47 protein-coding genes and 1 pseudogene (1 of these 48 running past the window's edge) are annotated in these 57,671 nt (G+C 49.1%); 30 read left to right on the top strand and 18 right to left on the bottom strand.

What is annotated here, in order from left to right; all coding sequences use genetic code 11:
* Positions 1 to 102 precede the first annotated feature (102 nt).
* Positions 103 to 648, top strand: a pseudogene (locus tag H6F68_RS28945) (IS630 family transposase); the annotation flags it as partial.
* On the opposite strand, the gene H6F68_RS29765 reads toward H6F68_RS28945, so the two are convergent.
* From H6F68_RS29765 to H6F68_RS08085, 4 genes are all read right to left on the bottom strand, one after another.
* On the bottom strand, positions 629 to 1,060 hold the full coding sequence (locus H6F68_RS29765) for a transposase (RefSeq protein WP_399313311.1): 432 nt from the start codon (positions 1,058 to 1,060) through the stop codon (positions 629 to 631). The pseudogene H6F68_RS28945 and the gene H6F68_RS29765 sit on opposite strands and share 20 nt — an antisense overlap.
* 199 nt (positions 1,061 to 1,259) lie before the next feature.
* On the bottom strand, positions 1,260 to 3,104 hold the full coding sequence (gene ilvD / locus H6F68_RS08075; protein WP_190557982.1) for a dihydroxy-acid dehydratase: 1,845 nt from the start codon (positions 3,102 to 3,104) through the stop codon (positions 1,260 to 1,262).
* A 147-nt stretch (positions 3,105 to 3,251) separates the two neighbouring features.
* Positions 3,252 to 3,950 (bottom strand): response regulator transcription factor, encoded by a 699-nt coding sequence (locus tag H6F68_RS08080; protein WP_313930058.1) that lies wholly within the window; start codon positions 3,948 to 3,950, stop codon positions 3,252 to 3,254.
* A gap of 117 nt (positions 3,951 to 4,067) precedes the next feature.
* Positions 4,068 to 5,315 carry a sensor histidine kinase gene (locus H6F68_RS08085; protein ID WP_190557984.1) on the bottom strand — a complete coding sequence of 416 codons (1,248 nt, stop codon included), beginning with the start codon at positions 5,313 to 5,315 and terminating at the stop codon, positions 4,068 to 4,070.
* A gap of 387 nt (positions 5,316 to 5,702) precedes the next feature.
* Between H6F68_RS08085 and H6F68_RS08090 the strand changes: the two genes are divergently transcribed.
* From H6F68_RS08090 to H6F68_RS08100, 3 genes are all read left to right on the top strand, one after another.
* Positions 5,703 to 5,948, top strand: a complete 246-nt coding sequence (locus H6F68_RS08090; RefSeq protein WP_190557986.1) for a DUF4278 domain-containing protein — start codon at positions 5,703 to 5,705, stop codon at positions 5,946 to 5,948.
* A 49-nt stretch (positions 5,949 to 5,997) separates the two neighbouring features.
* A complete protein-coding gene (locus H6F68_RS08095) occupies positions 5,998 to 6,186 on the top strand; it encodes a hypothetical protein (protein ID WP_190557988.1) in 189 nt (62 codons plus the stop codon).
* A gap of 80 nt (positions 6,187 to 6,266) precedes the next feature.
* On the top strand, positions 6,267 to 7,478 hold the full coding sequence (locus tag H6F68_RS08100) for a nitric oxide synthase oxygenase (protein ID WP_190557990.1): 1,212 nt from the start codon (positions 6,267 to 6,269) through the stop codon (positions 7,476 to 7,478).
* Between the two features lie 509 nt (positions 7,479 to 7,987).
* On the opposite strand, the gene H6F68_RS08105 is transcribed toward H6F68_RS08100, so the two are convergent.
* Positions 7,988 to 8,984, bottom strand: a protein-coding gene (locus H6F68_RS08105; RefSeq protein ID WP_190557991.1) for an IS1 family transposase whose coding sequence is annotated in 2 segments (ribosomal slippage) — positions 7,988 to 8,611 and positions 8,613 to 8,984 — 996 coding nt in all. Because the reading frame shifts where the segments join, the coding sequence is not laid out codon by codon here.
* Positions 8,985 to 9,021: 37 nt separating this feature from the next.
* Complete coding sequence (locus H6F68_RS08110; protein WP_190557993.1) at positions 9,022 to 9,468, bottom strand: hypothetical protein; 447 nt, start codon at positions 9,466 to 9,468, stop codon at positions 9,022 to 9,024.
* A gap of 357 nt (positions 9,469 to 9,825) precedes the next feature.
* On the opposite strand from H6F68_RS08110, the gene H6F68_RS08115 reads away from it, so the two are divergent.
* Positions 9,826 to 10,152, top strand: a complete 327-nt coding sequence (locus tag H6F68_RS08115; protein ID WP_199299978.1) for a sigma factor-like helix-turn-helix DNA-binding protein — start codon at positions 9,826 to 9,828, stop codon at positions 10,150 to 10,152.
* Between the two features lie 90 nt (positions 10,153 to 10,242).
* Here the strand turns inward: H6F68_RS08115 and H6F68_RS08120 are convergent, their stop codons facing one another.
* From H6F68_RS08120 to H6F68_RS08140, 5 genes are all read right to left on the bottom strand, one after another.
* Positions 10,243 to 11,208 carry a UPF0236 family transposase-like protein gene (locus H6F68_RS08120; protein ID WP_190557995.1) on the bottom strand — a complete coding sequence of 322 codons (966 nt, stop codon included), beginning with the start codon at positions 11,206 to 11,208 and terminating at the stop codon, positions 10,243 to 10,245.
* On the bottom strand, positions 11,205 to 11,534 hold the full coding sequence (locus tag H6F68_RS08125) for a hypothetical protein (protein WP_190557997.1): 330 nt from the start codon (positions 11,532 to 11,534) through the stop codon (positions 11,205 to 11,207). The genes H6F68_RS08120 and H6F68_RS08125 overlap by 4 nt, the downstream gene beginning before the upstream one ends.
* A gap of 112 nt (positions 11,535 to 11,646) precedes the next feature.
* The gene (locus H6F68_RS08130; protein WP_190552581.1) at positions 11,647 to 12,216 is read right to left on the bottom strand and encodes a DUF981 family protein; all 570 of its coding nucleotides are present in this window, start codon (positions 12,214 to 12,216) and stop codon (positions 11,647 to 11,649) included.
* Positions 12,217 to 12,274: 58 nt separating this feature from the next.
* Positions 12,275 to 12,880: a thioredoxin domain-containing protein gene (locus tag H6F68_RS08135; protein WP_242024424.1), complete on the bottom strand. Its 606-nt coding sequence runs from the start codon at positions 12,878 to 12,880 to the stop codon at positions 12,275 to 12,277.
* 198 nt (positions 12,881 to 13,078) lie between these two features.
* Entirely contained in the window at positions 13,079 to 13,690 is a 612-nt protein-coding gene (locus H6F68_RS08140) for a TetR/AcrR family transcriptional regulator (protein WP_190557999.1), read from the bottom strand.
* 89 nt (positions 13,691 to 13,779) lie between these two features.
* On the opposite strand from H6F68_RS08140, the gene H6F68_RS08145 reads away from it, so the two are divergent.
* From H6F68_RS08145 to H6F68_RS08205, 13 genes are all read left to right on the top strand, one after another.
* Positions 13,780 to 19,758 carry an AAA family ATPase gene (locus tag H6F68_RS08145; protein ID WP_190558001.1) on the top strand — a complete coding sequence of 1,993 codons (5,979 nt, stop codon included), beginning with the start codon at positions 13,780 to 13,782 and terminating at the stop codon, positions 19,756 to 19,758.
* 7 nt (positions 19,759 to 19,765) lie between these two features.
* Positions 19,766 to 20,395: a response regulator transcription factor gene (locus tag H6F68_RS08150; RefSeq protein WP_190558003.1), complete on the top strand. Its 630-nt coding sequence runs from the start codon at positions 19,766 to 19,768 to the stop codon at positions 20,393 to 20,395.
* Positions 20,396 to 20,637: 242 nt separating this feature from the next.
* Positions 20,638 to 21,291, top strand: coding sequence for an MOSC domain-containing protein (locus tag H6F68_RS08155; RefSeq protein WP_190558005.1), 654 nt, complete (start codon positions 20,638 to 20,640; stop codon positions 21,289 to 21,291).
* A 53-nt stretch (positions 21,292 to 21,344) separates the two neighbouring features.
* On the top strand, positions 21,345 to 21,920 hold the full coding sequence (locus tag H6F68_RS08160; RefSeq protein ID WP_190558007.1) for a DUF981 family protein: 576 nt from the start codon (positions 21,345 to 21,347) through the stop codon (positions 21,918 to 21,920).
* A 40-nt stretch (positions 21,921 to 21,960) separates the two neighbouring features.
* Positions 21,961 to 22,338 (top strand): hypothetical protein, encoded by a 378-nt coding sequence (locus H6F68_RS08165; protein ID WP_190558009.1) that lies wholly within the window; start codon positions 21,961 to 21,963, stop codon positions 22,336 to 22,338.
* Positions 22,339 to 22,414: 76 nt separating this feature from the next.
* Positions 22,415 to 23,287, top strand: a complete 873-nt coding sequence (locus H6F68_RS08170) for an alpha/beta fold hydrolase (protein WP_190558011.1) — start codon at positions 22,415 to 22,417, stop codon at positions 23,285 to 23,287.
* Positions 23,288 to 23,361: 74 nt separating this feature from the next.
* Complete coding sequence (locus tag H6F68_RS08175; protein WP_190558013.1) at positions 23,362 to 24,111, top strand: SDR family oxidoreductase; 750 nt, start codon at positions 23,362 to 23,364, stop codon at positions 24,109 to 24,111.
* Between the two features lie 60 nt (positions 24,112 to 24,171).
* Positions 24,172 to 24,375: an SDR family oxidoreductase gene (locus H6F68_RS08180; protein ID WP_277876032.1), complete on the top strand. Its 204-nt coding sequence runs from the start codon at positions 24,172 to 24,174 to the stop codon at positions 24,373 to 24,375.
* 40 nt (positions 24,376 to 24,415) lie between these two features.
* On the top strand, positions 24,416 to 25,063 hold the full coding sequence (locus tag H6F68_RS08185) for a cysteine hydrolase family protein (protein ID WP_190558017.1): 648 nt from the start codon (positions 24,416 to 24,418) through the stop codon (positions 25,061 to 25,063).
* A 7-nt stretch (positions 25,064 to 25,070) separates the two neighbouring features.
* Positions 25,071 to 27,728, top strand: coding sequence for an S-layer family protein (locus H6F68_RS08190; protein WP_190558019.1), 2,658 nt, complete (start codon positions 25,071 to 25,073; stop codon positions 27,726 to 27,728).
* 132 nt (positions 27,729 to 27,860) lie between these two features.
* Positions 27,861 to 30,587: a CHAT domain-containing protein gene (locus H6F68_RS08195; RefSeq protein ID WP_190558021.1), complete on the top strand. Its 2,727-nt coding sequence runs from the start codon at positions 27,861 to 27,863 to the stop codon at positions 30,585 to 30,587.
* A 40-nt stretch (positions 30,588 to 30,627) separates the two neighbouring features.
* Positions 30,628 to 31,422: a DUF928 domain-containing protein gene (locus H6F68_RS08200; RefSeq protein ID WP_190558023.1), complete on the top strand. Its 795-nt coding sequence runs from the start codon at positions 30,628 to 30,630 to the stop codon at positions 31,420 to 31,422.
* A 6-nt stretch (positions 31,423 to 31,428) separates the two neighbouring features.
* Positions 31,429 to 33,708: a CHASE2 domain-containing protein gene (locus tag H6F68_RS08205; protein ID WP_190558025.1), complete on the top strand. Its 2,280-nt coding sequence runs from the start codon at positions 31,429 to 31,431 to the stop codon at positions 33,706 to 33,708.
* 61 nt (positions 33,709 to 33,769) lie between these two features.
* On the opposite strand, the gene H6F68_RS08210 is transcribed toward H6F68_RS08205, so the two are convergent.
* From H6F68_RS08210 to H6F68_RS08230, 5 genes are all read right to left on the bottom strand, one after another.
* Positions 33,770 to 35,512 (bottom strand): ShlB/FhaC/HecB family hemolysin secretion/activation protein, encoded by a 1,743-nt coding sequence (locus tag H6F68_RS08210; protein WP_190558027.1) that lies wholly within the window; start codon positions 35,510 to 35,512, stop codon positions 33,770 to 33,772.
* Positions 35,513 to 35,754: 242 nt separating this feature from the next.
* Positions 35,755 to 36,267, bottom strand: coding sequence for a peptidoglycan-binding protein (locus tag H6F68_RS08215; protein WP_242065412.1), 513 nt, complete (start codon positions 36,265 to 36,267; stop codon positions 35,755 to 35,757).
* A gap of 91 nt (positions 36,268 to 36,358) precedes the next feature.
* Positions 36,359 to 37,960, bottom strand: coding sequence for a GMC family oxidoreductase (locus H6F68_RS08220; protein WP_190558029.1), 1,602 nt, complete (start codon positions 37,958 to 37,960; stop codon positions 36,359 to 36,361).
* 29 nt (positions 37,961 to 37,989) lie between these two features.
* Positions 37,990 to 38,910: an alpha/beta hydrolase gene (locus tag H6F68_RS08225; RefSeq protein WP_190558030.1), complete on the bottom strand. Its 921-nt coding sequence runs from the start codon at positions 38,908 to 38,910 to the stop codon at positions 37,990 to 37,992.
* A gap of 89 nt (positions 38,911 to 38,999) precedes the next feature.
* Entirely contained in the window at positions 39,000 to 39,491 is a 492-nt protein-coding gene (locus H6F68_RS08230) for a cupin domain-containing protein (RefSeq protein WP_190558032.1), read from the bottom strand.
* A gap of 329 nt (positions 39,492 to 39,820) precedes the next feature.
* Between H6F68_RS08230 and H6F68_RS28705 the strand changes: the two genes are divergently transcribed.
* The 11 genes from H6F68_RS28705 (at position 39,821) to H6F68_RS08280 (ending at position 53,157) form a co-directional block, all read left to right on the top strand.
* A complete protein-coding gene (locus tag H6F68_RS28705; RefSeq protein ID WP_206755508.1) occupies positions 39,821 to 39,976 on the top strand; it encodes a hypothetical protein in 156 nt (51 codons plus the stop codon).
* 285 nt (positions 39,977 to 40,261) lie between these two features.
* A complete protein-coding gene (locus tag H6F68_RS08235) occupies positions 40,262 to 41,011 on the top strand; it encodes an alpha/beta fold hydrolase (protein ID WP_190558034.1) in 750 nt (249 codons plus the stop codon).
* 93 nt (positions 41,012 to 41,104) lie between these two features.
* Positions 41,105 to 41,941: an alpha/beta fold hydrolase gene (locus H6F68_RS08240; RefSeq protein WP_190558036.1), complete on the top strand. Its 837-nt coding sequence runs from the start codon at positions 41,105 to 41,107 to the stop codon at positions 41,939 to 41,941.
* Between the two features lie 109 nt (positions 41,942 to 42,050).
* Entirely contained in the window at positions 42,051 to 42,626 is a 576-nt protein-coding gene (locus H6F68_RS08245) for an antibiotic biosynthesis monooxygenase (protein ID WP_190558037.1), read from the top strand.
* Between the two features lie 122 nt (positions 42,627 to 42,748).
* Positions 42,749 to 43,024: a UBP-type zinc finger domain-containing protein gene (locus H6F68_RS08250; protein ID WP_190558040.1), complete on the top strand. Its 276-nt coding sequence runs from the start codon at positions 42,749 to 42,751 to the stop codon at positions 43,022 to 43,024.
* Positions 43,025 to 43,195: 171 nt separating this feature from the next.
* Complete coding sequence (locus tag H6F68_RS08255; protein ID WP_190552395.1) at positions 43,196 to 44,857, top strand: response regulator; 1,662 nt, start codon at positions 43,196 to 43,198, stop codon at positions 44,855 to 44,857.
* Between the two features lies 1 nt (position 44,858).
* Positions 44,859 to 46,262 (top strand): sensor histidine kinase, encoded by a 1,404-nt coding sequence (locus H6F68_RS08260; protein WP_190558042.1) that lies wholly within the window; start codon positions 44,859 to 44,861, stop codon positions 46,260 to 46,262.
* A gap of 249 nt (positions 46,263 to 46,511) precedes the next feature.
* Positions 46,512 to 49,115, top strand: a complete 2,604-nt coding sequence (locus tag H6F68_RS08265; protein ID WP_190558044.1) for a cache domain-containing protein — start codon at positions 46,512 to 46,514, stop codon at positions 49,113 to 49,115.
* A gap of 125 nt (positions 49,116 to 49,240) precedes the next feature.
* Positions 49,241 to 51,250: an ATP-binding protein gene (locus H6F68_RS08270; RefSeq protein WP_199299979.1), complete on the top strand. Its 2,010-nt coding sequence runs from the start codon at positions 49,241 to 49,243 to the stop codon at positions 51,248 to 51,250.
* Between the two features lie 166 nt (positions 51,251 to 51,416).
* Entirely contained in the window at positions 51,417 to 51,866 is a 450-nt protein-coding gene (locus H6F68_RS08275) for an SRPBCC family protein (protein ID WP_190443057.1), read from the top strand.
* Positions 51,867 to 51,936: 70 nt separating this feature from the next.
* Positions 51,937 to 53,157: a glutathione S-transferase family protein gene (locus H6F68_RS08280; protein ID WP_399313284.1), complete on the top strand. Its 1,221-nt coding sequence runs from the start codon at positions 51,937 to 51,939 to the stop codon at positions 53,155 to 53,157.
* Between the two features lie 143 nt (positions 53,158 to 53,300).
* On the opposite strand, the gene fusA is transcribed toward H6F68_RS08280, so the two are convergent.
* Entirely contained in the window at positions 53,301 to 55,385 is a 2,085-nt protein-coding gene (gene fusA / locus H6F68_RS08285; protein WP_190552398.1) for an elongation factor G, read from the bottom strand.
* 321 nt (positions 55,386 to 55,706) lie between these two features.
* Complete coding sequence (locus H6F68_RS08290; RefSeq protein ID WP_190552399.1) at positions 55,707 to 56,996, bottom strand: DEAD/DEAH box helicase; 1,290 nt, start codon at positions 56,994 to 56,996, stop codon at positions 55,707 to 55,709.
* A 297-nt stretch (positions 56,997 to 57,293) separates the two neighbouring features.
* Between H6F68_RS08290 and H6F68_RS28420 the strand changes: the two genes are divergently transcribed.
* A protein-coding gene (locus tag H6F68_RS28420; RefSeq protein ID WP_199299980.1) for a WG repeat-containing protein crosses the window boundary here: on the top strand, positions 57,294 to 57,671 show its 5' portion. It continues 1,356 nt past the right edge of the window; 378 of the gene's 1,734 nt are visible here — the first part of the coding sequence; the start codon lies at positions 57,294 to 57,296; its stop codon lies off the right edge, out of view.

The following is a 57,671-nucleotide window of genomic DNA, read 5'->3' on the forward strand; positions in this document are numbered from 1 at the left end:
GATGTTCGTCTCACCATCTTTTGGCTTAACCCCTAGCTCACGCTCTGGTACTAGCCTATCTGTCTCTCTCCCACTTCTCCAGCTATCTTTGCCACTCTAGAAAAAAAGACGTATGGGTATCGCGAACACGATGAAGCGAAACGGACAGAATTCCAGCAACAGCTAGGTGAGCCGAGAGCGCCGCATCTGGTCTATGTGGATGAATCAGGGATGGATGAGCGCGATGACTATGAGTATGGTTGGTCTCCCGCAGGGGAGAGAGTCTATGGTCTCAAATCGGGTCGTCGTCAGGGTCGAGTCAACATGATTGCGGGGTACCGAAACGGTCAGCTGATTGCTCCATTCACAGTCGAAGGAGCCTGTAATCGAACTGTATTTGAAACTTGGTTAGAAAGCTGTCTCATGCCAATACTGCAACCTGGAGAATAGGTGATTTTGGATAATGCCACCTTCCATCATGGCGGACGAATTGCCCAACTCATCCAAGCAAAAGGGGCTCAAGGGGTCTACTTGCCACCCTATTCACCAGACCTGAATCGTATCGAAAAGTGTTGGGCATGGTTAAAGGGCAGCATTCGCAAACAACGACGCAGCGCTACTAGTTTGCGTGAAGCGATGGAGACAGTCCTCAAGGAAGCTGCGTCCTAACTCTTATGGCGACAGCTATAATTCTCTGCCCGTTTTTCATAGCGGGTGGCAATGCGTCGAAACTGCTTGAAGCGATTGATGGTTCGTTCAATGCGATTGCGTCTCGATAAGCCTGACGGTCGAATCGTGTCCCTTGTCGAGATTCATTCGAGCGACGGGGAATGACAGCTCCAATACCACGTCGCTGTAAGTAGGAGCGAATGGGATGTCCTGTGTAGGCTTTGTCTGCTGCGACTCGTTGCGGACGCAGACAGGGTCGTCCACAGCCAACTCGTTTGACCTTGCCTTGCTCCATCAAGGATTCGAACACCACCGACTCGTTGCATTGCTCAACCGTCAGTCGGAAGGTCACGGGTTTGCCATTCCCCTCACAGGGCAGATGGATCTTGGTGGTTTTACCATGAGTTGTGATGCATCAGCCGCTCCCTCAGAATCAAGGCCAGGGCAAGAGCTAGATATTAATCTGAATAAATCCGATTAATATCTAGCTCATGAGGAAAGCCATTACGGGGGAGATACTGGCCCGAACCTGCGTGCCACTGACATCTGGATTGGCGATACTACTAACCGTTTTTGCAACACAATCCCCGTTTTTGTGTCTGCGTATTTCTCTACTCGAGTAATGCCAGGTTTCGGACTGCGCCTTGATCCGCGCTAGTTGCCAGTAAGGCATAAGCCTTGAGTGCTGCTGTCACCCGTCGCTGCCTAGCTTGTGCGGGCTTCCAGGCATCTTTCCCTTTTGCCTCCATTGCTGCTCGGCGGGCGGCTAGTTCCTCTACCGACAAATCGACCTGGATGCTGCGATTGGGGATGTCAATCAGAATGCGATCGCCCTCTTGGACCAGAGCAATATTGCCGCCTGCTGCCGCCTCTGGAGAAACGTGACCAATCGAGAGACCCGAAGTCCCACCGGAGAAGCGACCGTCGGTCAATAAGGCACAAGCCTTACCTAGTCCCTTTGATTTCAGGTAACTCGTGGGGTAGAGCATTTCCTGCATCCCAGGACCTCCGCGCGGACCTTCATAGCGAATGATCACTACATCCCCTGCTTCCACTTCATCGCTGAGAATTCCTTTGACAGCGGCATCTTGGCTTTCATAAATGCATGCCTTGCCTTCAAACACCAGAATACTTTCGTCTACCCCTGCCGTCTTCACAATACAACCGCGCTCGGCCAGGTTACCGTAGAGCACCCCTAGGCCACCCTCACTGCTGTAGGCATGTTCGTTGCTGCGGATACAACCGTTTTCCCGATCCAGATCAAGGGAGGGCCAACGCGTCGATTGACTGAACGCTTGCTGAGTCGGAATTCCCGCCGGACCCGCCTTGAAGAAAGTGTGGACGGCTTCATCATCGTTGCGCATCACATCCCAGCGATCGAGGGCTTCCTTGAGCGTTGGACTGTGAACCGTTGGTACGTCCGTGTGAAGCAGACCCGCTCGATCCAGTTCACCGAGAATCCCTGGGATACCACCCGCCCGATGCACATCCTCCACATGATATTGAGGCGTGTTCGGGGCGACCTTACAGAGTTGCGGCACCTGACGCGAGAGGCGATCGATGTCAGTCATGGTGAAGTTGACCCCCGCTTCCTGGGCAGCAGCCAGCAAGTGCAAAATGGTGTTGGTCGAGCCGCCCATCGCAATATCTAGCATCATGGCATTCTCAAACGCCTGGAAGCTAGCGATCGCTCGTGGTAGCACCGATTCGTCGTTTTGCTCGTAGTAGCGACGAGTGATACTTACAATCGTTCTCGCCGCGTTGAGGAACAGATCCTTGCGGTCGAAATGGGTCGCTAGTACCGTGCCGTTTCCGGGTAAGGAAAGACCGATCGCCTCGGTGAGGCAATTCATGGAGTTGGCGGTGAACATCCCAGAGCAGGAGCCACAGGTTGGGCAGGCGGAACGCTCGTATTCCTCGACCACCTCGTCGCTGAGCTTGTCGTTGGCAGCAGCTACCATCGCGTCTACCAAGTCCAACTTGTGTTCTGCAAGTTTCGTCTTACCCGCCTCCATCGGTCCGCCGGAGACGAACACCACAGGAATATTAAGACGCAGGGCAGCCATCAGCATGCCGGGAGTGATCTTGTCGCAGTTGGAAATGCAAACCAGAGCATCCGCACAATGGGCATTCACCATGTACTCGACCGAATCAGCGATGATCTCTCGCGAGGGCAAGCTGTACAGCATGCCGTCATGCCCCATGGCGATGCCATCGTCTACGGCAATCGTGTTGAATTCTTTGGCAACTCCACCAGCGGCTTCAATCTCACGGCACACCAACTGGCCCAGATCCTTCAGATGCACATGCCCTGGCACGAATTGGGTAAAGGAGTTAGCGACGGCAATAATGGGCTTCTCGAAATCCTCGCTCTGCATCCCAGTGGCGCGCCAAAGCGCACGGGCACCGGCCATATTGCGTCCCTGAGTGGAGGTTCTAGATCGATACGTCGGCATGGCGCAATCTATTCGTCTAAGGAGTTGGAATAATCTCAATTCTATTAGAAATTAGCATTAGAAGTTGATAGAACCACTGCATTGCCCAAAATAGTAGGGGCAAAGCTCGGGGTAACCTACAGTTGATCGGTGGCAGTTGAGATCATTTCAATTCATTTGGGAGTTTCGATAAACGGAGTTAGCGTAGATTGCAAGCTGGGCACGATTTCGCAGGTTTAGGCGATCAAATAAGTGAGTGACATGGGTTTTCACAGTGCCTTCAGCAATAAAGAGTTGTTCAGCAATTTCTCGATTCGTCGAGCCATCTCCAATCAATCTCAGTACATCTTGTTCTCTTGGGGTCAGTGATTCTAAATCGGGGGAGCTTGGTTCTGACACCTCGGCTTCGGATCGGCTTGCCATCACCTTTTCTATTAACCCTGGTGCCATCTGAGTGTAGCCCCGGTGAGCAAGCCGAATTGCCTGTACTAACTCATCGGATGGCATATCTTTGAGTAAGTAACCTTTAGCACCCGCTCGAATGGAGTCAGAGATATACTCGTCATCATCAAACGTACTCAGCACCAGAACTTTTACCTCTGGAAACTGCTGACAGATGGTTCGTGTTGCAGCCCGCCCATCCATTACAGGCATTCGCACATCCATCAAAACCAGGTCAGGCTGCAAAGCGGCAACCTGCTGAACCGCGACTTCGCCATTGCTAGCAGTCGCAACCACGCACAAGTCAGATTCCAGCTCCAGCAGGGTCTTTAAGCCTTGGATGATCAGGGGCTGATCGTCCACTAGTAGTAGACGAATCGGGGAAGTAGGGGTTGCTGCGCCTGATTCAATCTGTGTTCCGCTCACTGTGCCCTCCCAGCGTTTCAGTGCCCGTCACAATAGCCAATTCAAACTCTTTAGTCCTTACTCAGAAAATCTCTTCGGGTCTAGTTTGTCGCTATCTGCGATCGCGAGCTTAACCCCTTAGGGTGAAATTTCTATTCTCTCACCGGGATGCCTCTCGTGTCGTTCAGGATGATTTTGCAAAGGAAGTTTGACGATAATGCGACATCCGTTTTCTGGTTTTGTTTCTAGGTGCAGAGTCCCGTTAATGGCTGCGACTCGTTCTTGCATTCCCTGCAATCCAAATCCGTTGCTTCGTTGGTTTGGATCAAATCCCTGGCCATTATCTTCAATCACTAAATTCACATCGGTCGCAGCGGTACTCAGTTGAATGTTGACTTGGGTCGCTTGGGCATGTTTTCTAATGTTGGTTAACGCTTCCTGCACAATCCGATGGAGCGTCTTGCTCATTCTGGGACAGATGATGGTTTGCCCCTTGATTGAGGTTGAGATCGCAACACCCGTACCCTGTTGAAAATCTTTTGCTAAGTGAGCGATCGCTTCCTCCAAGGGTGGTGCTTCTGAATCCTCGCGCAAGGCTCTAACCGATCGCCTGACCTCCTGCATTGCTGTGGCTGCCAACTGCTGTGCCTGTTGCAAAAATGTACGTGCCTGATCTGGATCGCGTTGCCAAAGTTTGGCAGCAGTTTGTAGTTGAATGTTCTGTGCCGTCAGTGTGTGTCCCAGAGAGTCATGAATTTCACGGGCAATATGGTTCCGTTCCTGTAACGCTGCCAACTCTTCAATCTGCAACGCATATTGTCTCAACTGTTCATGCGCTGCTGCCAACGCTTCCTTAGCCTGTCGCTCTGAAAGTAAAGTGCTGACTAATTTCAATACAAAGAACAAACCCAACCCAAACATCAATGTTTCGGCAATCAGATGCATCCAAAACAGATGGCGATCGCTGGGCTCCACGAGTAAGGTAATGTTTTGGACATAGCGCACCTGATGCACCAGAAACAGCAAAAAACTCAATCCCGCCACTATCCATCGCATGAGTGGCTTAAATAGAAAACAACTTTGAATTAGAACGATTAGATACAGCGTTGGTAATACATGCAGGTAACCCAGCGTTGCTCCGTAGAAAATCAAGCCAATTTCGATACCTACATAGAGCAATTTGTAAGACAGTTTACCACCGGGCAAAATTGCTGCCATCACGCTTAGGACCGCAAGAACAAGAACGTGTTGAACAGGTACTTGATTCTCCCCAAAAGACTCCATGATAGCGAAAGAGAAGCAGGTAGCAATCATCACCCATTCCGCATAAAGCAGAAACCGGAAAGGATTCAGTTGGGGTTTGAGCGAGCGTTGGAGAGCAATCATGGTAGGGCTTCAGCGAAATTATTTCCTATTAATACTCCAGTTCCTGCCATACACCATCTCACTTTCGTTATGAGTCACTCATCTGAGGTAGGTCGAAAGTTATAGGAATATCTACTTACACTTCAACGAAAGTCTGAGCAAGCATCCTCAATTCGTTGAGGCGCGATTCAAGACGTTCTTCAGAAGAAAATAACGAATCAATTTTTTAGGGTAGAGACATAGCAGTTCTCAACCGGGTTGTTGCTTGTTAAGGATGAAACTTTGCTAAGTGTAGGTTCCACGCCTCAAAAGTAACAAGTTTTAACACAATCACAGAGACAACTCAGCCACAAAGATACTTTCTAAGGAAACTGACGATTTGACTTATTGTTTGCAGGACATCAACTTATGAAACTTCGCTATCGCGGTATTGGCTACGAAATCGCTCAGGCCGTTCCATCTCAACCGATGAGCGTTACTCCAGTCACACTCATCTATCGGGGTAATTCATATCAGAGCAATCAGTACCAACTCATGCCTCATGGGATTGGTAGCCAGCACTCTATGACTAACCAATCGCCTCAAATTACTTCCCTTCCTAGAACTATAGCAAGGCCGCAACTGATTTACCGCGGTGCTGCTTATACCCCTTAATGTTGGCACAAAACATAGCTCAGTCTGTTGCAGTTCAGGAGATAAAATTATGCATCTTATTTGTCGTGGACACATCTACCCTTACACCCCGACTGTGCCCCAGTCCTATGTTAAGCCTCATGCTTTAAATTGGCGTTTCCAATCACCTGAAGAAACTTACGAAACTGTCTTTGTTCCTCAACCCTATGTCAAACCTCGTGCCTTGAACTGGCGCTATCAGTTGGCCGCAGGGTTGTAATGCTCAACTAATTTCATGGAAAAAGAATCAGCGATCGCTGAAAATAATCTGTCTTAGCTATTGATAGCTCTCATACCCTCATGAAACTCAACAATAATCAAACTTGGGAACAAGTTGCAAAGGCAGAGTCATTGCCAACCCTGTTGCTAGACGCGATCGACTATCTCCCATTGTTATATCAAGAACAGTCGCTGCCAGAGTCGCAGTTGCAGGAGCGACTTGCAGAAATTTATCGTGAGTATCGGCGATCGCACACTTACTGGCAGACCGAGGAGGAGCTGGTTTACGGGGCAAAAGTGGCTTGGCGCAATAGCACAGGTTGTATTGGGCGGATCTTTTGGGAAACGTTCAACGTGCGAGATCTGCGCCATCTCACCACCGCAGAGGAAATCTTTGAGGCGATCGTCGATCATCTTTATCAGGCAACCAATGGCGGCAACATTCGTTCCACCATTAGCATTTTTGCACCCGTTGCACCGGGGCAACCTGGGATTCGTATTTGGAATTCACAACTAATTCGCTATGCAGGATATCGTCAACCAGATGGCTCAATCATTGGTGACCCTGAGCAAGCGGAATTCACCGAACTCTGTCACCGCTTTGGTTGGAAAGGGCAAGGAACTCCATTTGATGTCTTACCATTAGTCATTCAGATGCCAGGACAAAGGCCTCAGTGGTTTGAACTTCCCAAAGCAGCGGTGATGGAAGTCCCGATTGTGCATCCTGACTATGAGTGGTTTGCCGAACTCGGACTCAAATGGCATGCGCTTCCCGCCCTCTCAAACTGGCGATTAGAGATTGGCGGTATCTCCTATTCCTGCGCCCCCTTTAACGGTTGGTATATGAGCACTGAAATTGGTGCCCGAAATTTTGGAGATGAGCAACGATACAACCTATTACCTGCGATCGCTCAACGAATGGGGCTAAACACGGGCTCAAAACTATCGCTGTGGAAAGATCAAGCGCTTGTTGAACTGAATCGAGCGGTTTTGCATTCGTTTACCGCTTGTGGGGTCAAGATCGTCGATCATCATACCGCGTCTGCCCAGTTTATGCAGCACTGGCAGCGAGAAGCCGAGGCTGGACGCATCGTGCCTGCGGATTGGGGGAGAATCGTGCCGCCAATGTCTGCTTCTACAATGCAGGTGTTTCACCAAGAGATGCAAGATGTTTGCCTCAAACCCAATTTTTTTCAACAGCCTGCACCTTGGAAACGAGGAAGCAGCGATCAACCCTCCTCCATTCCGTCTGCTCTTAGTGACTCACAGCCCAAGCAATGTCCTTTTCATTAGCTGCTCTTCAGCGGCGATCGCTCTATACATTGCATTAATCTTTGACCCTGCCCACAGGTCTATCCACTAGAGATTCTATTTTGGTCTACCGATTAATACGAAGGATATGCAGGTAGTCATTGCCTTCTTTAAGTCCGAAGCTCAGAGTCAAAATTCACAATTGATGGCAGCAACTGAGGCGTCGCACTCCAACTCTGAATCCTCAAGCCGCTCTCATAGAGGCGAGCGATCGCACTTCCAAAGCATCCCTGTAGAGAGGAAGGTATAAAAATATTCTTTTTGCTACAGCTTCGGGATCTAAGCGTTTTTAGGATTGGTGAAGTTGAGATTAAACCAGTTTGATTCCAAGAAAGGTAGTTGGCAACCGCACGAGAGTTAATCGGATAAAGCACCAGATTTTTGTACTGGCACTCTTAAGCGCTCACTCCAAGATAACTTTGACGAACTTCGGTTGAGACAGACTGTCCCTGATTGCTTACTCTACACGAACAAAATCCGGCACTGGTTCTCTAGCTCGTGATGGCTCTATATCGCCGCGTCGTCAGGAATTCTAGCATCGTTACAGGTCGGGAGATAAAGCCCATCCTCATTGCAGGAGTTGTCCTTTTACCTAAACTAAAGTGAGGTCTAATCCAGTTATGGATCAACTGCTGCACCGTAATCGCTCGTTGTAACCCTGCTCGGGTCTTAGCATAATGGTTTTGCCGTCGCCGATAGGCGCTACAGTGAGGACGAATAGAACTATTCAGCGCTTCACAATGATTGGCATGAACCTCACTGGCTGAACTGACCGCTGTAAAGGGATGATCGGGGTACAGCCATTGACGCCGAGGTCTGCCTTGAGAGCCTTTGATTTTGATGGCAACTTCCAACCCTTCGCGCCACACTTTGAGATGTCCATACGCACGGGCCACCTGTGGGTAGCGCAACCGAATGCTGGCTAAAGCCCAAAGTTCTTGAGCATAACGCCGTTCTCCATCGCTGAACCACCGAATGAATGCGGCAGGGGCCGCCCATTGCCAACTCGTTCTCACTCCCTGTTCAAAGAGTGCTTGTTCTCTTCGTCCCACCTGTGCGGTGACCCAGTAGCGACTCTCTCGTTCCATCGTAGTGAGTGTCCATCCTTCAGACTCACTGGGGGGGAAGGTTCTCACCGACGCGAGTGTAGAGTTCATCGTGCTCCAGAGTCACCTCACAGGGGTCTGGGGCTTTGGGAGACCACTGTGAGGCTTGGCCTGCCATTCGCTCTTCCCATCGCAAGAGTGTAGAATGTGAGACATCAAGGACACGACCACTTGCCCTCACCCCCATCCCTTCACCACGCATCTTGAAGGCCAGCGATACCACTGATGCCGGGGTGCGCAACCGAGCCATCAAAGTGTTTGTTTTATCGCTAAATCGCTTGCCACAGCCTTTGCAGAGGAAGTGTTGAACCGAGCTCCCATCCTTGAGTGAATAGGTTCCGTTTTTTACAACGCACGAACTTTGACAGTGAGGACAGGGCATGGCTCAACTCCAATCACTATCAGTATTCTATGTCTCACTAATTAGAAGACCAGTGCCCAAAATCCTGGATCTGATAAATATAGCTCTCCCCATTGCGGAATTTGTGCGTGATAATACGGCGGTTGTATGGGTCGAGAAAATAATGATTATTCAAAATAGTGGATTGAGAAATTCGACTTTCAACCCGGAAGATGTAGTTGTAAGGTGTTAGCTCAGTACCCTGAAGTGTCAAGTGTTCATCTTCGGCAGCATAAGTTTTACCTGTCACTTTGATATCACTACAAAACACATATTCGCCATAGCCATACAGGTTGTCAAAGCGTTCGTTAAATCGCCAAACCTCCGGTTTAATCCAATGAATATCAGCATGTACAGCGGAGGCTTCCAGAAAATTGCCTACTAGGTCAAAGGTTTTGCATAACCCTTCCCAATGTCCCATGAAGCATTGAAATGGTTTTGGTGAAGGCGAGCCGTAGTCTCTCATAGTGTCCTCCGATTATGATCGGCAGCGATCGGACCTTTCACACTCAAGCCGTAGTCGGCGATTGGCAACAATTGTAGCTAGATCTGGTCGTCTGGTGAGGCAGAGTCGCCAATCTGCCCAAGGTTCATACAGAGCGTCTACCAGACCACCAATGACGGTAGTTCAGTGACTGTATAAATCGAGGCTGCATTGACTGCGCTCTTCCGGATCGCCTGACATTTCAACGCCGCGATCGCCTGTGAATCTACCCTCATTGTCCCGCTCGCTCTATGAAGAATCCTGCCCTGCTGAGTCGGAATCAATCCTAGCCACGATTTCTCAGCTGGTTGAGGAGCATCACGATGAGGCTGTTTTACGATGCGCTGCACCGACGCAAACGTGCAAGTTCTGTCGTCTCTCTCGATGCATCCCAGTCGTTCAATGGTATTCGTTCAATGGTATGGAAATGAACTGGGAACTCGCTTCGCCTTTACCCAACCCCGAGGGAGCACTCGCGACGGGAGAGTTCTATCAGCAACTGCGACAAGCCCTCTCAGAACTTCCCGCCGTCTTTCGCACAGCGATCGCTTCATAGGGGAAATTGAAAACCTCCCCTATGAAGCGATCGCTCAAGTAACGGGCGTATCCCTCGGCACTGTCAAATCCAGGCTCGTTCGTGCTCGCCACCGTCTCCAGCGGGTGTAATTAAAAGTAGCAGGTTAGGTCAAGCTGGATTTTGAGCAAGACTCGCCCAATAAGAGTGCCAATCCTGGTTTGTCCGCAGCACTCGTAAGGCTAACCCTCAGCATGTTTAACACTCCACCAACTGCCCGAGCGTTTCAGTCGTTGCTGAATCACATAGCGATGAGCACTTTCAATTTCACCAGAACCAATCGGTAAGTCTGCGGCAATTGCTCCTTTGTAGTCGAGTTGCTCTAAGCGATTAGAGATGTAGCGCGAGGCACAACGGACGGGTGCTGTTTTGTCAGGCACCGTGTCTGCTTCCACAAAAGGACGCAATGCTTTGAGTACTGCTGCGACGTGGTTGTGTTTGAGTCGCCGCTTTTGCTGCGCTAGCCATGTCTTGGGGCTCTCTGGGGCACAAACGGTGCTGGCATCGACTAGATAATCACACAGATGATAGAAATCGAGTAAATAGCAACCGGGTTGACCGAATCGTTGGGAAATTTGGTCAGCAATCCAGGGAGCACCATCACCGATGCCATGCACAAAGGTTTGTTGTCCTACCCCAACTCGAATTGCGCTGGCAACCAGTTGCTCACCTGCCTCATCAGTTGTTCCCAAGGTCACCCCAAATACCGGATGAGCTTGCTCTGGAGCCCGAGCGAAGGTTAAGCGAGCTTCCTGCCAACCGATTTGGCGAGTGGTGCTACGGTCTACCTCCTGCCTCTCAAGGGTCGTTGTTTGGGTTGTGACAATCGGAATCATGCTCCCGTCCATCTCCACAATCAGACAATCTACCCCATCGTGTTCCGGTATCTCGGTTTTGAGTTGACGACGTTGCAAGTGTAAAACCTGCTCGGCATGCCGTTGGGCAAGCGCTTGGGCAGAACTCACAGGCACGCTAATGCCATGATGTTCTTGCAACTTTTGGGGAATTTGTCCAAACGGCACATATGCTCCAAAATCAGTAATCACTCGTTGTAACGGCAGTGAATACCCACGACAACTGACTGCTGCTTCACTAAAGGGTCGGGTAATCCCTTTGCCGTTGCCTTTGCTAAACAGTTGCTCTCTCACTTCGATGGTTCCGAAGCGGGTGTACCAATAGAGTCTTTTTCTCGACTGCGTTGAGCGTGGGGATTGGTGTGAACAAACTCATCCTGTTGGGCTTGATTTTGCCGGGTTGCCCATCCTTGCAAGGCTGCCTGTCCCAGTTGCTGAATTTCTTCAATCACTCGGTGTTCGGCTTCATTGGCTTTGACCAGATTTCCCTCGGCATTCTCCACGACTGACAACAAAGTCTCTATCTTGGCTTTCAGGTCAGGATGACGGTTTAACCGCTCTTCCAAGCTCTCAAACTCGGTTCCAGCACACGCTGGGCTGTCAGTTGATTCTTGGGTCATTGGAGGATGCACCTTGCTCGTGAGAAATTTACTCAATCATAGCTATTTCAGTTCTTCAATTCCCGCTGCCACTTTTAATTGCACCCTGTTCATGATGGTCGTTTTACGGCAACTACTTTGGCATGGGTTGCCACGTCGAGAAGTTAGCAAGGTGTGCCCAGTAAGAACTCAATCCAATAAATGTAAAGATGAGAGTTGCCGCAATGAATACAATTGCTCCAACACTTCGCAGGAGCCGATTTTTCTGGAAATAGAGCGTCGGGGCAGAAAAAACTCCTCCTAGACCAACTAGAATGAACCCAATTCCTGCCAACAGGGAAATCGGTATTGCGCCTAGGTTGATGATGCGAAAGCCAATGATAAGCGATACAAGTCCTGCAAAGAAGCCATAAACGCCCAGGGTCAGTAGGTCCAAACCCATTGCTAGAGTTAGTGAAGTTCCAGCGAATAGAATGCCAAATAGAACTGTTGTTTCACCGAAGGCAATATTGAAACTACCAATCACAGGCCAGGTTAACGTCATGTGTAAGCCAGTGGCTAAAGCGATCGCACCCACGACCCCAAAGCCTGGAATCCAGCGTCTCTGGTTTGACTCACCCAGACCAAAGTAGACATAGGCAGCGAGAAGAGCGAGTCCAGCCGCCAGGTTAATGAGCATGAGTGTGATGTAATCGATAAACATGAGATCTCCTATAAATGCTCGGTTTTATAGACATGTAGATAAAGATTGTGGAATGCTATTAATTGCCCGAATCAGTGATAATAGCTGTCATCAAAGGATCAATGGCCCAGCGATCGCGATACCGCCTCCCATTGATAAACAGGACTGGAGCAGCTTCGACGCCACTTTGCATTCCGCTGGTAATATCCTCATGGATGCGATCGCGGTATACTTGTCTACTGATGGCTCGCAAAAACTGGCAGACATCAAGCCCCAAATGATCGGCATACTCCACCAGATAGCCGCTTCCTAAGGCTTGCTGATGGGTGAATAGCATATCGTGCATCTGCCAGAACTGCCCCTGTGCCCCTGCTGCTAGGGCTGCTGCCGCTGCCTTTTGAGCTTGAGGATGTATTTGGGCTTGAGGAAACTGCCGAAACACAAAACATAGATGATTTTCCGCAGTGGAGGTGCCATTAAGCTGTCTTTGAATTGTCTTAATTAAGGTGTGAAGTTCTCCACACTCAAGACACTGATAATCTCCATACTCAATGAGCACCACTTTGGCATCGAGTTCTCCTTGGCGGTAGTCTCGCTCAGAAGGCGGTAGCACTAACGGGTTGCGTTCACTCTGTGTCTCCATTGGAGAATCGTCAGATGCTTCTTCAGAAATATCGTGACCCATACTAAACCTGAGAAGCAAAGAGGTTTCATCGTACGAGAAGCACTGTGAAATCTCTTTGCCTCAGCCCTAGAACTGTTTGTATGACCCTAATTTAAGGGCCTAACTCCAATCTGTCTTCCATTCAAAGTCCATTGTTGGAGCCATACAACGATCAATCTTTGGGTAATCAAAGGTATTGGCTTGATGTCAAACTTAAGTTCATAGATTGGAACAAGCTTGCAAGGCCATCTCAACCACCTGTAGGAGTTCTGCACGGCTCGCTCCACTGGAGGCTTGGACGGACATGCCAAAGTTGACAGTTAGGACAAAGCGGGCCAAGGCAGCAGGGTCAGTATCAGACGGCAAATCCCCTTCGGCGATCGCACGGGCAAAGCGATCGCCAATTGTTGCCTCAATTAATATTCGGCGTTCTGCCAGTTCTTGATAGAGTGGATCGCTTGGATCAGCACATGAAAGCACAGTTTGAGCATAGAGGCATCTTGGCGGATTGTCTGGATTCGTCAGCAAATCAACCACACCATACATCATTCGCTCGATCACTTTACGGGCAGTCGGCTCCTTTAGAGCTTGCGCCATGTAGGGTGTTTGTTGCTCTTGGTAAAGATCGAGCACCTTACGAAATAGAGTTTCCTTATTACCAAAAGCCGCATAGAGGCTGGGACGGTTGATCCCCATTGCCTCCGTGAGTTCGGTCAAGGATGTTCCCAGATAGCCCTTGCGCCAAAACACCTGTAGAGCTTTTTCTAAGGCTTCGTCGATATCGAAAGCGCGAGGACGTCCCTGAGCAGTGTGAAGTTTTCTCGTTTCCATACTGTTCAGTATAAAACTTTCTTGACACCCCAAGTTAAGCAGGGGATACTTTTTGTACCGATTGGTAAATAAATTACAGGCTAGTAATCATGATTTCCTTACCAAACGTCATTGTTCAAGGAAAGCTTTACGAAAGCCGCAATTCTCTGGTTTACCGAGGGATTAGAAAATCAGATCACTTGCCGATCATCCTCAAAGTTCTTAAGCAAGACTATCCCACTCCATCCGAACTGATTCGTTATAAGCAGGAATACGAAATCACCCAATCACTTAATCTTGAGGGAGTGATCAAAGCTTACGCACAGCAGGATTATCAAAGAACGCTCGTTATTCTTCTAGAAGATTTTGGTGGCGAGTCTTTAGAAAAATGGATTCGGGACGCTGCTAAGGCATACTGCCCCATGCCTCTACCTAAGTTTCTGCATTTTGCAATTACGGTTACGAAGATCTTGGGGGACATTCATACTGCCAACGTAATTCATAAAGATATCAACCCCAGTAATATCGTGCTCAATCCCCAAACGGGACAAGTTAAAGTCATCGATTTTGGTATTTCTACACGTCTGGGTCGCACTAATCCTACCTTTAACAACCCCCATATTCTAGAAGGTACTTTAGCGTACATCTCCCCAGAGCAAACTGGGCGCATGAACCGCTCGCTGGATTATCGCACTGATTTTTATTCCCTCGGTATCACCTTCTACGAACTGCTCACTGGACAGTTACCGTTTCCTACCGCTGACATTCTTGAATTAGTTCATTGTCACATCGCCAAGCAACCTGTGCCGCCGCATGAGTTGAATGCAGAGATTCCCAAAGCCGTTTCAGATATTGTTTTGAAACTGATGGCGAAAAACGCAGAAGATCGCTATCAGAGCGCATGGGGAATTAAAGCGGATTTAGAACTCTGTGCCCAGCAGTTAACAGAGATCGGCCAAATAGATAGACTGCAACTGGGTCTTCATGATGTTTCCAACCAGTTTCGAGTTCCCCAAAAATTATATGGACGTGATGCAGAAATTATAGCCCTACTGGCAGCGTTTGACAGAGTAGCTGAGAGAAGTGAAATAGGGACGAGAAGAGAAGCAGACAAAGAGGAGAAAAATATCCCCCCAGATCCGTGTCTCTCTATCCCTGCATCTTCTAGAATGTTGCTCGTTTCTGGCTACGCTGGCATTGGTAAATCAGCTTTGGTACAGGAACTTTACAAACCTATCACGGCAAAGCGTGGCTACTTTATCTCTGGTAAGTTCGACCAATTTCAACGCAATATTCCCTACAGTGCGATCGCCCAGGCCCTACAAAAATTGGTGCAACAACTACTAGGTGAACCCGATGAGCAGTTGCAACAGTGGCGATCGCGCCTACTTGCAGCGTTAGGAAGCAATGGGCAACTAGTTGTTGATGTGATTCCTGAATTGGAATTGATTGTGGGCAAACAGCCCCCTGTCATAGAAGTGGGAGCAACGGAAGCACAGAATCGTTTCAATCGCATCTTTCAGCAATTTTTACGGGTGTTTTGTTCAGAGTCACATCCTTTAGTCATCTTTTTAGATGACTTGCAGTGGATCGACTTCGCCACACTGAAGCTAATTGAACTGATGTTACTGGATGAACAAGCCCAATCTCTATTTTTGATTGGAGCCTATCGAGATAATGAAGTACATCCAGCCCATTCACTGACTTTAATGCTGGAGAGATTGCGAAAGCAAGGGGTAGGGCTTCAAGAAATTATTCTCAAACCTTTAACGCTAGAACCGTTAAGCCAGTTGCTTGCTGAGACACTACATCAGGATATTGAAACCATTCGCGCTTTAGCTCAGTTAATATTGCGTAAAACCGAGGGTAACCCTTTCTTTGTCAATGAATTTTTGCGAATGTTATATGGCGAAAATCTATTGATCTTTGATGCTGCACACCGAAGCTGGCAGTGGAACATTGCTCAGATTGAAGCCCAAAATATCACTGATAATGTTGTAAATTTGCTGCTGCTCAAGTTGAAAAAACTACCAGAACGTACACAGCAAATTTTTCGATTAGCGGCCTGTATCGGGGCCGAATTTGATTTAGATACTTTAGCAATCGTTTGTGAACAGCCTTCTAGAACAGTTTTTGAAGATTTAGTGCCAGTGCTGCAGGGAGGATTCATTCAGCCTCTCTCCGAATTAGATGAAGACTTGTTAATTCCACAATACAAGTTCCTGCACGATCGCGTCCAGCAAGCTGCTTATGCTTTGATTAATCCATCACAAAAACAAATTGTTCATCTGCAAATTGGTCGCAATCTCCTCGAAAAAACTTTATTAGAACCTCTGTCAGACTGGCTATTTAAATCAGTTGATCATCTAAACTACGGGATTGAGCTTGTTACTGACGCTGATGAACAAATTGAGATTGCCAAGTTAAATTTGATGGCAGGGCGCAAGGCAAAAGCCGCGATCGCCTACAGAGCAGCAAAAAAATATTTAGCTCAAGGAAGAGAATGGCTAACATTTTCTAGCTGGCAGAGCCATTATAGCCTAACCTTAGAGTTGTATATAGAAACCACAGAAGTTTCGTATTTATGTGGTGAGTTTGAAGATGTAGAGCAGTGGGCAGGAGTTGCTCTGATAGAAGCCAAAACGGTTCTCGATAGCGTAAAGCTCTACGAAATTAAAATTCAAGCATACATCGCGCAGAAACAGCTAGTAAAAGCCATTAATACTGCATTACAAGTTTTGCAGCAGCTAGGAATTAGTTTCCCTAAAACGCCCACTCCATCAGAGATTCGCCGTGAACTAGACGCGACCACATCTCTCTTTGACAATTGCCAGATCGGGGACTTAGTCCATTTACCAGAAATGATCGAACTGGAAAAATTAGCGGCGATGCGAATCCTATCCAGCATCACGATCACTGCCCAAATCGCTGCTCCTAATTTGACACCGCTGCTTGCATCCAAACAGGTCAACCTGTCTATTCTGTATGGCAATGCATTTGTGTCTCCCTTTGCTTACGCCACCTTTGGGTTAATTCTTTGTGGTGTGGTGGGAAACATACAGTCTGGCTATGAGTTCGGACAGCTTGCTCTAAGGCTGCTATCACAGTGTCATACCCATGCCTTGAAAGCCAGGACTTTGAATATCGTAAATAATTTTATTATTCACTGGAAAGAACATGCTAGAGAGCTATTGAAGCCTTTGTTAGAAGGCTATCAAAGTGGGCTAGAAACTGGAGATTTAGAATTTGCTGCCTATTGTGCTTATACCTACTGCTTTCAATCCTATGCTAATGGAAAAGAACTCATAGAAGTTGCACACGATATGCTGACCTATGGGGAAGCGATTCGTCAAATTAAGCAAGAAACAGCATATACCTGGAATCAAATATTTCGGCAGGCCATCATAAACTTGACAGGACAATCGGCCAATCCAACCCGCCTAGTTGGCGAATCCTACAATGAGGACAATGAACTGCCAAAATACGAATCCGGAAATGATGGAAGTAGCATCTTTTCTGTCTATTTTAACAAACTTTTCCTATGCTACCTTTTTTCTGAATATGCTCAAGCTGTTGAAAACGGAGTCCTAGCGGGAAGTTATCTGATTCGGTTAGCAGGTACATCCCTTGAGCCTCTGTACTATCTCTATATTTCTCTAGCAAGACTCGCAATATATCCTGAAAGCAGCAATCAAGTGCAGGAGAAACTTCTCCAAGAAGTTACCCTAAGCCAGGAGAAAATGAAGCTATGGGCACATCATGCGCCAATGAACTATTTGCATAAATATAATTTAGTTCAAGCAGAGACGGCACAAGTTTTGGGACAGTGGTTTGAGGCAGAAGAGTTTTATGAACAAGCGATTCAAGGAGCTAGGGAGAATGAATATATTCAGGAAGAGGCATTAGCATACGAATTGGCTGCAAAACATTATTTGGCACGTGGTCGCGAAAAGTTTGCTCAAACCTACATGAAAGAAGCTCACTACTGTTATGAACGTTGGGGAGCCACAGCGAAGGTGAAAGATTTAGAAACTCGCTACCCACAGTTTTTTCCTCAAGTGTCTGATGTAGTTTCGCCAACCTATAAAACTTCTGAAACCACCTCTAATCGCTCAGACCTTGCTTTAGATTTAGCGGCTGTGCTGAAAGCCTCTCAGGCCATATCCAGTGAAATTGAGTTGGATCAGTTGCTCCGCTCCTTAATGCAAATTTTAATCGAGACTGCTGGGGCTCAAACCGGATGCTTGATTTTGGAAAATGCAGGTGAGTGGGCGATCGAAGCAGCTTGTGAACTTAGTCAAGGAGAGAAAGTCTGTACTACGAGAGTGCTGCAATCGCTTCCAACGACAAATCATCTACCAGAATCAATTATTCAGTATGTGATTCGGACTCACGAATCTGTCATCTTGAATGACGCTACTCGTGAAGGCAATTTTATTCATGATCCCTATATTCAGAACCACCAAACTCAGTCACTGCTCTGTTTGCCGCTGCTGAATCAAAGTAAGCTCGTAGGTGTGCTGTATCTCGAAAATCAATTAGCAACCGGAGCCTTTTCACCAGAGCGATCGCAAGTTTTGAATTTACTATCTACCCAGGCCGCGATCGCCATTGAAAATGCCAAACTCTACTCTAAACTCCATGCCAGCGAGAGTCGGATGAAACAATTTCTAGAAGCGGTTCCGGTAGGCATTGGAGTCTTGGATGCGGCAGGTCGCGCTTACTACGTCAATCAACGGGGCATGCAGCTAATGGGCAAAGGCATTGATCCCACAGCGACACCAGATTTAATCCCGGAGGTTTATCAATTTTATCTAACTGGAACCGATCAAAACTATCCCCCTGAGAAACTACCTATCGTCCGGGCGTTGAGTGGCGATCGCACCACGGTAGATGATCTCGAAATTCATCAGAATGACAAAATCATTCCAGTTGAAGTCTGGGGAACTCCCATCTTTGACGAGCAGGGCAATGTGACCTATGCGATCGCTGCCTTTCAAGACATTACGGAACGTAGACAAACCGAGCAACTACTAACCGATTACAACCACACTTTAGAGCAACAGGTGGCGGAACGAACGATAGCTTTGCAGCAAAGCGAAGCCGAACTGCGTCGTCGAGAACAAGAACTACGGCTAATCACCGACACTCTCCCTGCTCTAGTCGCTTATGTAGATGGCAATTGTCGCTATCAATTTATTAACCGTACCTACGAGGTCTGGTTTAATCGCAGTCGAGATGAGATTTTAGGTAGATACGTCCATGAATTGCTCGGTGAAACCGTTTATCAGAGGGTTGAACCGTTTATCCATCAAGTATTTACAGGGCAAACTGTCAGCCTGGAAGCAGAAGTTCCCTTCCCAGTGGGTAAAAAGTCTATCAGTGCTACCTTGATCCCCGATTTCGATGCCAATGGTCAAGTAAGAGGATTTTACAGCCTCATCACAGATATTAGCGACCAAAAACGTGCCGAAGAAGCTTCTATTTTGGAAGAGCGCAACCGGATGGCGCGAGAAATTCACGATACATTGGCGCAAGCCTTTACAGGCATTCTGCTGCATACTGGAGCAGCGACAGAGTTAATGACCAAGAAACCAGAGACTGCTCAGGCACACCTGGAAACTGTGGATGAATTAGCCCGCACCGGACTAGCTGAAGCCCGCCGATCCGTGACGACCCTCCGACCTAAATTGTTGGAGGAGGGAAACTTGTATCATGCGCTCAATCATCTAACTCATCAAATGAAGTCTTCCACAAAGACTCATCTCACCTGTCAAACCATTGGTGAAGTTTATGCTTTACTACCCGATGTGGAAAATAACCTATTACGTATCGGACAAGAAGCTTTAACCAACGCCATTAAATATGCTAACGCCACTGAAATTTGTATTGAGTTAGTGTACGAGGAGACGCAATGTCTATTACGAGTGAAAGATGATGGACAAGGATTTGAAGTTGAAGTATACCCAACTCAGGGATTTGGTTTACTAGGGATGAGTGAACGAGTTGAGCAAATTGGCGGTGAATTAACTATCCACAGCCATCCGAATCAAGGTACAGAAATCATTGTCATTGTAAATCGGGAGTAGACACCTCATGAGCCAACCAGCAACTATCCAGGTTCTGCTTGTGGATGATCATGCCATTGTCCAGCAAGGGTTGGCAGCCATCATCAATGAAGAATCGGATATGACTGTCATTGGTCAGGCCAAGAATGGGGTTGAGGCAGTTCAGTTGTTCCGTCAAGTGCAACCCGACGTGACCTTAATGGACTTGCGGATGCCACAAATGGGAGGGGTGGAAGCAATTACGGCAATTTGTACTGAGTTCAATACCGCTCGCATCATTGTATTGACTACCTATGACGGAGATGAGGACATCTATCGGGGGTTGAGGGCAGGTTCAAAGGGATATTTGCTTAAAGACTGTAAACCCCATGAACTAAGAACTGCGATTCGTACAGTTCATGAGGGGCTACAATATATTCCCCCTCATGTTGGGGCTAAGTTAGCACAGCGCATGACCCATCCAGAGCTGACCGAGCGCGAATTAGAGGTGCTTCAGTTGGTTGCTCAGGGGATGAGCAATCTGGAAATCGGTGCTGCTTTGAGCATTACTGAAAGCACTGTCAAGTCCAACATCAACCGCATCTTAAGCAAGTTAGGCGCTAAAGACCGCACCCAGGCTACCATCATTGCCTTAAAGCGAGGAATTGCCAGTCTGTAAAGCCTGTCATATCGACTTAGATTTGATTTCAAGTTGAACTTAAGTTCGATGCCAACCCAATACTTCAGGCTGCTTCATGATTGATCGTTCTGTGGATTCAAGTATGGACCCTGAATGGACGACAGATTTGAGTTAGACCCTTAAATTAGGGGCATGCAAACGGTTGCAGAGATTGAAGTGAAGAAAATGGACGGCTGTAGAAGGCTGCCATTGCCTCACGACCCAAAGCTGTGGAGCTTAAAATGAAACTCATCTCTGTCAATGTGGGACTGCCACGGGAAGTGACCTGGAAAGGGAAAACAGTGAGAACTGGAATCTTCAAAGAGCCAGTCCTAGGCAGTGCAAGGGTGATGGTGCGATCGCTGAACTTAGACGGAGATGGACAGGCTGACCTCTCGGTTCATGGCGGATTAGACAAAGCAATTTATGTCTATCCGTTCGAGCATTATGATTACTGGCACGCTGAGTTGCCTGACACAGACCTAACGCTAGGCATTTTTGGTGAAAATCTCACAATCACTGGACTGAGAGAAGACGAAGTAAACATTGGCGATCGCTTTCAGGTTGGCACAGTCAAACTGATGGTGACACAACCTCGCCTCCCTTGCTACAAACTGGGGATTCGGTTTGGGCGACCCGATATGGTAAAGCGATTTCTCGCCAGTCGTCGCACCGGATTTTATTTTTCCGTTTTGCAAGAAGGAGAAGTCGGGACGGGAGACACTCTAGAGTTGATGAGCCGAGATGACAACAGGATCACGGTTGCCGACATCACTCAGCTTTATGTGCGTGAGAAAAACAATCCAGAGCTACTGCACCGCGCAACTCAACTCGAAGCTTTACCCAAAAGTTGGCGCGACTATTTCCAGGAACAAAGTCGTCGTCAGGATGGGTAGATTAATTCGATTTTTATCTAAGTTTTGATAAAACCGAACATGTAGGAGATCTTATGTTTATCGATTACCTCACACTCATGCTCATTAACCTGGCGGCTGGGCTCGCTCTGTTAGCTGCCTATGTCTATTTTGGTCTGGGTGAGCCAAATCAGAGACGCTGGATTCCAGGCTTTGGGGTTGTCGGTGGGATCGCTTTAGCCACTGGTTTACACATGACATTTACCTGGCCCATTATTGGTAGTTTCAATATTGCCTTTGGTGAAACAACCGTTCTGTTTGGCGTTTTATTCATTGGAACTTCACTCGCCCTAGCGCTGGGTTGGGACCTACTGACCCTCGCTGCTTATGGCTTCTTTGCAGGACTTGTATCGCTTCTAATTGGCTTTCGCATCATCAACCTGGGAATCACACAACTTCCTCTGCTGACGGGAATTGGATTCATTTTAGTTGGCCTAGGAGGAATTTTTTCTGCACCAACCCTCTATCTCAAATCAAACCGATTCTTGCGAACGATTGGAGCAATTGGGCTAATTGTGGCAGCTCTTATCTTTGCGTTTATTGGGTTGAGTGCCTACTGGGGACATCTGGCTGACTTCTCGACGTGGCAACCCCAAACCCTGACAAAATAGCCACGTTTCTATTGAAATTCATTACGCTCTTCTGCAAATAATGAAAACTCTTCTGAAAAGAGCCGCCTTATTTCTGGCTCTGCCAACCAGCGTCTTAGCTAATCTCTCTTTACCTGCTTCTGCCGATTCTACGGCTGGCATCATCCTGAGTACGAGATGCCAGGGTGACCACAACATCAATATTTGGCAGAATTCTACCTCTGGTGAACTGCTCTATCGCGCGACTAGTCCCTACGGCAATCTAAGTTTGGGCAAAGGAACTAGCCAAGCGACGGAAGGTGTTCGAGTGTATAGGTTTCGGAACAAAAGTTATGAATACTGGGTGTGGGATGGCACGTTGGATAACCCACAGTCCGGAACTTTCGAAGTGTATAAAAACAACCGAATCTTGCTACAGCAACCCTGTACGAAAATCTGAATCCTCTGTAGGTATTCTTCATTCTCTTGAAACTCACTGCTTGCGATTCGTCAATAACTTTACAAGAGGTAATCTCATGACTACATTTCACACGATCGCGATCGATGGTTTAGATATCTTTTATCGAGAAGCTGGCTCCCGTGACAACCCAACGATTCTGCTGTTGCACGGCTTCCCGACCTCCTCTCATATATTTCGCAATCTCATGTCTGCGCTTAGCGATCGCTTCCACTTAGTTGCTCCAGATTATCCGGGCTTTGGCAACAGTTCGATGCCAAGTGTAAATGAGTTTGATTACACCTTTGATCACCTCGCTGAGATCGTAGAGAAATTCATTGCCGCGATCGATCTCAAGCAATATAGCCTCTACGTGATGGATTATGGTGCTCCCATTGGCTATCGCATTGCAGCTAAATATCCAGAGCGAGTAGAAGCCCTGATTGTCCAAAACGGCAATGCCTACGAGGAAGGCCTGCGCGAGTTTTGGGACCCAATCAAGGCATACTGGCGAGAGCGTTCTCCTGAGAATGCGGATCAGCTCAGACCCTTCTTCACTCTGGAAACAACAAGGTGGCAATACACCAACGGTGTCCGCAATCCTGAAGCGATCAGCCCTGACAACTGGAATATAGATCAACATTTCCTCGATCGCCCCGGAAATGTTGATATTCAACTGGCGCTGTTTTATAGCTATGGCAGCAACCCACCGCTCTATCCGCAATGGCAGGAATATTTCCGTAAATATCAGCCCCCTACGCTGGTTGTTTGGGGTCAGAATGACTACATCTTCCCGGCTGAAGGTGCTTATCCCTACAAGAACGATCTGCGAACGCTGGAGTTTCATTTACTCGATACGGGGCATTTTGCCCTGGAAGAGGAAGGGGAAGCGATCGCAGACCATATCCGTCGCTTTATGACCACTCATGTTAAAGAACGGACGAGATTGTAGAGATTACGTTCTCATTTCTCATCTTGTTACTTGTTACAGACAACTCTTTCAAACTCAACAATTAAGGCATCATCATGCAAAAATTAGATGGGAAAGTCGCTCTTGTTACTGGTGGCACCAGCGGTATCGGTTTTGCTACTGCCAAGGGCTTTGTCGCTGAAGGTGCCTATGTCTTCATCACAGGTCGCCGCCAGACTGAACTGGATGCTGCCGTAGAAGCGATCGGTAAAAACGTTACGGGTGTTCAGAGTGATGCCTCTAAGATGGAAGACCTCGATCGCCTATTCACCACAATCCAGCAAGAGCAAGGACACCTCGATGTGATCTTCGCCAATGCTGGCGGTGGAGAAGTCGCCCCACTTGGAGCCATCACTGAAGAACACTTTGACAAAACGTTCAACACGAACGTCAAAGGTCTATTGTTCACTGTGCAGAAGGCACTGCCCCTGTTGCCAGAGGGGGCTTCCATTATCCTGAACGCCTCGATTACTTCTATAACAGGTACCCCAGCCTTCAGCGTTTACAGCGCTACCAAAGCCGCTGTGCGATCCTTTGCTCGTAATTGGATACTCGACCTCAAGGAGCGCAAGATTCGCGTCAATGCTATCAGTCCTGGTGTCGTGCCCACTCCTGGCTACAACCTGATGGGACTGAGTGATGAGCAGGTGCAGGCATTCATAGAAGGCCAAGCCGCCACTATCCCTCTGGGACGAGTCGGCACACCCGATGAGATCGCCAAAGCCGTTGTCTTTCTCGCGTCAGACGATAGCAGCTTTGTCAATGGTATTGAGCTGTTTGTCGATGGCGGTATGGCACAGATTTGAAGCGCGATCGCAAGCGGCCAACTCACCTAATAACGGTGAGAATCTTCAAGGAGTGTCAACTTGATCAATCCTGGAATCGTGGAAATGGAGGGCATACAAGCAGCGGGAATGATCGGGAGCGATTACCAAAAACAGGTTGAAGCGCTAACCCCACTGGGTCGCATGGGACAGCCGCAGGACATCGCATCTGCTGCTGTCTTCTTTGTGTCCTCCGATTTAGCCTGGATCACTAGGGAAACGCTTCACATCGTGGGTGGTATTTAACGAGGAGAACCGTGAACGTCAACAAGTAGGGAGGAAAACCATGAACATCAACCAGAATGACACCGCAGTAGTTGTCATCGATCCGCAAAACGATGTCTTGAGCGAAACAGGGGTCTCCTGGGATTTGGTAGGTGACAGTGTTAAGGAGAATAAGACCATTGAGAACATCGAACGCATCTTCAAAGCCGCTAAGCACAATAAATTTGAGGTCTTCATCTCCCCCCACTATTATTACCCCACCGACTACGCCTGGAAATTTGCTGGAACCGTAGAGCAAATGATGCTCAAATCTAGGGAGTTCGAGCGCAAAGGTGCATTGAGCCTTGATGGTTTCTTGGGTTCTGGTGCTGACTGGCTCGATCGCTACAAGCCCTTCATTGAAGATGGCAAGACGATCGTGGTTAGTCCTCATAAAGCCTATGGACCGCAGAGCAACGACCTCGTTTTGCAACTGCGTAAGCGCAACATCAGCAAAGTTATTCTGCTCGGAATGCTGGCAAATATTTGTGTTGAAGCTCACCTGCGCGATTTGATCGAACAGGGATTTGAGGTTGCCGTCATCAAGGACGCAACGGCTGCCCCTCGACATCCGGAGCTGGGCGACGGCTATAAAGCGGCACTGATCAATTTTGGGTATATTGCCAATGCAGTGCTGTCTACGGACGATGTTATAGAAGCAATGGCGTAACGGTGTGATGACGCGGTGGCTCGATTCCTTTATCTTGACTTTAGCGATCGCGCCAAGAGTAACCTTCTGCCGCTCGCAACTATGGAACGAGGACAGCAAAATGAACCGATCGCCCTTAAAAGTGTGGATTTTGACAACCAGTATCGTGAGCGCATTGCTTTATACTCAACCGATCACTGCTCAAGTCATTCCTGACACTACACTCCCTGTGGGAGAGCGATCGCAAGTTTCTGGCAATACAAGTACTCAGATTGATGGTGGGGCAAGACGGGGTGGCAATCTGTTTCATAGCTTCAGCCAATTTTCTGTGCCGACGGGAGGTTTTGCCTACTTCAACAATTCCATAAATGTACAGAACATTTTCAGTCGCGTTACAGGTGGGTTGGCCTCCAATATTGATGGTGTAATTCGGGCAAATGGCACTGCAAATCTGTTTTTGCTCAATCCTCATGGCATCCTGTTTGGTCCCAATGCTTCGCTCAATATTGGTGGCTCGTTTGTTGCCAGCACAGCCAGCAGCATCGACTTTGTCGATAATTTTCAGTACAGCGCCACGAATCCTCAAATGACGCCGCTGTTAACTGTTAGTGTTCCAGTTGGGTTGCAGATGGGAGCTAATCCGGGGCAAATTGAGGTGCAGGGGAATGGATACGATTTATCCGTTCAAGTTCCTATTCTTTCCTCTATTGTCAAAGGTGATAGTACAGCAGGGTTGCGGGTGCTAGGAGGTCAGACCCTGGCCTTAATTGGAGGGGATATAAACATTGCTGGCGGCACACTGGCGGCAGAGCAAGGCCGAATCGAGTTAGGTAGTGCACGCGATGGGCAAGTGGGCCTTGGTGATGGCTTTGTCCTCAGCTACCCAGAAGTACAAAACTTTGGTGATATTCGTTTATCGCAACAGGCGTTAGCCTATGCGAGTGGGAGCAGTTCAATTCAGGTACAAGGAAATCAAGTCTCGCTAGCAGATGGGTCACTGCTGTTGATTCAAAACCAAAGGGCTCAAGCGGGAGGAAGTATCAAAGTAAATGCTGCCCAGTCGCTAGAACTGAGCGGAATAAGCCCAGATGGTAGGTTCTCAGCTGGTTTGACTAGCCAAACTACTGGACTTGGAAGTGGGGCAGACATTACAGTTTCGACTAGGCAGTTAACTGTTCGGGATGGGGCAGGAGTAGCCACTAATTCCTTCAGTTCTGCCAAGACGGGCAACATAACTGTGCAAGCTTTTGATTCAGTACAACTTATTGGGTTTTCATTCATTAATCCTATTTTTCTTAGCAGCATCGCTACTAAAGCTTTTGGCTCTGGAGTTGGAGGAACCGTAACGGTATCAACAGGGCGGTTAGTTGCTTTAGATGGAGGAAGCGTATCATCTCCCAATTATGGAACTGGCAGGGGTGGTACTGTGGTGGTAAATGCAACTGAAGCAGTAGAACTGATGGGGAAGTCCCTCTTTTCCTCTCCCAGCACTGTGACCTCTACCTCTCTCAATACTGGAGATGCTGGGGTAGTTACTATTAACACGGCGAGGCTAGTGGTTCAAAAGGGAGGCAGTGTTACTTCTTCCGTCTTAGCAACTGGTAACGGTGGCAGTGTCACCATCAATGCCACGGAGTCTGTTGAGGTCAGTGGTACAGTACCCGGCGCTCTTCCCAGTTATATAGGTTCGGCTGCCCCTATTGCGCCTACAGCCTTACGACAAGCTTATGGGTTGCCTGACACACCAAATGGAAATTCAGGCAACGTGACCATTAATACGCCTTTTTTGAGCATCAATGATGGTGCAAGTATCACTGTCAGCAATGATGGAACTGGGAGTGCTGGCATATTGCGGGTGAATGCCAACTCGATTTCTCTAGACCGTGACAGTTCAATTACAGCCGCTACTGCCTCTGGTGAAGGTGGAAACCTTGATCTCAATGTGCAAGGTGTTCTGCTGCTGCGAAACAGTAGTCAAATCACTGCTTCGGCGGGTGGTAATGGTAATGGCGGTAACATCGAAATTAATGCAAGCTCGATTGTTTCTGTATCCACTGAAAATAATGACATTCGTGCTAATTCTGTGAACGCTCGTGGCGGTAACATCTCGATCAATGCCTCTGGCATCTTTGGCATCCAGCCTCGACCTCAAGATACACCTTTAAGCGACATCACCGCGACCGGAGCCAAGTCTGCCTTAAGTGGCAGCGTCCAACTCAACATCAATCAACTTGACCCCACTTCTGGCTTAATCGAGCTACCCACAACGATCGTCGATTCAGCGCGCCTGATTGCCCAAGGATGTCCTGCCAATCAGGGCGACTCGTTCATTATCAGTGGTCGCGGGGGCTTGCCGCCCAATCCTGAACAACAGTTAGACGATGATGCCAATTGGCAAGACCGTCGTAGGTTAGTTGTGACACAGCAGCAAACAGATAGTAAGAGAGAGGTGAGCCGCAGTCAACAGCCAGAAGCAGAGGATACGGACACAAAGAGACACAGGGAATTCCTTGATTCAACATCCAACAGTCAACATTCAGAGATTCCCTCTCCCACCCATCCCTTAATTACCGAAGCGATCGCCTGGCAAGTGGCTCCTACTGGAGAGATAATTCTGATTGCTAACACACCTAACCAAGTTAGGCAGGATTCGGTGGACCATCTAACCCTCTGCCAGAGAAGCTAAAGAACAGTTTGAGTAAGGTTAACTTATCTATTTTGTTTAGTCTGATTTTGCAAAATCTTTGATAATGATGTAATAACCCAGCTAGCAATAGATATCTATTGATATCAGTAATGAAAGGAGCCAAGCGAGTAGATGCATCAGGAGCGCTGGGGCAGGCGAATCCATCGAGGAGAATCCATCGTACAAGGGCTCTTTTCAGAAAAAGGATGGCGGCGATTCCTGCATTTTGTTGTGTTGGGGCTGTTCATCGCTGTTAGCCTGCATGCAGAGATTGCAGTTGGATTCCAAGAGACTGGTAACTGGAAGGTAGAGAATACAGAGCAAATCAGGATCACATCAAATTCTCCTCTGTCTTCTACAATTTCTCCGCCCACCCAAGTGCAGCAAGCCGAAGCGCACTACCAGGCAGGGCAGCTGTCAGAAGCAATCGCCCTCTGGCAAAAAGCTGCAACCCGCTACGAGGCGAAAGGCGATCGCCTCAATCAAGCGTTGGTTCTCAGTTTTCTTGCCACTGCCTGGGCAGACTTGGGGCATTGGATGCAAGCGAATGATGCCATCGATCGAGCGACCTCGCTGTTAAACGCCCAACATCTGGCAGCTAATCCCGACATCTCACCCGTTCGCGCCCAAGTTCTCACTGTTCAAGGAGAGCTACAGCTCACTCAAGGTCAAGCAGCTGCAGCACTGGAAACGTGGCAACAGGCTGAGACGGCCTACCGCCACACCAACGATACCAGCGGTATCTTGGGCAGTCAGATCAACCAAGCGAGGGCGTTGCAGTCAGAAGGGCTTTACAGACGAGCCACAACGCTGCTCACCCAAGTAGAACAATCTCTGCAAAATCAGCCCGATTCCAGACTTAAGGTAGCGGGATTACGGAATCTAGGCAAAATGCTACGCTTAGGCGGCGATCTGGCCCAATCTCGGGTGGTCTTGGAAAAGAGCTTGGCGATCGCCCTCAAGCTTCGAGACGATACCGCTAAATCTGCATCTGACATCAGTGGCATTCTCCTCAGTTTAAGCAACACGACTCGCGCTCAAGGAGAAACCGATACCGCACTTGCATTCTACCAACAGGCAGCAATCGCAGCTCCCTCGCTCACCACAAAAACGCAAGTTCAACTGCTTCAGCTCAGTCTGCTGGTTGAAGCCGAGCGGCTGACAGACGCGCAGCACTTGTTGCCAGACCTCCAATCTCAAATCACTAATTTGCCCCTTGGTCGTCTAGCTATTTATGCCCGCATTAATCTAGCTCAAAACCTAGTCAGAATGAGGGGCAGAGAGGTAGAAAGAGCAGGGGAGATATCTTCTGAACGTCTCAGCACCTCAGCTCAAGAACTCGCTGCTGCGGTTCAACAAGCTCATAGCATGGGCGATCGTCGGGCTGAATCTTATGCCCTTGGCACTTTAGGCAGCTTGTATGAAACGACCCATCAATGGGACAGTGCTAAAACCCTAACGCAACAAGCGCTGAGTTTGGCTCAGTCTATTGATGCGCCCAGTGTGGTCTATCAGTGGCAGTGGCAGCTCGGACGAATTTTCTGTCAAGATACACAACCCTGCACTGCCACTGGAGGTCTGCAAAACGCAACGGCTGCCTATGCAGAAGCGGTTAAGACCTTGCAATCCCTCCGCAGTGATATAGCAGTAATTAACCAAGAGGTGCAGTTCTCGTTTCGAGAAAGCGTTGAACCCGTCTACCGACAATTTGTGGAACTGCTGTTGCAATCAGACAGCAATGCACCCAGCCAGGCAAACTTGAAACAAGCGCGTGAGGTGATCGAAGCCCTGCAACTAGCAGAACTGGATAATTTCTTTCGAGAAGCCTGTGTCAATGCTCGTCCCGTCAAAATCGATCAAATCGATCCGCAGGCTGCCGTCATTTATCCAATCATTTTGCCCAACCAGTTGGCCGTGATCCTGGCGTTACCTAATCAACCCTTGCGCTATCACAAGACTCTACTGGCTCAAACCGAAGTAGAGCGCATCCTCGTCCAAATGCGTCAATCTCTTAGACCCACCGCCTTTGTAGAAGATTGGTTGCCCGCTGCTCAACGAGTTTACGATCTACTCCTGCGTCCCGTGAAGACTGAACTGGCGGCAAGTGGGATTAAAACCCTTGTGTTTGTGCCTGATGGCTGGCTGCGGAGTTTGCCAATGGCAGTCCTCCACGACGGTCAGCATTATCTGATTGAAAACTATGCAGTTGCGCTTACTCCTGGTTTACACCTACTGCAACCCCAGCCGATCAAGCGTCTACGGCTGCATGGGCTACTAGCAGGATTAAGTCAAGCTCGCGAAAGCTTTCCAGCATTGCCGAATGTTGCAGTCGAAATTAATCAAATCAACACAAAAATTTCAGCTCAGGTGCTGCTAAATCAGGCGTTTACCAATCGATCGCTGCAAACCCAAATTGACTCTACTCCTTCGTCCATCGTTCATTTAGCAACACATGGTCAGTTTAGCTCGAAGGCTGAAGATACCTTTATTTTGGCGTGGGATGGACGCATCAATGTTAAACAATTGGATCAACTGCTCCGGGTGAGAGAGGGAAATTCCAACCCCATCGAACTGCTGGTTTTGAGCGCTTGCCAGACTGCCACAGGCGATAGTCGAGCGGCGCTGGGGATGGCAGGAGTAGCAATGCGGTCGGGGGCACGCAGTACCCTGGCTTCACTCTGGTCAGTTGGCGATCGCTCTACTGCATTGCTCATGATTGAGTTTTACCGGGAGTTAGGTAAACCTGGAATGACGAAGGCTGAAGCTCTGCGTCGGGCTCAAGTTAGTTTGTTGCACCAAGAGGATTACAACTCTCCTTACTACTGGTCGCCGTTTGTTCTGCTAGGAAATTGGCTCTAAAAAACCTTCGCTTTAAAGACCTCACTTCTTTAACAATCTTATGTCTTGTATCAAATCTTTGTTCTGTTATACATCCATCAGCCTTGCCCTAGCCTCAGAACTGGCGATCGCGCTCAACCTGACTGTCACCATTACTCCTAGCGCCGCAACAGCGCTGTCTGAAAATGGAAAACGTTCCGTTTATCAGCAAGCCCGCAAGCCAAGTCCTCCTCCCCCGCCGCCTACGAATCCAGGTAGCTCAGCCGCAGGGGGGCGACGTAATCCTGCTGCTTGCCCTCAAGATGCAGTGGTGGAAACCACCCGTCCGTCCTTAACAGCCTTTAGCCCAACGAGCAAACCAGGCTTAACCGTAGCAGCGCATCCCACATTTTTGGTATACGTGCCCAGAACTAGGGCTGAAACTGCCGAATTTAGCCTTCGCAATCGAGCGGGTCAAGGGATTTACCGAACGACGATCGCCTTGAGCAATACTCCCGATATCATCAGCATCACCTTGCCCGATCAGGTAGCGCCTTTAGAGATTGACAGGACATATGTATGGTCGTTTGCCATCATTTGCAACCCAACCGATCGCGTTGCCGATCAATTTGTTACAGGCATCGTACAACGAACAAAGGTTAATCTGGCTCGCTTACGTCAAATTGAGCAAGCATCCTTCAGACAGCGCCTTGTCCTGTACCAGGAGGATAGCATTTGGTATGATCCCCTCGCTCTCCTGTTCGAGTTAAAGCGCAGCCAACCTCATGAGCCAGACATCAGCACAGCTTGGCGTGAATTTTTGCAAGCTGGCGGCCTAGATACGATGGTAAATGTTAGTCCAGCCAGATCCAGATAACTTGTATTGAGCGATCGCGTTTATCCTATGTGGACAATCCTGAAGCAGTGTATTTGGCGATGGCGTGGAGTTCTGGTAACTGCTCCCAGCATTGCTGGAGGATTGCTGATTCTACGATTTGCCGGAGCACTTCAGTTGATGGAGCTAGTGGCACTTGACCAGATGTTCCGCCTGCGTCACTTTGAACCGGCTGATCCCCGGATTGTCCTTGTTACCGTAGATGAGTCAGACATCAAGCAACTCGGGCGGTGGCCCATGTCTGATGCGGTGCTGGCTCAGTTAATCTCATCCATCAAACAACAGCAGCCGAGAGTCATTGGTCTGGATATCTTTCGAGATCTACCTGTAGAACCGGGTCATCAAGACCTGATCAACGTTTTCATCTCTACCCCTAATCTCATTGGGATTGAGAAAGTGATTCAAACGGCTCAGGGCGAGGTGATTCAAGCACCTCCAACCTTAAAGCAACGGGATCAGGTCAGCGCCATTGATCTGCTCTTGGATACCGACAGCACAATTCGTCGCAGTTTGCTGTACTTAAGCAACAAGGACGGGCGAGCAATTGCCACCTTAGGAGCACAACTAGCCTTTGTGTATCTCAGAGGTGAAGGTATCGAGCTAGAAACGATCGACTCCAGTCAAGGTCAGTTCCGATTAGGCCGAGCCGCATTCACTTCTTTGCGGTCTAACGATGGGGGTTATGTGGGCGTTGATGCGGGTGGATATCAAATTCTGTCAAACTTTCCCAAATTCCTAAACGATTTCCATACTATCTCCATGACAGATGTGTTGCGGGGTCGCATACCCAAAAACTTAATGCGCGATCGCATTGTTTTGATTGGATTAACGGCTGAGAGCATTGAAGACAAATTTTTCACCTCTTACACCACCGACTTGATTGCAGCCCCCCCTGGTGTCGCAGTTCATGCTTTATTAACGAGTCAATTGCTCAGTGCGGCTTTAGAGGGTCGCCCTCTGTTGAGCGTCTGGTCAGAACCGATTGAATGGCTATGGATCATTTTTTGGTCTGCGATCGGAGCCATCATCGGGTGGATATCTCGATCGCCTCGCCAAGCAGCATTTAGAGTCGTTTTATTGGCAATTGTGCTTTTAGGCAGTGCATACGGCCTGTTTCTCGCGGGTTGGTGGATTATTATCATTCCCTCCCTGCTGGCTCTCACGACTTCTGCCATAACCAGCAGCAGCTACCTACTGTGGGACAATCTGAAGGAGTATGCCCGCACCCTAGAGCAAAGGGTGGAAGAGCGGACTCTCAAACTAGAGCAAGAAATTGCGGAACGAAAGCAGGCAGAAGATACCCTGAGCCAACAAAAACAACTCTTGCAAGCGATCGTGGAGCATATTCCTGTCATGATTACACTCTACGATGCAGAAGGAGAAATCGAATTTGTCAATCATCAGTTTGAGCAAACTTTAGGATGGTCAACCGCAGATCTGCACCATATTGACCTAATTGTTGAATGTTGTTTCAATTCGGAACAGCAGCAGATTCTAGACCATATGTTAGCCGCAACTGGCACTTGGTCAGACCTCAAAATCAGAACCAAAGACGAGCGTGTGGTCAACACCGCGTGGGCAAATATTCGGCTTCCCAACGGCATGAATGTTGGTATTGGGCAAGACATTAGCGATCGCAAACGAGCTGAAGCGGCCTCCATTTTAGAAGAACGCAACCGGATGGCGCGAGAAATTCACGATACGCTAGCGCAGGCGTTTACAGGCATTCTGCTGCATGTTGGAGCGGCAACCGAAATCATGACCAGAAAAACAGAGGCTGCACAAGCACATCTGGAAACTGTGGATGAATTAGCTCGCACTGGGCTGGCTGAAGCCCGCCGATCAGTCGCGGCGCTACGACCCAAACTCTTAGAAGAGGGAGATTTATTTAGCGCCCTCAAACATCTAGTCAATCAAATGAAATCTTCTACGAAGACTCAAATCACCTGTCAAATCATGGGTGGAGTCTATGCTTTACCACCTGATGTGGAAAATAATCTCTTACGCATTGGCCAAGAAGCCTTAACCAACGCGATTAAATATGCCCAAGCCACTGAAATTTGGGTTGAGTTAGTGTACGAGGAGACGCAATGTCTATTACGAGTTAAAGATGATGGACAGGGCTTTGAAGTGGATCAAGTATATCTAACGAAGGGATTTGGTTTACTGGGGATGAGTGAGCGGGTTGATCAGATTGGCGCTGAATTAATCATCCACAGTCAGCCTGATCAGGGCACGGAAATCATTGTGGTGGTGAATCGGGAGTAGGTCCGTGAGCCAATCAGCAGGCAATTTAGTTGTTCCGTCAAGTGCAATTAGAAACTCTGGCTCAAAATGGGTTGTACAGGATGGAGAAGTAAAGTCCATTTTCTTGCAATGTTTCCTTGCTTACATCAACCGAAACCAAAGGAATCCCCCAATCTAATCGAGCGGTGAGGCGATCGCCCATTTGCCAGCGTAGTCCCAAGCCAACTGATGCCAGCGGATTAGGGTCAGCTTCTTCGCGATCGCCTCGATTCCAAGCGGTGCCAAAGTCAACAAAGGGAGTCAGTTGTAAGACGCTATCCCACCGACGAATCCGAGCAATCGGCAGCCGCACCTCAGCTGAGGCAAACAACCCATTGTCGGCGAGCAACAAATCTTGTCGATAGCCACGTACCGTTTCTAGCCCACCTAAACCGATCTGCTCTAGTGGTACCAGCGATCGCTCAGCCAGTTGCACATCGGTTCGCAGCAACAACAGTGTGTCTGGAGCTAAAAGCCTGACCCACTGCCCTTGTCCTCGCCATGAGAAAAAACGGCTATCTGGTCCGGTGTCGCTAAGGGTGGCATCTAGAGCATCCAGACCCAAACTAAATTGAGAGCGAGCCGCAAACACTTCTCGGTTACCGCGTCGCGTCCACTCCTGAAAAAATCGTAACGCGGAGATACGGGTTTTTCCTTGCTCATCGGCTCCTAAGGCAGGAAACGGAATATCTCCACCCAGTAACGAAGCTTGACTCTCACGCCGACTGGCGGTGAGGCCAATGGCAAATTCTTCGCGAGGGGTTTCGACAAGCGGTTGGCGCAGGGTTAGTTCGTAATAGCGAGAGTTGGCATCAATATCGAGCTGGTCAAACGGCTCTTCTATCACCTGGCTTGACGAGGTACCGTAAGCCAAATTTAGGGTACCATTGCGAGCATTCAGGGGTAAAGTATAGCTGGCGTCGAGGGAGTTGCTACCATCTGTATTGGTGTAAGCAGCAGTGAGACTATCTCCCAGCCCTAGTAAGTTGGCTTCACTGAGTTGTAATCGCCGCCGAAACGTCCCCACACTGGGCGATCGCCCATTATCCAGTGTTATCTGTGTATTAAAAGTCTCTGCCTCGGTGACTCGAACCTCTAACAAATTTTCGCCAGGTCTGGTTCCCGCAGATAATTCGGCTGAGAGGCTCTCGATCAGGGGATTGAGTTGCAATAGTTGTAGCGCTTCAAGCAAGCGATCGCGGTTCAGTGGCTGTTGGGTAGCGATTGCCAATCGATTCTGCACATAGGTTGGCTTTAACCGCCGCGTTCCGGTGATTATAATCTCTTCTAGCGTTCCTTCTACGATTTGAATCGTGACCACGCCATTACGTAATTGCTGCGGTGGAATGTAGGCCCCCGAAGTGATGTAACCGCGTTCTACATACAGTTGAGTTAGAGCTGAACGCGCCTGAAATAACTCTGCGAGGGAAATGGGGCGCTGAGTAAATGCTTGAGTTACCGCTGCTAATTCTGCGGGGCTAAAAACAGTACTACCCACCACTTCAAACCGCTCTACAGTTATGGTAGCAGGCACGTTATCTGGTAAGGGTTGTGGTTGAGTGACTTCAGGACTAGAAGCTGGGGGCCGCAGCAACTCTTCTGGCGGTGGTAAGACAGGAGAAGGCTGAGGTGTTTCTGGGGTAGGAATATTGCGAGATGGAGGTTTTAAGATATCCGGTGGTGGGAAAGAAGCTTGGCTAAGAACTAGTTGTGAAGCAAAAGCTGGATTTTTATCTACAGCTTGGGCTGGCAATGGGCTAGCAGCGGTGCTACTAATCAATAGCATCCAACCCAAATGCCACAAATCTTTTCTCAAATGAGGGTAAAGTGCAATTCTCGTGAACACTACAAGCCAGAGCTCGATCCTATAAAACATAGCCCCTGCCTCGCACAACTAATTTTCGCCTTCGCGTCAATTATATGTAGAACGAGCAGAGCCTAGCCTGCAAGAAGTAATTCTACAGCAGGCTAATCTAAAGGGCGCAAGGCTACAGGGGGTAGTAGGACTTGAAGAAACAAAAGAAAGAACTATCCTTTCCAGGGAAGTGGTGCTCGATAAGGGTTTTCATGCATATCTAACACTTCCCAGGTTCGAGGGTTTACCTGCCCTGTTACTGGAACTTTGTACCGCTGCTGTAAATCCCTCACCGCAGATTCCGTAATGGGACCAAAGACTCCATCCACCACTGCACCACTCGGATTTCTTAATCTGACTCCTGCGGCTCCTAAAAAACCATTATCTGAGAGAACTTGCTGCAACAGTTGAACGCTTCTGCCGCGATCGCCACGTCGCAGGGTGGGTAATGTGAGATCAGTATAGGCGGTAGCTATCAAAACTGGATGCCTGGGTTGTGAAGATATAGGTACGACCTGCGTTTTGTCTAGGGACCAGGCTTCACTAATACAACAGGGTTGCGCGATCGCTTTACCAAACAGTGAAACTCCCAGCAGTTCTGCTGCTAATGCTGTTGGCAAAAATATCTTAGATAACACAAAAGTGATTTGAGGAATTGAGTTTTGAACTGTGATAGATCTCATCATGCATTGCCTGATTTAGATAGTCAAAGGAGATGATTAATAGGGCCGTATCGGTGCGATCGCATTAGTTGGCGATCGTCTTTGGCGCTGGGCTCTACACAATCACGGAAGCAGCTTGCTGTGAAACACGACCTGCGGCTTTAATTAAATCGGCGGCTTTTTCGCCAATCATGATGGTCGGTGCGTTCGTATTGCCTGTGGTAATTGTTGGCATGATCGAGGCATCCACAACCCGCAACCCCTCAACCCCATGGACTCGGAGTTCAGGATCTACCACTGCCATTGGGTCAGTGCCCATTTTGCAAGTACCCACCGGATGCCACACGGTACTGCAAGTTTCCCGGACGTAAGCAATGAGGGCGGCATCACCTTGCTTCTCGGCACCCGGAGCGATTTCCTGACCACGAAACTCATCCAAAGCACTGGCAGCGAACAAGTTACGGAGTAATTTGATCCCGACAACAAGCTTTTGCACATCCGCTTCACTTTGGAGAAAGTTCATCCTCAACATCGGGGCATCTTTGGGGTCGGGCGATAGCGTTCGCGGAGCGTCTCGTAGAGAAGCGCTGCTGCCTTCGGCAGGACGCAAACTGACACTGCCAATGTTTTGGGGATGAGTCAAACAAACAAAACTGGTGAATCCTAAACCAGAGTGGGTATAACCAGGCGGTGCTAACACAACGGGACCGAAGAGAAACTGTAAATCTGGCGCAGCATCCAGATTACCTGGAGTATGCAAAAACAAGCCCGCTTCAGCGACACTACTGGTGTTTGCCGGGTGTAAATCCTGAGTTGCTTCATGTGCCACGGCCACAACGGGGTGGTCTTGAAGGTTTTGACCCACACCCGGTAAATCAGCCACGACTGAAATTCCCAAGGCTTGCAGGTGTTCTGCATTGCCAACACCAGAGAGCATGAGCAGCTTGGGCGAATCGAACGCGCCAGCACTTAGAATCACCTCCTGGTTGACTCCGACCTGGTGCAGCGTACCTTCGTGCAGGTATTCCACCCCAACGGTGCGAGTACCCTCGAACAACAAGCGAGTCACCAACGCTCCTGTCGTTACAGTTAAATTGGAACGCTGGAGAATGGGCACAAGGAATGCAGCAGCGGCACTGTGCCGTTTACCATCCTTGATGGTCAATTGATAGAGTCCTGCCCCCTCTTGCTGCATTCCATTAGGATCAGAATTGTGGTCATATCCTACTGCTACTGCTGCGTCTACAAAGCGTTGGGATACCACAGCAGGCGCAATCGGATCGGTCACACTCAACTCTCCATCAACCCCGTGAAATTCGGACGCGCCTCGCTGTTGATGCTCCGATTTCTTGAAGTAGGGCAGGACATCTTGGTAACTCCAACCGGGATTCCCCAATGACTGCCAGTGGTCATAATCGTGAGGATTGCCTCGCAGATAAATCATGATATTAATCGAACTGCTGCCGCCCAAAACTTTCCCACGAGGACAAAAGATTTTGCGGTCATTCAGGTAGGGTTCGGGTTCAGAGAAATACGCCCAGTCCACCTCAGAGCCTTGTAGACTCAGGCATTGTGCTGGGATGTGAATTTCTGATTTTATATCTGGGTTACCCGCTTCAAGTAACAACACGGTTGTGTCACTGTCTTCGGTGAGGCGGTTGGCGACTACACAGCCTGCCGAACCTGCACCAATCACAATGTAGTCATACTGGGTCATGACATCTTCCTCGGTTATTTGTAATGGCTTTATGTTTCACAAGCAGGCTTATGTTTTAAATATTTCTCAAACCAGCTCAAGGCAGTTGTGCTGGCGATCTCAAAGCCTTCTCCTTGGAAGCCGTCAAAGTGTCCACCCTTCAAGACTGTAAAAGACTTCGGCGCGATCGCGTCTGCATAGACAGCGGCGGCCAATTGGGGAGAGGCCAGGAAGTCTTGCTCGCCCACAATTAGACAGAGCGGAGTGGGAAAGATGGCCTCAGGGTGAGGAATGGCTTCGTAGTAGAGACAATGTTCAATCGATTCAAAGGTGAGCCGATTTTCCCATCTACCTTCGCTGGCATCCTTAGTCAATTCAATCCAAGTAAAGGCATCGGGTGTTGCCAGAAAGGAGGGTTGACCAGGCGGGGCAACCAAGGGGAAGTAGCTCACCTCTCCAGTTTGATACCGTTTGATCCGATCTTCTGCAAGCAACTTTGTGAGTTCATGGAGTGCAAGGGGGGAGACCAAACGGCGAGAATTGAGAAATGCATTCACTGTCGGCATTTGGGCTACTACAGCTTTCACGCGCCGATCGAATGCCGCTACGTGCAGGACGTGACCACCGCTATAGGAGAAGCCCCAAAGACCGATACGTTTAGGGTCAACTTCGCTTTGAAGCTGAGTCCAGGTAATAGCATTGCGGTAGTCTTCATGCTGCTCGGTCGGGAGCATTTGACCCCGAGGCTCTCCCTCGCTGGCACCCAGGTATCGATAATCGAACAGCGTGACGGCGAACCCCGCTTTAGCGAAACGCTCAGCAAACTGCGGCAGTCCCATCTCTTTGGTTAAGCCAATGCCGTGAGCCATGACAATGGCAGGACAGCGATCGCCGGATGCGACATTATCTGGCGTGTAAAAGGTGACGGCACACTTTAACCCTTTACTCTCAAAACTAGTGCTTCTTTCCATCGCTACTTATCCTCTAATTCATCTGTCATGAAAGCGATCGCCCAGCTACCTTGGCACTGATTAGGCAGGGGTGGGTTGCAGTCCTGTGGTCATTGCTGAGAAGGCGGAGGAATAATCTCGATGCCGTACTTAGGTGCAGTAATGAGGATCTTGTCCAAGTCTTCAGCATTCAGAGGTGGGGTAGCCGTAATTTGACCATTCACCGCTTTTCCCACTTCGGCAATAAATTTCTCAAAGCCAGCGGGTGTCACCCAAACTAACATTTTGGCAGGGGCAGAGGTCGTATTGGTAAATCGATGCAGCTGCCCTTTGGGAGAATGGAGAAAAGTACCAACCGTTGCTAGTAAGGTGCGATCGTCAAGCTGGAATTCAATCTCTCCGTCTTGCACATAGAACGATTCATTTTCTCGGCTGTGCCGATGGGAAGGTGTGCCGCCTTGAGGTGCAACGATAACCTCACAAAGCGCATAGGCTTCCCCGGTCTCTTCACCAATGGCTTTGAAGGTATAGAGATCTTGACCAAAGTAGTAAGAACGACCTTGATCCGATTGAACAAAAAGTCCATTTTGGTTGATAGTCATTGTCGTCTCCCAATAGATCATCTCCCAGCAGACAAGTTGTTACTAACTGGCTCTTGGAAGATTCCAGCGCTGACTGCTCTCTTTTTTCCCTCTCAGGTCACTTCTACAACCGTTTATATGGCCTTAATTTAAGGGACTAATTCAACTCTGTCGTCCATTCAGAGTCCATACTTGAAGCTACAAAACGATCAATCATGAAGCAACCTGAGGTATCAGCTTCATATCCAACTTAAGTTCAGGTTGACAGCCAACTTAAGCTAAGATGACAAGTCTACAAACTGGCAATCCTTCGTTTCAATGCAAATCCATTAAGGTAAGGTCACCTCCGGTTGCGATTGGCGGAACAGCGCGATCGCCTCAACCCCATTTTTAGCCTGAGTAATCACAGCCATATCCGTATCTTCATTGATGACGGCACTATGAGTTTTGCCTCTAAGTTTGAGATAGATCTGAACTTAAGTTGGATGCCAACCCAATACCTTTGATTACCCAATGACTGATCGTTTTGTGGCTTCAAGTATGAACTTGGAATGGACGACAGATTTGAGGGAGTTCCCTAAATTAGGGTGATGCAAATTAAGACAATTCAAAGACAGCTCGATGCGACCTCTGCCGCGGAAGACTATCTATGCTTTGCGTTTCGGCAGTTCCCTCAACCTCAAATTCATCCTATCAACAAGTATGAAGAAGCGGCTATTTGGTGAAGTATGCTAATCATCAAAATTCAAAAGTTTTTGCTGTTGCTACTGGCATTCAGTGTTTCAATAATTGTGCTGATACGTGCAGAAGTAGCTACTTCTAAGGAAGTAACCCAAAGCTCCAACTCCAAACCTGCGATCGTTCTCGTTCACGGTACCTTCGCTGATGCAACATCCTGGCAACATATCATTCCGTTGTTAGAGCAAGATGGCTACACCGTGACGGCTGTGCAGAATACGCTCACCTCACTCCCAGAAGATATTGCCACCACTAAGCGAGTGATTGATGCTCAAAAGGGTGCTGTTGTGGTGGTGGGACATTCTTATGGGGGAAGTGTGATTACGAGCGCGGCAGCTGGTAACCCGCAAGTCAAGGCATTGGTTTATATCGCTGGTTTCGCCCCCGAAGTCGGCGAAAAGATTAGTGAGTTGAACAGTAGGTATCCAGCCCCCCCGCTCAGCACCGCAATTGTGCCTGATACCGCAGGCTTTCTCTTTATTGATCGAGCCAAGCTACATGAGTTCTTTGCTCAAGATGTTTCCTTAGCTGAGGCCCGGGTGATGGCGGCAACCCAAAAGCCAGTCGCTAGCATCGCTTTCAACCAAACACTCGATCGCGCCGCCTGGAAAACAATTCCCTCCTGGTATCTCGTGACTCAGGAAGACCGGGCGATCAACCCTGAACTTGAACGCTTTATGGCAAAACGCATCGGTGCCAAAACCAGCGAGATCAAATCCAGCCACGTGCCCTTTATCTCTCACCCTAAAGAAGTTGCTAAATTTATCGAAACGGCGGCAACTACTGCGATGAAAGCATCCTAATTTAGCTGAAATACTGTTTTGCAACCGAGCAAAGCAGTCTCTTGGCACAGGCGCAACATATCACAAACTTACTCACAAAGAGGAGATTCTAAAATGCCTTATGTTACTGTCGGCAAAGAAAATTCTGGCACTATCGATATCTACTACGAAGACCACGGAACAGGTCAGCCTGTGGTTCTCATTCACGGTTTTCCGCTGAACGGACATTCCTGGGAAAAACAAGTAGGAGTTTTGCTGGCAGCAGGCTACCGAGTCATCACCTACGATCGCCGGGGTTTTGGCAACTCTAGTCAGCCATCCTTTGGCTATGACTACGACACCTTCGCCGCAGATTTGAACACACTCATCACAGAACTGGACCTGCGTGATGTTTTGCTGGTTGGCTTCTCGATGGGGACGGGTGAAGTGACGCGCTATCTCGGCAAGTACGGCTCAGAGCGGGTGAGTAAAGCAGTACTAATGGCTCCGGTGCCCCCCTTCCTGTTGAAGACCGACGATAACCCGGAAGGAGTGGATCAAAGCGTCTTCGATGGCATTATGAAGAGCATTGTCGCAGACCGTCCCGCCTATCTCTCTACATTTCTTCACAATTTCTTTAACGTCGATATATTTCTCGGCGATCGCATCAGCAATGAGGCCATCCAGATGAGCTGGAATGTTGCAGCAGGAGCTTCTGCAAAAGGAACCTTAGACTGTGTACCCTCCTGGTTGACCGACTTCCGAGATGACTTGCCCCACATTGATGTGCCAACCCTGATCATTCATGGTGAGGCTGACCGCATCCTTCCGATCGCTTCCACTGGTAAGAGGTTGCCGCAGCTCATTAAAGATAGTCGTCTAGTGGTGATCCCTGATGGTCCTCACGCTATCAACTGGACTCATGCAGAACAGGTCAACCCCGCACTGTTAGACTTTCTCAAAGAGGGATAATTATGTTAGTGAGCCAAGTGTTGCGAACGAGTTACAGGTTTGGTTTCTGGCAGAACATTTAGTGGATACTCCATTGGTCTGAAGCGATCGCTCACTGAGGTTGCATTTCATGTTTGAACCCCAAGCAATTGGTACAGATGCAAAAACTCAGCAGGTCACTGCCATCATTTCTCATACGGTTCGCCCTGGGCGCGAGCATGGGTATGAAGAGTGGTTGCACGGTATCGCTGCGGTTGCCCAAAAGTTTAGAGGACACTTGGGAGTCAATGTAATTCGACCGTGGAATCATGCTCACCCTGAATATGTTGCCATCCTCAAATTCGATCAGTACAGTAACCTCAAAACTTGGCTAGAATCTGATATCCGGCAAGAATGGCTGGCGCGATTGCAACCACTGATTGAAAAGCCTGAAGCGGTTCAAACCCTAACTGGACTGGAAACCTGGTTTACACTCCCAAACAGAGTGGAGATGCCGCCCCCTCGCTACAAAATGGTGTTAGTGACGTGGCTAGGAGTGTTTCTCACGCTTCCTATCCCGAACCATTTGCTGGCACCACTACTGTCTGATTTGCCTATATTGTTCCAGCAACTGATCAATACAGGCTTCAGTGTTGCCTTGCTCACTTATCTCATCATGCCACGCCTCACTCAACTATTTTGTAAATGGCTGTATCCTCTTCCATAAAACGATCTTTCACAAAACGATATAGAGTTGCTAGAAACGATCTTTCATAAAACGATATAGAGTTGCTAGAAAAGACTATTCTTTCCAAACAGACTTCCTACTCATTCACACAGTAAAAACCTATGCCCTGTCAACATCTCAATAAAATGACTCTGGAAAACTTAATTCCGAAGGCTAACTACCCCGTGTTCCGGTGTGAGGAGTGCATGCGGACTAACGATCGCTGGGTACATCTGCGAATTTGTCAGACTTGCGGCAAGATGTTGTGCTGCGACTCCTCCAGAAATCAACATGCACGTCGTCATTATGAGGAGAGCGGACATGCTGTGATTAGTTCAGCGGAACTAGGAGAACAATGGCTGTGGTGTTTTACCGATGAGGAGGGAAAGAACTACTGAGCCATCAATTAATCAATTCAGTGAGCGTTTGGCTTTGTCCCCGAACGGAATCGCGTTTGAGATAGCTCTCTATCTAGAAATGCTGAATATGTATACGTTAATGCAGCATCAAATCGATAAATGGTATACAAGATTCCTAACTGTGGCCGTTGAATAACAGGAGATTGAGTGATGGCAAAACCTGTAATTCTCACCGTGGATGATGATCCAGATGTGCTGCAAACAGTGTCACGGGATTTACGGCATCAGTATGGCGATCGCTTCCGGATTGTGCGAGCGGATTCTGGGCAGGCAGCATTGGATGCCTTACAACAGCTCAAGCTACGCAATGAGTTTGTGGCACTCTTCTTGGTAGACCAACGCATGCCGCAAATGAGCGGAGTTGAGTTTCTAGAGCAAGCTCTGGATATGTACCCAAACTCCAAGCGGGCCTTGCTCACGGCCTATGCTGATACAGATGCTGCCATTCGAGCCATCAACAGCATCCAGATCGACTACTACTTGCTCAAGCCTTGGGACCCTCCTGAAGAGCGGCTATATCCAGTTTTAGATGATTTGCTGGATGACTGGTTTGCCTCTTTTCGACCTCCCTTTGAAGGCATTCGGGTAGTTGGCAACCGCTGGTCTCCCCTATCTCATCAAGTCAAAGACTTTCTGGCCCGCAACCAAGTGCCTTACCAGTGGTTGGATATTGAACTAGAAGGTGAAGCTACACAGCTAGTGGAATATGCCGAAGCCGACGGCAAGCAACAATTGCCACTCGTTTTGTTTCCTGATGGTTCCCGGTTAATTCAACCTTCAAATCTGGCGATCGCAGAAAAGATTGGCTTACAAACCCAAGCAGAGCGTCCTTTCTACGACCTGGCTATTATTGGTGGCGGGCCAGCAGGGTTAGCCGCTGCGGTTTACGGAGCCTCAGAAGGACTCAGCACCGTCATGATTGAGCGCCAAGCCCCAGGCGGACAAGCGGGTTCTAGCTCGCGCATTGAGAATTATTTAGGATTTCCGGTAGGCTTAAGTGGGGTAGACTTGGCCCGGCGAGCGGTAGCCCAAGCCCGGCGATTTGGGGTAGAAATTCTCACTCCTCAAGAAGTAACAGCAGTCGAGATCACTAATCCCTACCGAATTCTGCATTTGGCCGACGGCAGCGAAATTAGTTGTCACGCGCTGTTAGTAGCAACCGGAGTTGCCTATCGCAAGTTGGATGTGCCAGGCATGGACCAACTGTGTGGAGCGGGCGTCTATTACGGAGCAGCGATGACCGAAGCAATCGCTTGCCAGGGTGAAACCGTTTATATCGTGGGCGGTGCCAACTCTGCGGGACAAGCCGCGATGCACTTCTCTAAATATGCCCTCGAAGTCGTGATGTTGGTGCGATCGCCCTTAACCAAGAGTATGTCGCAATACTTAATTGACCAGATAGAAGCGACAAATAACATCAAAGTTTGTGTCGGTTGTGCGGTTGAAGAAGTCAAAGGCGACAAAAACCTAGAGGCGATTGTCATCAAAAACATCCACACGGGCGAGAGTGAAACCGTCGAAGCTGCCTCTTTGTTTATCTTTATCGGGGCAATGCCCAAAACCGACTGGCTAGATGGCGTAGTGGAGCGAGATGAGCGAGGATTTATCCTGACTGGGCCTGACTTAATCCGCGATGGTAAGCCTCCCAAGGGTTGGAATCAAGATCGATCGCCTTTTCTCCTGGAAACGAGTGTTCCCGGCATTTTTGCCGCCGGAGATGCGCGATATAACTCCGTGAAGCGGGTGGCATCGGGTGTGGGTGAAGGCTCGATCGCAGTGCAATTTATCCATCGTTATCTAAGTAAGGTATGACATGGTGAATCGCAAGTTGTGCATCGAAGACCTGCTCAAACTGGAGGCGTTTCAACATCTGTCCCAAACCCGATTAGAGTGGGTATGCGATCGCACTCAAACCGTGATGGTGCAGGCTGGAGAGACACTAATTCAAGAGCGAGATCCGCATCGGGGCTTATTTATCCTGGTAAAGGGTCAAATGCTGATTACCCGTCGCAGTGAGGGGACAGAAATTCCCCTAGGGAGACATCAAGCACCCGCCTTCTTTGGAGAAGTTCAAGTCCTGACAGATGAGCCTACTCCAGTGACCCTGCGAGCCATCACAGATTGCCATCTTCACGAAATTGAAGCCAGTGACTTTCTGACGCTGTTGCACGAATGCCGCACGTTCGAGCGGATGGTGTTCCGTATTGTGGAACAACGGTTGCGTGGGTTAGAGTCCTTCATCCGGGGACGGGAGAAAATGGCAGCCCTGGGCACGCTAGCCGCAGGTCTAGCTCATGAACTCAACAATCCCGCCGCAGCGTTGGTGCGGGCGTTGCGAGAGATGCCGCCAGCCATTCTAGAACTCCAGCGCATGAACTTGGTTTATGGTAAACGCCAAGTGGATGACGCACATACGCAACAGTGGCTACAGGCGCGGGATGTAGGATATGACTTGATTCTGAACAATCGCGTAGATGCTGTAACTCTGAGCGATCGCACCGAAATCTTAGAAAATTGGCTAGAAGACTATGGAGTTAGCCAAGCTTGGAAACTGGCAGAACCCCTAGCAGAGGGAGGCGTTGAGACTGAAACGCTAGACCAACTGATGGTGCGTTGGCGAGATGACCCCACTGAATTACGCGAGATTGGGTTGCAATGGCTATCACTTTCGTTTGAGGTGATATCCATGATCAAACATGGTCTGCGGGGAGCAGAGCGAATTTCAGAACTGGTGCAAGCGATGAAGTCCTATTCCTACTTAGATCAAGGCACTCGGCAAGAAGTAGATGTGCATCAAGGATTGGAAGATACCTTGCGATTGTTTGCTCATAAACTCAAGCAGGGAGTCCAAGTTAAACGGTGTTATGATAAGCAGCTGCCCAAGTTACTGGTTTATGGCAGCGAACTCAATCAGGTGTGGACGAACTTAATCGATAACGCCATTGATGCTATGAATGGCAAAGGAGTGCTGACCATTACCACGCAACGTAAGGAGCATTCTGTCCGCGTTGACATCATGGATTCTGGCGATGGCATTCCGCCTGAAACTCAGTCACGCATCTTTGAGCCATTTTTTACGACTAAACCTGTGGGCAAAGGCTCCGGGCTGGGCTTGGAAACCGTACGACGCATTGTGGAAAATCGGCACCAGGGCACAATTTTGGTTGAATCGAAGCCAGGAAACACTTGTTTTAGCATTTGCTTACCTCTTGTGTAAGCTAGGGCAACCATCCTAAATTATTCAGCATTTTATTCGGCAGGGGTGCGATCGCTCGGTTACCCCTTGCCAGAAATTCCCGATCAAGCGTGGCACGAACCATTATGTGAGGCTGCTGAGCTACACTTAAGCTACAGGACAGGCACGGCTAGAAGGTATTAAGTAAAAGCTATTATAATTTTTGCTTTGTACCTATCATGAATGACTCTACTGTCCACTCACTTTTAAGCAGGCTCTAAACTAGGATACATGCAGAAGCTCTTGCATCCCCTGGTTAGAGGCTTATCGAATGTGCCGCTCAGAGTAGCGCTCATTGTTCCTTTTGTTCTGCAAATTACCGCGGCGGTTGGGTTAACGGCATATTTTTCCTTAAGAGATGGTCAGAGAGCAGTCAATGAAGTTGCGGCTGAGCTGAGAAACGAAGTTACAAATCGCGTCCATCAGCATCTTGCTAACTATCTAGAAACTCCGCAATTGGTCACTGCGATCAACGCCAGTGCGTTTCGCTTAGGGGAATTGAATCTGCAAGACGGCAAGCGTTTGGAGCAGCATTTCTGGCAACAAATGCAGTTGTTTCAGTCTTTAAGCCCGATCGCCTTTGGCAGTGAGCAGGGAGAGATTCATGCTGTGGACCGCTTGCAGGACGGAACCCTCGTCATTCGCGTGATCGATGCCTCCACTGCTGGCAAGTACCACACCTACACAATTAATCAGCAAGGTAATCGCCAGCAATTGATCCGACTGGATACCACCTTCGACCCTCGGATTCGTCCCTGGTATCGAGAGGCGGTGCAAGCAAATAAACCAACTTGGACAGCAGTCTATCCCTATTTCTCTTCTAGAGGGCTAGCCGTCAGTGCCACTCGACCTATTTATGACGAAGCGGGGACTTTAATTGGTGCGACCAATGCCACGGTTTCACTCTCACAACTGGATGACTTTTTGCACCGGCTGAAGGTGGGCCGCTCTGGACAAACCTTTATCATCGAGCGCTCAGGTAACCTCGTGGCTAGTTCAACGGCTGAGCTACCTTTTAGCTTGAATCTAGAGGGAGTGGCAGACCCGCGACGACGGCTAAGTGCGATCGCCAGCCGGAATCAAATGACTCGCCTGACCGCGCAACAATTACAACAATACTTTGGTAGTTTTAGCTCTATTCGGCAGAGCCAACAACTCAATTTTGTCGTGGAGGGTCAGCGGCAGTTTGTGCAAGTCATGCCCTTTACGGACGGTTATGGGTTGGACTGGTTGATTGTAGTGGTGGTGCCAGAAGCAGATTTTATGGAGCACATCGAAGCAAGCCGACGCACTACGGTTTTGCTGTGCCTAGGGGCGTTGCTGGTGGCGATCGTTCTAGGCGTGCTCACGTCTCACCGCATTACTGACCCAATTCTCCGCTTGTGCTCGGCCTCCCAAGCCCTAGCCAATGGGAACTTTAACCAAACTGTTAGCCTCGGAGGGGTGAATGAATTTAGAGTTTTGGCTCAAGCTCATAACCAGATGGCCGCACAATTGCGAGGCTCTTTTACAGCTCTAGAAGCAGTGAAGGATGAGTTAGAGCTGCGCGTGACACAGCGCACAGCCGAATTACAAGAACGTACCTTGCAACTGGGACAAGCCCTCGATTTAGAAGCACTGCTGAAAAGAGTTACAGATAAGGTGCGGGACAGTTTGGATGAAGCCCAGATTCTAGAAACTGTGGTACAGGAATTAAACCAGGCGCTAATCGCAGAGTGCTGTAATGCCGCCCTATATGATCTAGAGAAAAACGTCATTACAATCCACTACGAGGCGGTGAAGCCTGGTTGGCCTTCTAGTCAGAGCGGTGCATTGCCTCTAGAGACTGTCTCAGATGTACACCAAGCGTTGCTGGAGGGGCAGATCCTACAGTTCTGTCGCTTAGCACCCAAGTTTAGTAGACCTCAAGCGGCGATTTTGGCTTGCCCAATCTTTGATGATCAGGGAGTCTTAGGAGATCTATGGATCTTCCGCCTGCCCAACTGCGTGTTCGATGACCTAGAGGTCCGCTTAGTGCAACAAGCAGCCAATCAGTGCGCGATCGCCATTCGTCAAGCTCGCTTATATCAAGCAGCTCAAGCCCAAGTCGAAGTTTTGCAACATCTGCATCAACTCAAAGATGACTTCCTGAGTACCGTATCCCACGAACTGCGTACGCCAATCTCTAACATGAAGCTGGCACTTCACATGCTCAAGCTCTCTCCCTCCTCAGAGCGGCAGCAGCAATACCTAGAAATCCTACAAGCTGAGTGCGCCAGAGAAGCGAACCTAATCAATGACTTGCTAGACTTACAGCGACTTGAAGCAGATCGCTATCCTATATCCCTTGAGACAATTGTGCTTCAAGACTGGCTGACCAGCATCGTCCAACCATTTTCGACCCGAATGCAAGAGCGGGGTCAACAATTCACAGTTGATCTACCACCTCATGTTCTGCCGATTCAGTCAGACCGCAATAGCTTAGCTCGATTACTAGCTGAGTTGCTCAATAATGCCTGTAAATACACGCCACCTCAAGGCGAGATTCAACTGAGAGTTGAGCAGCAGATCGACCCCGCGCTCCCTGATCAACCTGCGGCACTCAGGACTCAGTTTGAAGTGAGTAACCAAGCGGAGATTCCGCCTGCTGCATTGCCTCATATTTTTGAGAAGTTTTACCGAGTGCCTCACGCCGACCCGTGGCGGCAAGGTGGAACTGGCCTAGGACTAGCCTTGGTACAAAAGCTAGTGGCGCAAATAGGTGGAGAGCTACGAGTAGACAGCGGCCAAGGTTGGACAACTTTTGAAGTGTTACTGGAAGGTCACGAAAATTCTGATTCTAGTCAACTCCGCTAATGACTTAGTTCCAGTAAGTAACCAGCCAAATCAGTAGTGAAGCTGCAAATCCTGAGCCTCTAGAAGCGCATCCTCTAGGATGAGAAGTAGGGGACTACAAATCAATAACTGTTGACCACAGGCCTATGCAACCGGATGCATCTAGGGACGAAACGAATTGGTTAGCCGCTCATGCTACTTTCTCTGGTGGTGGAGAAATGGGTGCGCTCATGCGGACGATTGACTGGGCTAAAACGCCGGTCGGATCGGCAGAGACTTGGCCCCAAAGCCTAAAGATTGCTGTTCGTATCCTGATGCAATGTCAGTTGCCAATGTACATTGCTTGGGGCCAGGAATTTACTCAGTTCTATAACGACGCCTATCGTCCGATTTTAGGTGATAAGCATCCAGCAGCTTTAGGAATTAGTGCCCAAGAAACCTGGCCAGAGATTTGGAGCACCATTGGTCCCATGTGGGCAGAGGTATGGCAAGGCAAGTCCTTTGGCTTTGATAATTTTAAGCTCACGATCGATCGCTTTGGCTATCCAGAGGATTGCTACTTCAATTTCTCTTATAGCCCTGTTCCAGATGACGCTGGTAACGTCGCAGGTATCCTCGTCACATTTACAGAAACAACCGAAAAGGTACTGCTTGAAAAACGGTTGCAAGCCAATGCCAACCAACTATCGCGCATCTTTAAACATGCGCCTGTAGGGATTGCTGTCCTACGAGGCTCAAATTTTGTCTTTGAGTTTGCTAACGAGCGCTACCTGGAACTGGTTGGTCACAGACTAGTGGTGGGTAAGTCGGTGCAGGCGGCGCTGCCTGAGTTGGCGGGTCAGGGTATTTATGAGTTACTCGACGTTGTTTACACAACGGGGCAACCCTACATAGGCAGAATCCAGGTAATGCTGAATCGTGGTCAGCCACAGACGATTGAGGAGTGCTTCTTTGAGGTCGTTTACCAACCTCTCCCCGATGAGTATGACAAGACCGACAGCATCGTTGTAGTTGCCTTTGAAGTAACTGAAATTTCTAATGCTCAGCGTGAAGCTGAGTTAGCCAACCGAGCTAAAGATGAATTCTTGGCAATGCTAGGGCATGAACTCCGCAATCCGCTCGCCCCGATCCTGACTGCGCTGAACCTGATGCGACTGCGCGGCATCTCAGAAGTAGACAAAGAACGGACAGTGATTGAGCGTCAAGTGCATCACCTAGTAGGTCTGGTCGATGATTTACTGGATGTATCGCGTCTCGCTCGGGGCAAGCTGACGCTCCAGCAGGAACCCTTGGAACTAGCAGCGATCGTTGCAGAAGCGGTGGAGCAGTGCAGCCCTTTATTAGAACAACGCCGTCACAACCTCACAATTAGGGTGCCTAGCACAGGTCTCATGATTGAAGCTGATCCTAGACGGTTGGCACAGGTGATTGCGAACTTGCTGAATAATGCGGCTAAATACACCGAGCCAGGAGGTGAGATTAGCATCTTAGCAGAGCGGGTAGACAGCGAAGTTTGGTTGCGTGTCAGCGATACGGGTAACGGCATTGCGCCTGAACTCTTACCCAAAGTATTTGACCTGTTCTACCAGGAGCAGCAGTCTATTGAGCGATCGCAGGGAGGTTTAGGGCTTGGACTGGCAATTGTCAAAAACCTAGTCACCCTACATGGAGGACGAGTATCAGCGGCGAGTGCAGGCAAAGGCCAAGGTAGCGAATTCTCGGTGTGGTTGCCATTAGCGCCTCAGTTGGCTCAAAGTGAGAAAACTCTAGCTGACATCCCTGCGCCGACGGGTCAGCAGCCACTTCGTATCCTCATCGTTGATGACAATATGGATGCGGCTGAAGTCTTGGCGATCTCGCTAAATCTCTGTGGGCATATCACGGAAGTTGCCTACGACGGTCTCCAAGGGCTGGAGATCGCTCAGTCTTTTCTGCCAGATATCGCGGTGCTGGATATTGGGCTGCCGGGGATGGATGGTTATGAGCTGGCTCGTCGTCTCCGTCACGTACCAGCCTTGAGCCAAATCCGGCTCTTAGCTCTAAGCGGCTATGGTCAGCCAGAAGACCGCGATCGCTCTCGTCAAGCAGGTTTCGCGGTGCATTTAGTCAAGCCCGTCGATCTAACTGAGCTAAGCGCGGCTTTGTCTGCAAACTAACCTGGAGCGCCCCGGAGTCCGGGCAGGCTGTGGCCACAGAAAGTGGTTCATTCTATTAGGCCAAACCCTCATAGTTCTCTCCCCTAGTAGGTGTAAGTTCACTAAAAGGGATCTAAGCTCAAAGTCTAGGCGAGACAAGTCAGACATTTAGTTAACAGGTAACTCGATGAGTATCCATGTAGAAAGAAGTATTCGGATTGACCGCTCTCCTCAAGAGCTGTATCAGTTCTGGCGCAACTTTGAGAACTTGCCACGGTTCATGAATCACCTAGAGTCAGTGAAAGTGTTAGATGAACAGCGTTCTCATTGGATTACCAAAGCTCCCCTAGGCAACCACATTGAATGGGATGCTGAGATCACGCAGGACCAAGAAAATGAGCTAATTTGCTGGCGATCGCTGCCTGGCAGTAATGTGCCTAACGAAGGCTGTGTCAGCTTTCGCAGCTCGGAGTACGAAGCGGGCACAGAAGTCAAGGTAACAATGGACTACAGCCCCTTTGGTGGCATGGCAGGAGCAGTCATTGCTACATTTTTGGGTGAAGCCCCAGACGGGCAGCTGTACGAAGATTTGTGGCGGCTCAAGCAGGAGATCGAAGGAGGAAACACTGCTCTTTAATTTCGCAAATTTGACATTGAGCTGGCTACAAAGCTATTTTCCAAACTAATCCGCATTGAATCGAGCCCTAATGACATCCATCTCTATGGCGATCGCTCCCCTCAGTTGGCCCGAACTAGAAGCTCTCACCGATTTTCAAGTCGATACGGTCAACGGGCCTACCAATGCTCAGGCTCGTTTGCGCCTGTTCGGGCACAGCGAGTCCGAGGTGCGCGTCACGCTATACCGCGACAATCACGCTTGGTGCCCTTACTGCCAGAAAATTTGGCTATGGCTAGAGGAAAAGCAGATTCCTTACCGCATCGAAAAAGTGACCATGTTCTGCTACGGAGAAAAAGAGAGCTGGTACAAACGCAAGGTGCCATCGGGCATGCTACCCGCGATCGAACTAGATGGCCGTCTGATCACCGAAAGTGATGACATTTTGATCGCCCTAGAACAGGTATTCGGCCCCCTCGGTCTTGGCATGAAAGACCCAACCGTGATGCCACTGCGGCAGTTGGAGCGGCTACTCTTTAGAGCTTGGTGTACTTGGCTTTGCTACCCAACCGGATCAGCTCGGCAAGAGCAGCGCAACCGGGAGCAATTTACAGGCGTAGTAGATAAGGTCGAGTTTGCCCTAGGCAGCACCCCTGGCCCTTACTTCTTGGAGGAATTCGGCACTGCTGATGTGATCTTTACTCCCTATGTCGAGCGCATGAATGCCAGTCTTTATTACTACAAAGGCTACTCGCTCCGAGAGGCAAACCCTCGTTTAGGCAACTGGTTTGCCGCAATGGAAAGCCGACCAACCTATTGTGGCACTCAAAGCGACTTTCATACTCACGTGCATGATTTGCCGCCTCAAATGGGGGGCTGCTGGGAAAACGGTGAGCCTCAGATGCTGCGGAACAAAGCCCAAGTCGATCAAGGCCCTTGGTTTGGGCTACCTGATGTAGCTTACCCAGAGCCTGAGACTTCACGGGCTGAAGCCCTGCACCGAGTAATCAAGCACCGCGCCAATATTATTCAGGTCAATCCCGCTGATGACAAACTATTTGATGAAGCTTTGCGGTGTGCTCTCACCTACATGATGACCAACCAAACCTGTTTGCCACCCTCAGGGTCTGATCTGGCGCTGCGATATTTGCGCGATCGCATTAACGCGCCCCGCGATATGTCTATCTACGCGGCTAAACAACTGAGGACAGCCTTAGAGACAACTGCTGCCTTGGTGGGCGATCGCCAGAGCCCTCCCCTTCCCGTCAAACATCGACGGGATCAAGATCCCGCTAACTTTGCCAGGAATTGAGACTGTCGATTTAGTTGTTGATTTAGGAATGGTTTTGTCGCAGTTCAATCCTTATCCTTAAGAAAAAAGCCTCCCACTGGGAGGCTTTTCTATCAGTTAGGAAACATCAAACGCTTACTGGAAGCAGCAAGCTACGTTTAGCCCTATGAAGCAGCTTGGCGCTCTTTGGTTTCCTTAATCACTTCCTCAGCGATGTTGTTTGGGCAAGGCGCATAGTGCGAGAACGACATCGAGAACTGACCACGACCTGAGGTCATCGTCCGGAGGTCACCAATGTAGCCAAACATCTCACTCAAGGGCACATCTGCCTTGATTCGGGCCCCGGTCGGGCCTGTCTCTTGAGATTTCATCATGCCCCGACGACGGTTGAGGTCGCCAATGACATCGCCCATGTAGTTGTCTGGAGTGAAGACATCTACGTTCATGATGGGTTCCAGCAGTTGAGGGCTCGCCTTAGGCATCGATTGGCGATAAGCTGCTTTAGCCGCGATCTCAAACGCCATTGCTGACGAGTCAACCGGGTGGAAACCACCTTCTAGGAGCGTGAACTTCAAGTCTAGGCAAGGGAACCCAGCCAATACACCTTTATCAATACAGCTTTCAAAGCCTTTCTGCACTGCTGGCCAGTATTCTCTAGGTACACTACCCCCTGTCACCTTGGACTCGAATACAAAACCAGTACCTGCTTCACCAGGCTCAATGACGTAGCCAATCTTGGCAAATTGACCCGAACCACCCGACTGCTTCTTGTGGGTGTAATCATCTTCCAGACGCTTGGTGATCGACTCGCGGTAAGCAACTTGAGGTTTGCCAACCTCTACTTCCACCCCGTGAGTCCGCTTGAGGATGTCAACCTTAATGTCTAGGTGTAGCTCACCCATCCCCTTCAGGATCGTTTCGCCACTCTCCTCATCCGTCATCATGTGGAAAGATGGGTCTTCTTGCACCATCTTGGTCAAGGCAGCGACCATTTTCTCCTCACCACCTTTGGTTTTGGGTCTAACCGAGATCGAAATCACAGGTTCTGGGAAGACCATTGGTTCCAATGTCGCTGGATTCTTGGGATCGCAGAGGGTATGGCCCGTCTGGACATTTTTCATGCCGACGATCGCAACAATGTCACCCGCTTGAGCCGATTCGATCTCTTCGCGGGAATTGGCGTGCATCTCCACCAAACGGCTGATCCGCTCGGTCTTACCAGTAGCCGTGTTGAGGACCGTATCACCCTTGGATAGTTTACCGGAGTAAATCCGGGTAAAGGTGAGCGCGCCAAAGCGATCGTCCATAATCTTGAACGCCAAAGCTCGCAATGGCTTTTCGGAGTCAACATAGGCGAAAGTGCCCATCTCGTTGCCTTCGAGGTCCATTTCTGGTTGAGGCTTGACTTCCGTAGGGTTAGGTAGATAGTCCACTACCGCATCCAGTACCAACTGTACGCCTTTATTTTTGAACGAGGAGCCGCAGTAGGTGGGGAAGAAGGCTAGGTCGATGGTGCCCTTACGAATACACCGCTTAATTTCGTCGATGGTCAGCTCTTCGCCTTCCAGGTATTTCTCCATCAGCTCGTCGTCTTGCTCGACCGCAGTTTCAATCAACTGCTCACGATAGGTCTCGACCTGATCGGCCATGTCGGCAGGAACATCTTTGATCTGGTAGTTCATGGGATCGCCAGAATTATCCCAGATCCAGGCTTTACGGGTTAGGAGATCAACGACGCCACTAAACTGCTCTTCCACGCCGATGGGCAACACCATAACCAAGGGCTTAGCACCTAGGACTTGTTCAACTTGCTTGACGACACGGTAAAAATCAGCTCCGGTGCGATCGAGCTTGTTAACGTAGATCACACGAGAAACTTTGGAGTCGTTTGCATAACGCCAGTTGGTTTCAGACTGGGGTTCCACACCACCAGAACCACAGAAAACACCGACACCACCATCGAGCACTTTAAGAGAACGATAAACTTCAATGGTGAAGTCTACGTGACCTGGGGTGTCAATGATATTGAGTTGGTGGTCGTTCCAGAAACAGCTCGTAGCAGCAGACTGAATCGTGATGCCACGCTCTTGCTCCTGTTCCATGAAGTCTGTCGTCGCCGCACCTTCATGGACCTCACCAATCTTGTGGATCTTACCGGTCAGTTTCAGGATTCTTTCAGTTGTGGTCGTTTTACCTGCATCAACGTGAGCGAAGATGCCGATATTGCGATAACGAGTGAGGTCTTTCATAGTTGCTCTTTAGATTAAATGCGACAAAACGTTGACGACCACCTGCAAGCGATACTCAGAGGGAATCGGTGTTGCTTTCGTAGCTAGTACAGGCTGAATTTCAACCACTTGGAATATTAGGGAACCCTTTTCCACACTTACGGCAACGTTGCCAATTGTAAAGTGTTGTGATGTAGGAGCGGTACTAAAATTCCCTAAAAATTAGGTCTTAAGCGCTCTCACGACTTAAGATCAAGAATTTTCCTCGACTCACCCTACTCTGATAGCTAATTCGGTGGCATTTCCCAGGTGTGGCTCTGGCTGAGGAACTAACGCAGACCCTTAACCAGTCCGGAGCTGTTTGCGATCGCGGCTTCTCGCGGAGGTGTGCTTTTTACCCTGGGTGGAAGCAGCTTGAGCCTGGGTTTTTGCCCCAGTACCACGACCTTGACCAGATCGCTTACGGCTAGATGGGTCTGCTTTCGACTGGGCTGAGGCGGTGGGCTCATATCCTGGAATGATGTCTCTACTAAAGGTGCGATTGAGCAAACGCTCAATATTTTTCAACAGGGGGTATTCATCGCCACAGACCAAGGAAACCGCTCGGCCCTCATTGCCTGCTCGACCTGTACGGCCAATGCGATGCACATAGTCTTCTGGCACATCTGGTAGCTCAAAGTTGACGACGTGAGGCAGCTGATCAATATCTAGACCCCGTGAGGCAACATCGGTAGCAACCAAGACCCGCACTTTTCCCTGCTTAAAATCACTCAAGGCACGGGTGCGAGCGGCTTGAGTTTTGTTGCCGTGAATCGCGGTGCTTTTTAGTCCATCTCTCGCCAACTGTTCAGCTAGGCGGTTGGCTCCATGCTTGGTGCGGGTAAAGACCAACACCTGCTGCCAGTTGTGGAACCCAATCATATAAGAGAGGAGTTCTTGCTTGCGATTGCGATCGACTAGATGCACCACCTGCTCTACTTGCTCAGCAGCAGTATTGCGGGGAGCAACTTCGATCAGGCTAGGAGAGTCAAGCAGGGTATTAGCCAACTGCTGAATCGCCTTAGAAAAAGTGGCGGAAAACATTAGGGTCTGCCGTGCTTGAGGCAGTTTCGCCAGAATCTTGCGGATGTCGTGGATAAAACCCATATCCAGCATGCGATCGCACTCATCTAGGACTAAGATCTCGACCTGGGAAAGGTCTAGAGTCTTTTGCCCCAAGTGATCCAGCAACCGACCGGGGGTAGCCACCAGAATGTCCACGCCCCGACGCAGGGTTTGAATTTGTGGTTCAATGCCGACGCCGCCATAAATAACGGTAGCTCGCAAAGATAGGTACTTACCATAGGTTTTGACGCTATCACCCACCTGAGCCGCTAATTCACGAGTCGGTGTGAGGATGAGGGCACGAGGTGAGCGATCGCCCTTACCAGCAGTTTTGGCGCTAAGGCGTTGCAGAAGTGGCAGAGTAAAGCCAGCAGTCTTGCCTGTCCCGGTTTGAGCACTAGCAAGAATGTCTTGCCCTTTCAAAATAGCGGGAATTGCTGCCTGCTGAATCGGAGTAGGTTCGGTGTAGCCCTGCTCAGCAACAGCACGAAGCAAGTCGGCCGAAAGACCGAGGTGTTGAAATGTCATGGATGCGATCGCTCCTAGTGGTGCCCCTATCCCAAATTCAGTACCTGGGACCAGTCTAAGAGCAGGAAACTTATGATTCAGTTGGAGAGCTTGGATGAGCAAGTTCCAATGCGCCAGCAACAGACCGGAATGTACTGGCAGAAATTCATCTTAACAGGAATTCAGGCAAAGTGGGGCCAATGAAGCAAGAGACTAGGGAAAGATCCAGTTTTAGTTTCATCCCATCAGGCGTAGTGGTTAGCCTGGAGAATTGCTCAGACTGGTAAAGAGACTCAATCTGGCTAGGAGCAACTTTTCATGTCCGGTGCTAAATGGTGGGGAAATCTGGCGATCGCCACCTTCTCTATGTGGAGCGTTAACTCATCCGTCGCTTTGAGCTTTTCTGATACTTCAACTCACTGGGGGCAAGCTTGCATTGACCAACTGTCGCAACGCAAATTAGTCAACGGTTACCCAAATGGTACCTTTAGGCCCAACCAGACCGTGACTCGGGCTGAGTTTGCCGTCTTGATGCTGAATGCTTTTCCCAACCTGCCGCAATCGCAGAGAGCCCCCACCTTTCGGGATGTGCCAACTACTTACTGGGCTTATCGAGCGATTCAGGATGCGGCTGCCCGCCAACTTTTTTCTGGTTATCCAGATGGCACCTTTAAACCGACTCAAGCGATTCCGCGA

This window comes from Trichocoleus sp. FACHB-262 (genome assembly GCF_014696035.1).
Taxonomy (GTDB): Bacteria; Cyanobacteriota; Cyanobacteriia; order FACHB-46; family FACHB-46; genus Trichocoleus.

Bases quoted from the DNA above. Each gene is read 5' to 3' on its own strand.
- H6F68_RS08220 (WP_190558029.1), bottom strand. From the start codon at position 37,960: ATGACCCAGTATGACTACATTGTGATTGGTGCAGGTTCGGCAGGCTGT.
- H6F68_RS08125 (WP_190557997.1), bottom strand. From the start codon at position 11,534: ATGACCCAAGAATCAACTGACAGCCCAGCGTGTGCTGGAACCGAGTTT.
- H6F68_RS08155 (WP_190558005.1), top strand. From the start codon at position 20,638: ATGAAACTCATCTCTGTCAATGTGGGACTGCCACGGGAAGTGACCTGG.
- H6F68_RS08110 (WP_190557993.1), bottom strand. From the start codon at position 9,468: ATGAGAGACTACGGCTCGCCTTCACCAAAACCATTTCAATGCTTCATG.
- H6F68_RS08260 (WP_190558042.1), top strand. From the start codon at position 44,859: ATGGTGAATCGCAAGTTGTGCATCGAAGACCTGCTCAAACTGGAGGCG.
- H6F68_RS08140 (WP_190557999.1), bottom strand. From the start codon at position 13,690: ATGGAAACGAGAAAACTTCACACTGCTCAGGGACGTCCTCGCGCTTTC.
- H6F68_RS08145 (WP_190558001.1), top strand. From the start codon at position 13,780: ATGATTTCCTTACCAAACGTCATTGTTCAAGGAAAGCTTTACGAAAGC.
- H6F68_RS08240 (WP_190558036.1), top strand. From the start codon at position 41,105: ATGCCTTATGTTACTGTCGGCAAAGAAAATTCTGGCACTATCGATATC.
- H6F68_RS08100 (WP_190557990.1), top strand. From the start codon at position 6,267: ATGAAACTCAACAATAATCAAACTTGGGAACAAGTTGCAAAGGCAGAG.
- H6F68_RS08135 (WP_242024424.1), bottom strand. From the start codon at position 12,880: ATGGGTCACGATATTTCTGAAGAAGCATCTGACGATTCTCCAATGGAG.
- H6F68_RS08170 (WP_190558011.1), top strand. From the start codon at position 22,415: ATGACTACATTTCACACGATCGCGATCGATGGTTTAGATATCTTTTAT.
- H6F68_RS08290 (WP_190552399.1), bottom strand. From the start codon at position 56,996: ATGACATTTCAACACCTCGGTCTTTCGGCCGACTTGCTTCGTGCTGTT.
- H6F68_RS08210 (WP_190558027.1), bottom strand. From the start codon at position 35,512: ATGCTATTGATTAGTAGCACCGCTGCTAGCCCATTGCCAGCCCAAGCT.
- H6F68_RS08185 (WP_190558017.1), top strand. From the start codon at position 24,416: ATGAACATCAACCAGAATGACACCGCAGTAGTTGTCATCGATCCGCAA.
- H6F68_RS08225 (WP_190558030.1), bottom strand. From the start codon at position 38,910: ATGGAAAGAAGCACTAGTTTTGAGAGTAAAGGGTTAAAGTGTGCCGTC.
- H6F68_RS08195 (WP_190558021.1), top strand. From the start codon at position 27,861: ATGCATCAGGAGCGCTGGGGCAGGCGAATCCATCGAGGAGAATCCATC.
- H6F68_RS08085 (WP_190557984.1), bottom strand. From the start codon at position 5,315: ATGATTGCTCTCCAACGCTCGCTCAAACCCCAACTGAATCCTTTCCGG.
- H6F68_RS08150 (WP_190558003.1), top strand. From the start codon at position 19,766: ATGAGCCAACCAGCAACTATCCAGGTTCTGCTTGTGGATGATCATGCC.
- H6F68_RS08280 (WP_399313284.1), top strand. From the start codon at position 51,937: ATGACATCCATCTCTATGGCGATCGCTCCCCTCAGTTGGCCCGAACTA.
- H6F68_RS08250 (WP_190558040.1), top strand. From the start codon at position 42,749: ATGCCCTGTCAACATCTCAATAAAATGACTCTGGAAAACTTAATTCCG.
- H6F68_RS08160 (WP_190558007.1), top strand. From the start codon at position 21,345: ATGTTTATCGATTACCTCACACTCATGCTCATTAACCTGGCGGCTGGG.
- H6F68_RS08200 (WP_190558023.1), top strand. From the start codon at position 30,628: ATGTCTTGTATCAAATCTTTGTTCTGTTATACATCCATCAGCCTTGCC.
- H6F68_RS08245 (WP_190558037.1), top strand. From the start codon at position 42,051: ATGTTTGAACCCCAAGCAATTGGTACAGATGCAAAAACTCAGCAGGTC.
- H6F68_RS08175 (WP_190558013.1), top strand. From the start codon at position 23,362: ATGCAAAAATTAGATGGGAAAGTCGCTCTTGTTACTGGTGGCACCAGC.
- H6F68_RS08265 (WP_190558044.1), top strand. From the start codon at position 46,512: ATGCAGAAGCTCTTGCATCCCCTGGTTAGAGGCTTATCGAATGTGCCG.
- H6F68_RS08095 (WP_190557988.1), top strand. From the start codon at position 5,998: ATGCATCTTATTTGTCGTGGACACATCTACCCTTACACCCCGACTGTG.
- H6F68_RS08255 (WP_190552395.1), top strand. From the start codon at position 43,196: ATGGCAAAACCTGTAATTCTCACCGTGGATGATGATCCAGATGTGCTG.
- H6F68_RS08190 (WP_190558019.1), top strand. From the start codon at position 25,071: ATGACGCGGTGGCTCGATTCCTTTATCTTGACTTTAGCGATCGCGCCA.
- H6F68_RS08275 (WP_190443057.1), top strand. From the start codon at position 51,417: ATGAGTATCCATGTAGAAAGAAGTATTCGGATTGACCGCTCTCCTCAA.
- H6F68_RS08130 (WP_190552581.1), bottom strand. From the start codon at position 12,216: ATGTTTATCGATTACATCACACTCATGCTCATTAACCTGGCGGCTGGA.
- H6F68_RS08090 (WP_190557986.1), top strand. From the start codon at position 5,703: ATGAAACTTCGCTATCGCGGTATTGGCTACGAAATCGCTCAGGCCGTT.
- fusA (WP_190552398.1), bottom strand. From the start codon at position 55,385: ATGAAAGACCTCACTCGTTATCGCAATATCGGCATCTTCGCTCACGTT.
- H6F68_RS08270 (WP_199299979.1), top strand. From the start codon at position 49,241: ATGCAACCGGATGCATCTAGGGACGAAACGAATTGGTTAGCCGCTCAT.
- H6F68_RS08165 (WP_190558009.1), top strand. From the start codon at position 21,961: ATGAAAACTCTTCTGAAAAGAGCCGCCTTATTTCTGGCTCTGCCAACC.
- H6F68_RS08115 (WP_199299978.1), top strand. From the start codon at position 9,826: ATGCGCTGCACCGACGCAAACGTGCAAGTTCTGTCGTCTCTCTCGATG.
- H6F68_RS08230 (WP_190558032.1), bottom strand. From the start codon at position 39,491: ATGACTATCAACCAAAATGGACTTTTTGTTCAATCGGATCAAGGTCGT.
- H6F68_RS08215 (WP_242065412.1), bottom strand. From the start codon at position 36,267: ATGATGAGATCTATCACAGTTCAAAACTCAATTCCTCAAATCACTTTT.
- ilvD (WP_190557982.1), bottom strand. From the start codon at position 3,104: ATGCCGACGTATCGATCTAGAACCTCCACTCAGGGACGCAATATGGCC.